The sequence below is a fragment of the Nocardioides sp. B-3 genome (assembly GCF_024703895.1).
GTDB lineage: Bacteria > Actinomycetota > Actinomycetes > Propionibacteriales > Nocardioidaceae > Nocardioides.
In genome coordinates, this window is record NZ_CP087968.1 from 3,778,370 (window position 1) to 3,835,219 (window position 56,850).

46 protein-coding genes, 3 rRNA genes and 21 pseudogenes (2 of these 70 only partly in view) are annotated in these 56,850 nt (G+C 68.0%); 53 read left to right on the plus strand and 17 right to left on the minus strand.

Going from position 1 to position 56,850, the window contains the following annotated elements; translation table 11 throughout:
* The 13 genes and pseudogenes from argJ to LP418_RS25115 all read left to right on the plus strand — a co-directional run.
* Window positions 1-1,004: pseudogene (argJ, locus tag LP418_RS25050) on the plus strand (bifunctional glutamate N-acetyltransferase/amino-acid acetyltransferase ArgJ) (it extends 149 nt beyond the left edge of the window).
* 89 nt (window positions 1,005-1,093) lie between these two features.
* Window positions 1,094-1,723: pseudogene (gene argB / locus LP418_RS34575) on the plus strand (acetylglutamate kinase); the annotation flags it as partial.
* A gap of 181 nt (window positions 1,724-1,904) precedes the next feature.
* A pseudogene (locus LP418_RS34580) lies at window positions 1,905-3,077 on the plus strand (acetylornithine transaminase).
* 50 nt (window positions 3,078-3,127) lie between these two features.
* A pseudogene (locus LP418_RS25070) lies at window positions 3,128-3,232 on the plus strand (ornithine carbamoyltransferase); the annotation flags it as partial.
* Between the two features lie 110 nt (window positions 3,233-3,342).
* On the plus strand, window positions 3,343-4,002 hold the full coding sequence (locus LP418_RS25075) for an ornithine carbamoyltransferase (protein ID WP_257954108.1): 660 nt from the start codon (window positions 3,343-3,345) through the stop codon (window positions 4,000-4,002).
* Complete coding sequence (locus LP418_RS25080) at window positions 3,999-4,529, plus strand: arginine repressor (RefSeq protein ID WP_257954109.1); 531 nt, start codon at window positions 3,999-4,001, stop codon at window positions 4,527-4,529. The genes LP418_RS25075 and LP418_RS25080 overlap by 4 nt, the downstream gene beginning before the upstream one ends.
* Window positions 4,530-5,953 (plus strand): annotated as a pseudogene (gene argG, locus LP418_RS25085) (argininosuccinate synthase); the annotation flags it as partial. It lies immediately after the preceding gene.
* Between the two features lie 9 nt (window positions 5,954-5,962).
* A pseudogene (gene argH / locus LP418_RS25090) lies at window positions 5,963-7,388 on the plus strand (argininosuccinate lyase).
* On the plus strand, window positions 7,372-8,040 hold the full coding sequence (locus tag LP418_RS25095) for a DNA-3-methyladenine glycosylase (protein WP_336275812.1): 669 nt from the start codon (window positions 7,372-7,374) through the stop codon (window positions 8,038-8,040). Before argH ends, LP418_RS25095 begins: the two are co-directional and overlap by 17 nt.
* Before the next feature lie 419 nt (window positions 8,041-8,459).
* Window positions 8,460-9,976: ribosomal RNA gene (locus LP418_RS25100) — 16S ribosomal RNA — on the plus strand.
* Window positions 9,977-10,422: 446 nt separating this feature from the next.
* Window positions 10,423-13,547 (plus strand): 23S ribosomal RNA (locus LP418_RS25105).
* Between the two features lie 224 nt (window positions 13,548-13,771).
* Window positions 13,772-13,888: ribosomal RNA gene (gene rrf, locus LP418_RS25110) — 5S ribosomal RNA — on the plus strand.
* The 16S, 23S and 5S rRNA genes sit together here, the layout of an rRNA operon.
* A gap of 223 nt (window positions 13,889-14,111) precedes the next feature.
* On the plus strand, window positions 14,112-14,423 hold the full coding sequence (locus LP418_RS25115; RefSeq protein WP_257954110.1) for a single-stranded DNA-binding protein: 312 nt from the start codon (window positions 14,112-14,114) through the stop codon (window positions 14,421-14,423).
* Here LP418_RS25115 and LP418_RS25120 read toward each other — a convergent pair.
* A complete protein-coding gene (locus LP418_RS25120; RefSeq protein WP_257954111.1) occupies window positions 14,383-14,562 on the minus strand; it encodes a hypothetical protein in 180 nt (59 codons plus the stop codon). The genes LP418_RS25115 and LP418_RS25120 overlap by 41 nt on opposite strands.
* Window positions 14,559-15,473 (minus strand): DUF1015 domain-containing protein, encoded by a 915-nt coding sequence (locus LP418_RS25125; RefSeq protein WP_257954112.1) that lies wholly within the window; start codon window positions 15,471-15,473, stop codon window positions 14,559-14,561. The genes LP418_RS25120 and LP418_RS25125 overlap by 4 nt, the downstream gene beginning before the upstream one ends.
* Window positions 15,474-15,565: 92 nt before the next feature.
* On the opposite strand from LP418_RS25125, the gene LP418_RS25130 reads away from it, so the two are divergent.
* From LP418_RS25130 to LP418_RS25165, 9 genes and pseudogenes are all read left to right on the plus strand, one after another.
* Window positions 15,566-16,585, plus strand: coding sequence for an HAD-IIA family hydrolase (locus LP418_RS25130; protein ID WP_257954113.1), 1,020 nt, complete (start codon window positions 15,566-15,568; stop codon window positions 16,583-16,585).
* A gap of 10 nt (window positions 16,586-16,595) precedes the next feature.
* Complete coding sequence (locus tag LP418_RS25135) at window positions 16,596-16,826, plus strand: hypothetical protein (RefSeq protein WP_257954114.1); 231 nt, start codon at window positions 16,596-16,598, stop codon at window positions 16,824-16,826.
* Window positions 16,827-16,828: 2 nt separating this feature from the next.
* Window positions 16,829-17,668 (plus strand): TlyA family RNA methyltransferase, encoded by an 840-nt coding sequence (locus LP418_RS25140; protein WP_257954115.1) that lies wholly within the window; start codon window positions 16,829-16,831, stop codon window positions 17,666-17,668.
* Complete coding sequence (locus LP418_RS25145; protein ID WP_336275813.1) at window positions 17,665-18,666, plus strand: NAD kinase; 1,002 nt, start codon at window positions 17,665-17,667, stop codon at window positions 18,664-18,666. Before LP418_RS25140 ends, LP418_RS25145 begins: the two co-directional genes overlap by 4 nt.
* Entirely contained in the window at window positions 18,630-20,225 is a 1,596-nt protein-coding gene (gene recN / locus LP418_RS25150; protein ID WP_336275814.1) for a DNA repair protein RecN, read from the plus strand. The genes LP418_RS25145 and recN overlap by 37 nt, the downstream gene beginning before the upstream one ends.
* Window positions 20,203-20,346 (plus strand): hypothetical protein, encoded by a 144-nt coding sequence (locus LP418_RS31560; protein WP_336275815.1) that lies wholly within the window; start codon window positions 20,203-20,205, stop codon window positions 20,344-20,346. Before recN ends, LP418_RS31560 begins: the two co-directional genes overlap by 23 nt.
* 110 nt (window positions 20,347-20,456) lie before the next feature.
* Complete coding sequence (gene steA, locus LP418_RS25155; RefSeq protein WP_257957184.1) at window positions 20,457-21,641, plus strand: putative cytokinetic ring protein SteA; 1,185 nt, start codon at window positions 20,457-20,459, stop codon at window positions 21,639-21,641.
* Window positions 21,538-22,567 (plus strand): annotated as a pseudogene (locus LP418_RS25160) (copper transporter). Before steA ends, LP418_RS25160 begins: the two are co-directional and overlap by 104 nt.
* A 6-nt stretch (window positions 22,568-22,573) precedes the next feature.
* Window positions 22,574-24,270, plus strand: a pseudogene (locus LP418_RS25165) (CTP synthase).
* Window positions 24,271-24,348: 78 nt separating this feature from the next.
* Here the strand turns inward: LP418_RS25165 and LP418_RS25170 are convergent.
* Entirely contained in the window at window positions 24,349-25,326 is a 978-nt protein-coding gene (locus LP418_RS25170; RefSeq protein WP_257954116.1) for an ERAP1-like C-terminal domain-containing protein, read from the minus strand.
* Window positions 25,277-26,224, minus strand: coding sequence for a M1 family aminopeptidase (locus LP418_RS25175; RefSeq protein WP_257954117.1), 948 nt, complete (start codon window positions 26,222-26,224; stop codon window positions 25,277-25,279). The genes LP418_RS25170 and LP418_RS25175 overlap by 50 nt, the downstream gene beginning before the upstream one ends.
* A 387-nt stretch (window positions 26,225-26,611) precedes the next feature.
* Between LP418_RS25175 and LP418_RS25180 the strand changes: the two genes are divergently transcribed.
* The 10 genes and pseudogenes from LP418_RS25180 (at window position 26,612) to LP418_RS31590 (ending at window position 32,154) form a co-directional block, all read left to right on the plus strand.
* Window positions 26,612-26,734 (plus strand): hypothetical protein, encoded by a 123-nt coding sequence (locus tag LP418_RS25180; RefSeq protein WP_257954118.1) that lies wholly within the window; start codon window positions 26,612-26,614, stop codon window positions 26,732-26,734.
* 148 nt (window positions 26,735-26,882) lie between these two features.
* On the plus strand, window positions 26,883-27,602 hold the full coding sequence (locus LP418_RS25185; RefSeq protein ID WP_257954119.1) for an NUDIX domain-containing protein: 720 nt from the start codon (window positions 26,883-26,885) through the stop codon (window positions 27,600-27,602).
* Window positions 27,508-28,624: pseudogene (gene ald, locus LP418_RS25190) on the plus strand (alanine dehydrogenase). The gene LP418_RS25185 and the pseudogene ald overlap by 95 nt, the downstream one beginning before the upstream one ends.
* A 39-nt stretch (window positions 28,625-28,663) precedes the next feature.
* Window positions 28,664-29,556: pseudogene (locus LP418_RS25195) on the plus strand (site-specific tyrosine recombinase XerD).
* Complete coding sequence (locus tag LP418_RS31565) at window positions 29,556-29,777, plus strand: hypothetical protein (protein ID WP_336275816.1); 222 nt, start codon at window positions 29,556-29,558, stop codon at window positions 29,775-29,777. Before LP418_RS25195 ends, LP418_RS31565 begins: the two are co-directional and overlap by 1 nt.
* Window positions 29,774-30,025: pseudogene (locus LP418_RS31570) on the plus strand (hypothetical protein); the annotation flags it as partial. The gene LP418_RS31565 and the pseudogene LP418_RS31570, both read left to right, overlap by 4 nt.
* A gap of 407 nt (window positions 30,026-30,432) precedes the next feature.
* A pseudogene (locus LP418_RS31575) lies at window positions 30,433-30,888 on the plus strand (DUF3516 domain-containing protein); the annotation flags it as partial.
* An 88-nt stretch (window positions 30,889-30,976) separates the two neighbouring features.
* Window positions 30,977-31,528: pseudogene (locus LP418_RS31580) on the plus strand (DUF3516 domain-containing protein); the annotation flags it as partial.
* Between the two features lie 103 nt (window positions 31,529-31,631).
* Window positions 31,632-31,916: pseudogene (locus LP418_RS31585) on the plus strand (DUF3516 domain-containing protein); the annotation flags it as partial.
* A gap of 67 nt (window positions 31,917-31,983) precedes the next feature.
* Window positions 31,984-32,154 carry a DUF3516 domain-containing protein gene (locus tag LP418_RS31590; protein WP_336275817.1) on the plus strand — a complete coding sequence of 57 codons (171 nt, stop codon included), beginning with the start codon at window positions 31,984-31,986 and terminating at the stop codon, window positions 32,152-32,154.
* A gap of 9 nt (window positions 32,155-32,163) precedes the next feature.
* Here LP418_RS31590 and LP418_RS25205 read toward each other — a convergent pair whose 3' ends face one another.
* Window positions 32,164-32,736 carry a gluconokinase gene (locus LP418_RS25205; RefSeq protein ID WP_257954120.1) on the minus strand — a complete coding sequence of 191 codons (573 nt, stop codon included), beginning with the start codon at window positions 32,734-32,736 and terminating at the stop codon, window positions 32,164-32,166.
* Between LP418_RS25205 and LP418_RS25210 the strand changes: the two genes are divergently transcribed.
* Window positions 32,722-33,408: a FadR/GntR family transcriptional regulator gene (locus LP418_RS25210; RefSeq protein WP_257954121.1), complete on the plus strand. Its 687-nt coding sequence runs from the start codon at window positions 32,722-32,724 to the stop codon at window positions 33,406-33,408. The two genes, LP418_RS25205 and LP418_RS25210, sit on opposite strands and share 15 nt — an antisense overlap.
* A gap of 232 nt (window positions 33,409-33,640) precedes the next feature.
* Here LP418_RS25210 and LP418_RS34585 read toward each other — a convergent pair.
* Window positions 33,641-33,964: pseudogene (locus LP418_RS34585) on the minus strand (GntT/GntP/DsdX family permease); the annotation flags it as partial.
* Window positions 33,937-34,812 carry a GntP family permease gene (locus tag LP418_RS25220; protein ID WP_257954123.1) on the minus strand — a complete coding sequence of 292 codons (876 nt, stop codon included), beginning with the start codon at window positions 34,810-34,812 and terminating at the stop codon, window positions 33,937-33,939. The pseudogene LP418_RS34585 and the gene LP418_RS25220, both read right to left, overlap by 28 nt.
* Before the next feature lie 525 nt (window positions 34,813-35,337).
* On the opposite strand from LP418_RS25220, the pseudogene LP418_RS25225 reads away from it, so the two are divergent.
* The 10 genes and pseudogenes from LP418_RS25225 to der all read left to right on the plus strand — a co-directional run bounded on the left by LP418_RS25225 (window position 35,338) and on the right by der (window position 43,221).
* Window positions 35,338-36,154, plus strand: a pseudogene (locus tag LP418_RS25225) (ParA family protein).
* Between the two features lie 2 nt (window positions 36,155-36,156).
* Window positions 36,157-37,389 (plus strand): segregation and condensation protein A, encoded by a 1,233-nt coding sequence (locus LP418_RS25235; protein ID WP_442940006.1) that lies wholly within the window; start codon window positions 36,157-36,159, stop codon window positions 37,387-37,389.
* Window positions 37,390-37,484: 95 nt separating this feature from the next.
* The gene (gene scpB / locus LP418_RS25240) at window positions 37,485-38,126 is read left to right on the plus strand and encodes an SMC-Scp complex subunit ScpB (RefSeq protein WP_336275818.1); all 642 of its coding nucleotides are present in this window, start codon (window positions 37,485-37,487) and stop codon (window positions 38,124-38,126) included.
* On the plus strand, window positions 38,123-38,923 hold the full coding sequence (locus LP418_RS25245; protein ID WP_257954124.1) for a pseudouridine synthase: 801 nt from the start codon (window positions 38,123-38,125) through the stop codon (window positions 38,921-38,923). Before scpB ends, LP418_RS25245 begins: the two co-directional genes overlap by 4 nt.
* A gap of 26 nt (window positions 38,924-38,949) precedes the next feature.
* On the plus strand, window positions 38,950-39,336 hold the full coding sequence (gene aroH, locus LP418_RS25250) for a chorismate mutase (protein ID WP_257954125.1): 387 nt from the start codon (window positions 38,950-38,952) through the stop codon (window positions 39,334-39,336).
* The gene (locus LP418_RS25255; protein ID WP_257954126.1) at window positions 39,329-40,270 is read left to right on the plus strand and encodes a prephenate dehydrogenase; all 942 of its coding nucleotides are present in this window, start codon (window positions 39,329-39,331) and stop codon (window positions 40,268-40,270) included. Before aroH ends, LP418_RS25255 begins: the two co-directional genes overlap by 8 nt.
* Window positions 40,267-40,401 (plus strand): hypothetical protein, encoded by a 135-nt coding sequence (locus tag LP418_RS25260; protein WP_257954127.1) that lies wholly within the window; start codon window positions 40,267-40,269, stop codon window positions 40,399-40,401. The genes LP418_RS25255 and LP418_RS25260 overlap by 4 nt, the downstream gene beginning before the upstream one ends.
* A gap of 11 nt (window positions 40,402-40,412) precedes the next feature.
* Window positions 40,413-41,078 carry a (d)CMP kinase gene (cmk, locus tag LP418_RS25265; protein WP_257954128.1) on the plus strand — a complete coding sequence of 222 codons (666 nt, stop codon included), beginning with the start codon at window positions 40,413-40,415 and terminating at the stop codon, window positions 41,076-41,078.
* A 41-nt stretch (window positions 41,079-41,119) separates the two neighbouring features.
* Window positions 41,120-41,398, plus strand: a pseudogene (locus tag LP418_RS25270) (lysophospholipid acyltransferase family protein); the annotation flags it as partial.
* Window positions 41,399-41,866: 468 nt separating this feature from the next.
* Window positions 41,867-43,221, plus strand: a pseudogene (der, locus tag LP418_RS25275) (ribosome biogenesis GTPase Der).
* Window positions 43,222-43,225: 4 nt separating this feature from the next.
* Here der and LP418_RS25280 read toward each other — a convergent pair.
* Both LP418_RS25280 and LP418_RS25285 read right to left on the minus strand, forming a co-directional pair.
* Window positions 43,226-43,375: a hypothetical protein gene (locus LP418_RS25280; protein WP_257954129.1), complete on the minus strand. Its 150-nt coding sequence runs from the start codon at window positions 43,373-43,375 to the stop codon at window positions 43,226-43,228.
* A 33-nt stretch (window positions 43,376-43,408) separates the two neighbouring features.
* Complete coding sequence (locus LP418_RS25285; protein WP_257954130.1) at window positions 43,409-44,182, minus strand: M23 family metallopeptidase; 774 nt, start codon at window positions 44,180-44,182, stop codon at window positions 43,409-43,411.
* 395 nt (window positions 44,183-44,577) lie between these two features.
* Between LP418_RS25285 and LP418_RS25290 the strand changes: the two genes are divergently transcribed.
* A complete protein-coding gene (locus LP418_RS25290; protein ID WP_257954131.1) occupies window positions 44,578-45,453 on the plus strand; it encodes an IS110 family transposase in 876 nt (291 codons plus the stop codon).
* A 299-nt stretch (window positions 45,454-45,752) separates the two neighbouring features.
* On the opposite strand, the gene LP418_RS25295 is transcribed toward LP418_RS25290, so the two are convergent.
* From LP418_RS25295 to LP418_RS34590, 4 genes are all read right to left on the minus strand, one after another.
* Complete coding sequence (locus LP418_RS25295; protein ID WP_257954132.1) at window positions 45,753-46,088, minus strand: hypothetical protein; 336 nt, start codon at window positions 46,086-46,088, stop codon at window positions 45,753-45,755.
* 404 nt (window positions 46,089-46,492) lie between these two features.
* On the minus strand, window positions 46,493-47,218 hold the full coding sequence (locus LP418_RS25300; protein WP_257957186.1) for a site-specific integrase: 726 nt from the start codon (window positions 47,216-47,218) through the stop codon (window positions 46,493-46,495).
* Window positions 47,184-47,483: an N-terminal phage integrase SAM-like domain-containing protein gene (locus tag LP418_RS25305; protein WP_257954133.1), complete on the minus strand. Its 300-nt coding sequence runs from the start codon at window positions 47,481-47,483 to the stop codon at window positions 47,184-47,186. Before LP418_RS25305 ends, LP418_RS25300 begins: the two co-directional genes overlap by 35 nt.
* A gap of 183 nt (window positions 47,484-47,666) precedes the next feature.
* Window positions 47,667-48,116, minus strand: coding sequence for a helix-turn-helix transcriptional regulator (locus tag LP418_RS34590; RefSeq protein ID WP_442940008.1), 450 nt, complete (start codon window positions 48,114-48,116; stop codon window positions 47,667-47,669).
* A gap of 861 nt (window positions 48,117-48,977) precedes the next feature.
* On the opposite strand from LP418_RS34590, the gene LP418_RS25310 reads away from it, so the two are divergent.
* The 3 genes from LP418_RS25310 to LP418_RS25320 are packed head-to-tail and all read left to right on the plus strand — an operon-like array spanning window position 48,978 to window position 49,904.
* Window positions 48,978-49,538: an LLM class flavin-dependent oxidoreductase gene (locus tag LP418_RS25310; RefSeq protein ID WP_257954134.1), complete on the plus strand. Its 561-nt coding sequence runs from the start codon at window positions 48,978-48,980 to the stop codon at window positions 49,536-49,538.
* A complete protein-coding gene (locus LP418_RS25315) occupies window positions 49,508-49,765 on the plus strand; it encodes a hypothetical protein (protein WP_257954135.1) in 258 nt (85 codons plus the stop codon). Before LP418_RS25310 ends, LP418_RS25315 begins: the two co-directional genes overlap by 31 nt.
* 10 nt (window positions 49,766-49,775) lie before the next feature.
* Window positions 49,776-49,904: a hypothetical protein gene (locus LP418_RS25320; RefSeq protein WP_257954136.1), complete on the plus strand. Its 129-nt coding sequence runs from the start codon at window positions 49,776-49,778 to the stop codon at window positions 49,902-49,904.
* Between the two features lie 288 nt (window positions 49,905-50,192).
* Here LP418_RS25320 and LP418_RS34595 read toward each other — a convergent pair whose 3' ends face one another.
* Window positions 50,193-50,330, minus strand: a complete 138-nt coding sequence (locus LP418_RS34595; RefSeq protein WP_442940009.1) for a hypothetical protein — start codon at window positions 50,328-50,330, stop codon at window positions 50,193-50,195.
* Between the two features lie 335 nt (window positions 50,331-50,665).
* On the opposite strand from LP418_RS34595, the gene LP418_RS34600 reads away from it, so the two are divergent.
* From LP418_RS34600 to LP418_RS25330, 5 genes and pseudogenes are all read left to right on the plus strand, one after another.
* Window positions 50,666-51,586, plus strand: a complete 921-nt coding sequence (locus tag LP418_RS34600) for a PEP/pyruvate-binding domain-containing protein (protein ID WP_442940010.1) — start codon at window positions 50,666-50,668, stop codon at window positions 51,584-51,586.
* A gap of 25 nt (window positions 51,587-51,611) precedes the next feature.
* Window positions 51,612-51,857 (plus strand): annotated as a pseudogene (locus tag LP418_RS34605) (putative PEP-binding protein); the annotation flags it as partial.
* 178 nt (window positions 51,858-52,035) lie between these two features.
* Window positions 52,036-52,314: pseudogene (locus tag LP418_RS34610) on the plus strand (putative PEP-binding protein); the annotation flags it as partial.
* A gap of 109 nt (window positions 52,315-52,423) precedes the next feature.
* Window positions 52,424-52,696, plus strand: a complete 273-nt coding sequence (locus LP418_RS34615) for a putative PEP-binding protein (protein WP_442940011.1) — start codon at window positions 52,424-52,426, stop codon at window positions 52,694-52,696.
* Between the two features lie 49 nt (window positions 52,697-52,745).
* The gene (locus LP418_RS25330) at window positions 52,746-53,849 is read left to right on the plus strand and encodes an XdhC family protein (protein ID WP_257954137.1); all 1,104 of its coding nucleotides are present in this window, start codon (window positions 52,746-52,748) and stop codon (window positions 53,847-53,849) included.
* Between the two features lie 49 nt (window positions 53,850-53,898).
* Here the strand turns inward: LP418_RS25330 and LP418_RS25335 are convergent, their stop codons facing one another.
* The 3 genes from LP418_RS25335 to LP418_RS25345 form a co-directional block, all read right to left on the minus strand.
* Window positions 53,899-54,147 (minus strand): hypothetical protein, encoded by a 249-nt coding sequence (locus LP418_RS25335; RefSeq protein WP_257954138.1) that lies wholly within the window; start codon window positions 54,145-54,147, stop codon window positions 53,899-53,901.
* Window positions 54,148-54,181: 34 nt separating this feature from the next.
* Complete coding sequence (locus LP418_RS25340; protein WP_257954139.1) at window positions 54,182-54,532, minus strand: SRPBCC family protein; 351 nt, start codon at window positions 54,530-54,532, stop codon at window positions 54,182-54,184.
* 235 nt (window positions 54,533-54,767) lie between these two features.
* Window positions 54,768-54,917 carry a hypothetical protein gene (locus LP418_RS25345; protein ID WP_257957283.1) on the minus strand — a complete coding sequence of 50 codons (150 nt, stop codon included), beginning with the start codon at window positions 54,915-54,917 and terminating at the stop codon, window positions 54,768-54,770.
* Here LP418_RS25345 and LP418_RS34620 point away from each other — a divergent pair.
* Window positions 54,889-56,850: pseudogene (locus tag LP418_RS34620) on the plus strand (molybdopterin cofactor-binding domain-containing protein) (its annotated part continues 285 nt past the right edge of the window); the annotation flags it as partial. The gene LP418_RS25345 and the pseudogene LP418_RS34620 overlap by 29 nt on opposite strands.

Consider the following 56,850-nt stretch of genomic DNA (forward strand, 5'->3'; position numbering starts at 1 on the left):
CCCGGTGCTGTGGAGCCGGGGAGGTCGTCAAGGACGGCATCGTCAAGGCCGTCGTCCTCAACTCCGGCGGCGCCAACTGCTACACCGGCGCCGACGGCTTCCAGACCACCCATGCCGTCGCCGAGAAGGTCGCCGAGCTCGTCGGCATCGGCGCCATCGACGTCGTCGTCTGCTCGACCGGCCTGATCGGCCTCGCCAACAGCCGCGAGGACCTGCTGGCGGGCGTCCAGAGTGCGTACGCCGAGCTGTCGGCCGACGGAGGGACCTCGGCCGCCGAGGCGATCATGACCACCGACTCCGTCTCCAAGCAGGTCGTCGTCGAAGGGGCGGGCTGGTCCATCGGAGGTATGGCGAAGGGCGCGGGCATGCTCGCTCCGGCGCTGGCCACCATGCTGGTCGTGATCACCACCGACGCAGTCGTGCCGGCCGACGTGCTGGACGCCGCACTGCGCGCGTCGACCCGGGTCAGCTTCGACCGCCTCGACTCCGACGGCTGCATGTCGACCAACGACACCGTGACCGTCATGGCCAGCGGGGCCAGCGGCATCACCCCCACGCCCGAGGACTTCACGGCGGCACTGACCCGGGCCTGCACCGACCTCGCGATGCAGCTGCTCAAGGACGCCGAGGGCGCCGACCACGAGATCGCGATCACGACCCTCAACGCGGCCTCCGAGGACGACGCCGTCGAGGTCGGTCGCAGCGTGGCTCGCAGCAATCTCTTCAAGGCCGCCGTCTTCGGCAACGACCCCAACTGGGGCCGGGTGCTGGCCAGCGTCGGGACCACGCAGGCGGCCTTCGACCCGGCCGACCTCGACGTCGCGTTGAACGGCGTCTGGGTGTGCCGCAGCTCGACCCCGGCCGACGACCCGTCCGGCATCGACCTGACCGGTCGCGAGGTCACGGTGACCATCGACCTCAAGGCCGGCGACGCCCGCGCGACGGTGTGGACCAACGACCTCACCCACGCCTACGTCCACGAGAACAGCGCGTACAGCTCATGAAGACAGATGCGAAGACCCTGGCCGCGGCGCTGCCGTGGCTGAAGCAGTACCACGGCAAGACGATCGTGGTGAAGTACGGCGGCAACGCCATGACCAACGACGTGCTCAAGCAGGCGTTCGCCGAGGACATCGCGTTCCTCCGCTTCGCCGGCTTCAAGCCCGTGGTCGTCCACGGCGGCGGCCCGCAGATCTCGGCCATGCTCAAGCGCCTCGACATCACCTCGGAGTTCCGCGGCGGCCTGCGGGTCACCACGCCCGAGGCGATGGACGTCGTACGCATGGTGCTGGTCGGGCAGGTGCAGCGCGAGCTCGTCGGCCTGATCAACCAGCACGGTCCGCTCGCGGTCGGGCTCTCCGGTGAGGACGCCGGCCTGTTCACCGCCACCGCCACCAACACCATCGTGGACGGCGAGGAGGTCGACCTCGGCCTCGTCGGCGAGGTCGCCCACGTCCGCCCGGAGGCGGTGCTCGACCTCGTCGAGGCTGGCCGGATCCCGGTGATCTCCAGCGTCGCGCCCGACATCCACGGCACCGTCCACAACGTCAACGCCGACACGGCGGCCGCCGCCCCGGCGATCGCGCTCGGCGCCGAGAAGCTGCTCGTGCTCACCGACGTCGAGGGGCTCTACCGCGACTACGGCAACTCCGACGACGTGATCCAGGAGATCGGCCCCGAGGCGCTCGGCGAGATGCTGTCGTCGCTGGACGCCGGCATGGTCCCCAAGATGACGGCGTGTCACCGAGCCGTCACCAACGGGGTGCCGCGCGCGACCGTCGTCGACGGACGCGAGCCCCACGCCGTACTCCTCGAGATCTTCACCGACGAGGGCGTCGGCACCCAGTGCTGCCCGGCGTCGCGACCAAGCTCCGCAAGGCGCTCTCGGCGCAGGGAGGCACCTCATGAGCTGGCAGGACCGTTACGAATCCGCGCTGATGAACACCTTCGGCACGCCCAAGCTGCTGCTCACCCGCGGCGAGGGCGCACACGTCTGGGACGCGGACGGACGCGAATACGTCGACTTCCTCGGCGGCATCGCAGGTCAACTCCCTCGGCCACGCCCACCCGGCGATGGTCGAGGCGGTGACCACGCAGCTCCAGACGCTCGGGCACGTGTCCAACTTCTTCGCCTCCGAGCCGCAGCTCGCCCCTCGCCGAGCGCCTGCTCGCACTGCTCGGCACCGAGGGGCGCGTCTTCTTCTCCAACTCCGGCACCGAGGCCAACGAAGCGGCGTTCAAGCTCACCCGCCGCACCGGCCGCACCCACATCGTGGCCACTGAGGGCGCCTTCCACGGCCGGACGATGGGCGCGCTCGCGCTCACCTCCAAGGCCGCCTACCGCTCACCCTTCGAGCCGCTGCCCGGCACCGTCACCTTCGTCCCGTACGGCGACGCATCGGCCCTCGCCGCAGCGGTGACCGACGAGACGGCCGCCGTGGTCCTCGAACCCATCCGGGGCGAGGCGGGTGTGCGCGTGCCGCCGGCCGGCTACCTCGCGGCCGCCCGGCAGGCGTGTGACGACCACGGCGCGCTGCTCTGGCTCGACGAGGTCCAGACCGGCATCGGCCGCACAGGCGTGTGGTTCGCCCACCAGCTCCCGAGCGGGCAGGGCGTGACGCCCGACATCGTCACCCCGGCCAAGGGCCTCGGCGGCGGCATGCCCATCGGCGCGACGATCGGCCTCGGCGAGGTTGGCGCGCTCCCCGGAGCCGGGCAACCACGGCACCACCTTCGGCGGCAACCCGGTCGCGTGTGCGGCCGCGCTCGCCGTCCTCGACACCATCGAGAAGGACCACCTCCTCGACCACGTCAACGCCCTCGGCAAGACACTGCGCGACGGGCTGCCGGACCCCCGGGTCGTCGAGATCCGCGGTGAGGGCCTCATGATCGGCCTCGACCTGACCGTCGATGCCCCGAGCGTCGTCACTGCGGCGATGGCGAGCGGCTTCATCCTCAACGCCACCGGCCCGAGCACGATCCGGCTCGTCCCGCCGCTCGTGCTGACCGACGCCGACGCCCACAGCCTGATCGACGCCCGGGCGGCGATCCTCGGCGCGAGCGAGGTGTCCGCGTGACCCGCCACCTCCCGGCCGACGACGACCTGACCCCGGCCGAGCAGGCCGAGGTGCTCGCCCTCGCCGCCGCGATGAAGAAGGACCCCTACGGCCCCAAGCCGTTGGCCGGCCCGAAGACCGTGGCGCTGGTCTTCGACCGCCCGACGCTGCGCACACAGGTCTCCTTCACCGCTGGGATCGCCGAGCTGGGCGGCAACCCCATGACGGTCGACGGCGGCCCGGCCGCCATGGGTTCCTGCGCGAGTCCGTGGAGGACGTCGCACGCGTGCTGGGTCGACAGTCCTCCGCGATCGTGTGGCGCACGGCCCACCGGGCCGACTCGGCGACGATGGCGTCCTATGCGCGAGTCCCGGTCGTCAACGCCCTCACCGACGACTTCCACCCGTGCCAGTTGCTGGCCGACCTGCAGACCGTCCAGGAGCGACTCGGCTCCCCGGCCGGGGTGCGTGTCGCGTTCGTCGGCGACGGTGCCTGCAACATGGGCAACTCCCCGGGTGCTCGCCGGCGCCACCGCCGGACTGCACGTCACCGTGGCCGCACCAGCCGGTTTCCGAGCCGGCCGCCGACGTGGTCCGAGCGAGCACGGGTGATCGCCAAGGACACCGGCGGCAGCGTTGTCATCGGCACCGACCCCGTCGCCGCGGTCACCGACGCGCAGGTCGTCGTCACCGACACGTGGGTCTCGATGGGTCGCGAGGAGGAGGCCGTCGAGCGGCTCGAGCTGTTTGCGCCGTACGGCGTGACGAGCGACCTGCTGGCGCACGCCGTGCCCGAGGCCATCGTGCTGCACTGCCTGCCCGCCTACCGCGGCAAGGAGATCAGCGCCGAGGTGATCGACGGGCCGCAGAGCGCCGTCTGGGACGAGGCCGAGAACCGCCGCCACGCGCAGAAGGCGATCCTTGCGTGGCTGTTGGAGCACTCATGAGCAGCTCCGCCGTCAGCCCGATGACCAAGAACGCCCGCCACCAGCGGATCATCGACCTCGTGACCAACCACGCGGTCCGGTCCCAGACCGAGCTGGCCGAGCTGCTCGCCCAGCACGACGTCCACGTCACCCGGGCGACTCTCAGCCGCGACCTCGTCGAGCTCGACGCGGTCAAGGTCCGCAGCAAGGCCGGACCGCTGGTCTATGCCGTGCCTGCCGAGGGCGGCGACCGCGGTCCCGCCAGCACCCGTGAGGCCGCCGGTGCCACCGAGCGACTTGCGCGCCTGTGCGCCGAGCTGCTCGTGAGCGCGGACGCCAGCGCCAACCTCGTCGTCCTGCGTACGCCGCCGGGCGCGGCCCAGTTCCCGGCCAGCGCCTTCGACCGTGCCGATCTGGGCGACGTGCTCGGCACCATCGCCGGGGACGACACCGTGCTCGTCATCGGCCGTGATCCACTCGGCGGCGACGCACTCGCGCGCCGCTTCCTCGAACTCGCGAACCACCACACTGCAAAGGATGACCAGTAAGTGAGCAAGGTCCTCACCTCCCTTCCCGTCGGCGAGCGCGTCGGCATCGCCTTCTCCGGTGGCCTCGACACCTCCGTAGCCGTCGCCCGGATGCGCGAGAAGGGCGCCGTCCCGTGCACCTACACCGCCGACATCGGGCAGGCCGACGAGCCGGACATCTCCGGCGTCCCCGGTCGCGCCAAGCAGTACGGCGCCGAGATCGCCCGCGCCATCGACTGCCGTGCCTCCCCGGTGGAGGAGGGCCCCGGCCGCGATGGCCTGCGGCGCCTTCCACATCCGCTCCGGTGGCCGCACCTACTTCAACACCACGCCGCTGGGTCGTGCCGTCACCGGCATGATGCTCGTGCGGGCGATGCACGAGGACGGCGTCGACATCTGGGGCGACGGCTCGACCTTCAAGGGCAACGACATCGAGCGGTTCTACCGCTACGGCCTCCTCGCCAACCCCGAGCTGCGCATCTACAAGCCGTGGCTCGACGCCGACTTCGTGCACGAGCTGGGCGGCCGCACCGAGATGAGCCAGTGGCTCACCGAGCGCGACCTGCCCTACCGTGACAGCAAGGAGAAGGCCTACTCCACGGACGCCAACATCTGGGGCGCCACCCACGAAGCGAAGACCCTCGAGCACTCGGATGTGTCCCTCGAGACCGTCGAGCCGATCATGGGGGTGAAGTTCTGGGATCCCTCCGTCGCGATCGAGACCGAGGACGTCACGATCCGCTTCGACCGGGGGTCGCCCCGTCGCGATCAACGGTGCGAGCTTCCCCGACGCAGTGCAGCTGGTGCTCAAGGCCAACGAGATCGGTGGTCGCCACGGGCTCGGCATGTCCGACCAGATCGAGAACCGGATCATCGAGGCCAAGTCCCGCGGCATCTACGAGGCACCCGGTATGGCGTTGCTGTGGATCGCCTACGAGCGTCTGCTCAACGCCGTGCACAACGAGGACACGATCGCCAACTACCACTACGAGGGCCGCCGGCTCGGTCGGCTGCTCTACGAGGGGCGGTGGCTCGACCCGCAGGCGCTGATGATGCGTGAGGCGATCCAGCGCTGGGTCGCCTCTCTGGTGACGGGCGAGGTGACGCTGCGGCTGCGTCGAGGCGAGGACTACACGGTGCTGGTCACCGACGGGCCGGCGTTCTCCTACCACCCCGACAAGCTCTCGATGGAGCGCACCGACAACGCCGTCTTCGGTCCCACCGACCGGATCGGCCAGCTCACCATGCGCAACCTCGACATCGCCGACTCGCGCGCCAAGCTCGAGCTCTACGCCAGCCAGCCGCAGGACCGGGGCCACGTGCTCGTGGAGAACGGCAACCTCTTCGGCGAGATCGAGCCCGGGGGAGCGGAGCGCATCGCGCGCGCCAATGGCGGCGACGAGCTCGACGACGAGGCGCTCGACAGCGCGGCGATGGAAGTCGGGGACGGACTGATGGGCGACGTCAGCGCGACCAACGAGGGCAAGCTGTGGGGTGGTCGTTTCGAGGGCGGGCCATCGCCGGAGCTGGAGGCACTCTCGCGCTCGACCCACTTCGACTGGCGGCTCGCGCTGTACGACATCGCCGGTTCGCACGCCCACGCGAAGGCGCTCGGGGCGGCGGGGTTGTTGACGGCCGACGAGGAGAACGAGCTGCACCGCGGGCTCGACGTGCTCACCGAGGCGTACACGTCCGGGCGACTGCGACCGTCCGCGTCCGACGAGGACGTGCATGGTGCACTCGAACGGCTCCTGATCGAGGAGGTCGGTCCGGAGGTCGGCGGCAAGCTGCGGGCGGGCCGGTCGCGCAACGACCAGATCGCCACGCTGTTCCGCTGCTACCTGCTCGACCACGGACGCGTCCTGGCGAGCCCGGTGCTCGACCCGGTGGACGCGCTCGCCACCCGGGCGAACACCCACCACGGTGCGATCATGCCGGGTCGCACTCACCTGCAGCACGCGCAGCCGGTGCTCCTCTCGCACCACCTGCTGGCGCACGCGTGGGCATTGCTGCGTGACGTCGACCGGCTGGGCGACTGGCAGGTCCGGGTGCGGTCGGATTCGCCGTACGGATCCGGAGCGCTGGCCGGCCAGAGCCCGGGCCTCGACCCGGAGCTCGTCGCCTCCGAGCTCGGCTTCACGGGCTCGACGGCGAACTCGATCGACGGCACCGCATCGCGCGACTTCGTGTCGGAGTTCGCCTTCGTGTGTGCCCAGATCGGGATCGACATCTCCCGGCTCGCCGAAGAGATCATCCTGTGGGCCACCGGGGAGTTCGACTTCGTGACGCTCCACGACTCCCCGGTCGACCGGGTCGAGCATCATGCCGCAGAAGAAGAACCCCGACATCGCAGAGCTGGCCCGCGGCAAGTCCGGTCGCCCGGTCGGCAACCTGACCGGGTTGCTGACCACGCTGAAGGCGCTGCCGCTGGCCTACAACCGCGACCTCCGGGAGGACAAGGAGCCCGTCTTCGATTCCCCGGACACCCTCGAGGTGCTGCTGCCGGCCTTCACCGGTCAGGTCGCGACGCTCGTCTACAACACGGAGCGAATGGCCGAGCTGGCTCCGCAGGGGTTCTCGCTCGCGACCGACATCGCGGAGTGGCTGGTGCGCGAGGGCACCCCGTTCCGGATCGCCCACGAAGTGGCCGGCGCCTGCGTGCGCGCGGCCGAGGCCAAGGGCACCGACCTCGACGGGCTCACCGACGAGGAGTACGCCGCCATCTCACCCGCGCTCACCTCGCAGCTTCGTCTCGTCCTCACCGCCCGGGGCTCCGTCGAGTCACGCGACGGCCGCGGTGGCACTGCCCCCGAGCGCGTCCGTGAGCAGCTGGCCGAGCTGACCGCGGTGGCTGCCGCCTGCCGTGAGCGCCTCAGCTGAGCTGACGACCCGCTGGGCGGGGCCGGTGCTCGAGGTGGCACCGACCCTGCTGGGCTCGATCCTGCGCTGCGGCGACGTGGCCGTACGGATCACCGAGGTGGAGGCCTACGCCGGGGCCGATGACCCGGGCTCGCACTCGTACCGCGGGCAGACGCCGCGCAATGCGGCGATGTTCGGCCCGCCCGGTCGCCTCTACGTCTACTTCACCTACGGCATGCACCACTGCGCCAACGTGGTGTGCGGGGGAGAAGGCACACCGTCGGGTGTGCTGCTGCGCGCGGGCGAGGTGGTCTCCGGGATCGAGACCGCGCGGGTACGCCGCCCCGGTGCCCCCGATCGCGACCCGGCGCGCGGGCCGGCTCGGTTGTGCAAGGCCCTCGACATCGACCTGTCCGACTACGGGAACGACCCGGCCACGGGTCGCGTCAGGCTCGAGCTGGCTGACACGCCCGATCCCAGAAATATCTCCTCGGGACCTCGTGTGGGCCTTCGAGAGGCAGCAGATGCCCCCCCGGCGGTACTGGTTGACCGGCGAGCGCACGGTGTCGGTCTACCGGCCCGCCTCCCCGACGAACACCTCGAGCAAGGCTCTGACCTGCACAAACACCAAGAAGTCCACCCCGAGTTGGCACGCTCGCCACCTTGGGTCTAATGTTTCACCTGTCGCCGCAAGCGAACGCCGAACTTCGGGCCGAGAGGGCAAACAAGTTGGGTACAGCCGCGTCCGACACCGATCCACAACTCGCCAGTTTGACTGGCGCAGGCCGGACCGGTAAGTTTTTGCAGGTTGTCCCCAAGACAAGTCCGACTCAGTCGGAGGCGCTTGGGTGACTCTGATGTTTGAGAACTCAACAGTGTGTCATAGTCGACGAATTAGTTTGTTTTGCCCCGTCACCGTGACTTGTGTTTGGTCTGCCTTTTGGGTGGGTTGGGTGCATGGTTGTGGTGGTGGTTTCTTTGGTTGAAGACAATAATTTCTGACAATATTTTTTGTCAGTGTTGTGTCTTTTGTCAGGGGATGTGGCTCTCTTTTTCCTGTGCTGGCCTTTGGGTTGGTGTGGGTGTTTGTTTTCGATGGAGAGTTTGATCCCGGCTCAGGACGAACGCTGGCGGCGTGCTTAACACATGCAAGTCGAGCGGAAAGGCCACTTCGGTGGTACTCGAGCGGCGAACGGGTGAGTAACACGTGAGTAATCTGCCCTCCACTTTGGGATAGCCACCGGAAACGGTGATTAATACCGGATATGACCACGATTCGCATGGGTTGTGGTGGAAAGTTTTTCGGTGGGGGATGTGCTCGCGGCCTATCAGCTTGATGGTGGGGTAATGGCCTACCATGGCTTCGACGGGTAGCCGGCCTGAGAGGGTGACCGGCCACACTGGGACTGAGACACGGCCCAGACTCCTACGGGAGGCAGCAGTGGGGAATATTGGACAATGGGCGGAAGCCTGATCCAGCAACGCCGCGTGAGGGATGACGGCCTTCGGGTTGTAAACCTCTTTCAGCACAGACGAAGCGAAAGTGACGGTATGTGCAGAAGAAGCACCGGCCAACTACGTGCCAGCAGCCGCGGTAATACGTAGGGTGCGAGCGTTGTCCGGAATTATTGGGCGTAAAGGGCTCGTAGGCGGTTTGTCGCGTCAGGAGTGAAAACACACAGCTTAACTGTGTGCTGGCTTCCGATACGGGCAGACTAGAGGTATGCAGGGGAGAACGGAATTCCCGGTGTAGCGGTGAAATGCGCAGATATCAGGAGGAACACCGGTGGCGAAGGCGGTTCTCTGGGCATTACCTGACGCTGAGGAGCGAAAGTGTGGGGAGCGAACAGGATTAGATACCCCTGGTAGTCCACACCGTAAACGTTGGGCGCTAGGTGTGGGGCCTATTCCATGGGTTCCGTGCCGCAGCTAACGCATTAAGCGCCCTGCCCGGGGAGTACGGCCGCAAGGCTAAAACTCAAAGGAATTGACGGGGGCCCGCACAAGCGGCGGAGCATGCGGATTAATTCGATGCAACGCGAAGAACCTTACACTGGTTTGACATACACCGGAAAGCCTCAGAGATGAGGCCCCTTTTGTCGGTGTACAGGTGGTGCATGGCTGTCGTCAGCTCGTGTCGTGAGATGTTGGGTTAAGTCCCGCAACGAGCGCAACCCTCGTTCTATGTTGCCAGCACGTAATGGTGGGGACTCATAGGAGACTGCCGGGGTCAACTCGGAGGAAGGTGGGGATGACGTCAAGTCATCATGCCCCTTATGTCCGGGGCTTCACGCATGCTACAATGGCCGGTACAAAGGGCTGCGATCCCGTAAGGGGGAGCGAATCCCAAAAAGCCGGTCTCAGTTCGGATTGGGGTCTGCAACTCGACCCCATGAAGTCGGAGTCGCTAGTAATCGCAGATCAGCAACGCTGCGGTGAATACGTTCCCGGGCCTTGTACACACCGCCCGTCACGTCACGAAAGTCGGCAACACCCGAAGCCGGTGGCCCAACCCGTAAGGGAGGGAGCTGTCGAAGGTGGGGCTGGCGATTGGGACGAAGTCGTAACAAGGTAGCCGTACCGGAAGGTGCGGCTGGATCACCTCCTTTCTAAGGAGCACACACCCCGCACACTGGCATCCGTCCGGGTGGCACTGGTGGTGTTCACTAGTGGAATCGTCGATGATGCTTGACCCCTGTGGGGCTGGCGCTTAGTACTACTCGCAACTTGTTGTGGGTGTGGAACGGGGTTGGTTCTGGTGGGGGAGGGTTGGCACACTGTTGGGTCCTGAAGCATCAGGGCCGAGTTGCACCATGTACTGGCTTTTGTTGGTGGGTGGGGTTGCTCGGGGTTGTTGTTTTTGGATTGCTCTCCTTTGTCTGCTGGTCTGCGTATGCGGGTTGGTGGGGGTTGGTGGGGTTGTTGTTTGAGATCTGCATAGTGGACGCGAGCATTAATTAATGCTTTGTAGTGTAAGTTTTGCAAGACATGCGCCCTCATTGATTGTGGTGGGTGTGTGGTGTTTTCTTTGTAGTGATTTGTTTTGACGTTGTTGAGACAAGCTATGAAGGGCACATGGTGGATGCCTTGGCATCAAGAGCCGATGAAGGACGTAGGAGCCTGCGATAAGCCCCCGGGGAGTTGGCAACCGAGCTGTGATCCGGGGGTGTCCGAATGGGGAAACCCAGCTGGAGTCATGTCCAGTTACCCACATCTGAACACATAGGGTGTGTGGAGGGAACGTGGGGAAGTGAAACATCTCAGTACCCACAGGAAGAGAAAACAAAAGTGATTCCGAGAGTAGTGGCGAGCGAAATCGGAAGAGGCCAAACCATGGTTGTGTGATACCCGGCAGGGGTTGCAGTCATGGGGTTGTGGGGTTGCTCGACACGGTCTGCCGGCTGTGTGCAGAGTAAGAAACTCAGATACGAAGTCGAAGTCCATTGGAAAGTGGTGCCGTAGCGGGTGATAGCCCCGTAGACGTATGTTCTGAGCTCTGGAGCAGTACCCCAAGTAACACGGAACCCCTGAAATTCCGTGTGAATCTGGCGGGACCACCCGTTAAGCCTAAATACTCCTTGATGACCGATAGCGGACAAGTACCGTGAGGGAAAGGTGAAAAGTACCCCCGGCGGGGAGTGAAATAGTACCTGAAACCGTGTGCCTACAATCCGTCGGAGCGAGTCCTTGTGGCTTGTGACGGCGTGCCTTTTGAAGAATGAGCCTGCGAGTTTGCGGTGTGTTGCGAGGTTAACCCGTGTGGGGTAGCCTGTAAGGAAAGCGAGTCCGAATAGGGCGTTTCAGTAGCGCGCTCAAGACCCGAAGCGAAGTGATCTATCCATGGGCAGGTTGAAGCGTCGGTAAGACGACGTGGAGGACCGAACCCACTTAGGTTGAAAACTGAGGGGATGACCTGTGGATAGGGGTGAAAGGCCAATCAAACTTCGTGATAGCTGGTTCTCCCCGAAATGCATTTAGGTGCAGCGTTGTGTGTTTCTTGCCGGAGGTAGAGCACTGGATAGCCGATGGGCCCGACCAGGTTACTGACGTTAGCCAAACTCCGAATGCCGGTAAGTGAGAGCGCAGCAGTGAGACAGTGGGGGATAAGCTCCATTGTCGAGAGGGAAACAGCCCAGACCATCAGCTAAGGCCCCTAAGCGGTGACTAAGTGGAAAAGGATGTGGAGTCGCAGTGACAACCGGGAGGTTGGCTTGGAAGCAGCCACCCTTGAAAGAGTGCGTAATAGCTCACTGGTCAAGTGATTCCGCGCCGACAATGTAGCGGGGCTCAAGTCATCCGCCGAAGCTATGGCATTCAGCGAATACATCAGCATCGACTTGATCGGTGTTCAGTGCGCTGGATGGGTAGGGGAGCGTCGTGTGGGCAGTGAAGCGCCGGAGTGATCCGTGTGGAGCCCACACGAGTGAGAATGCAGGCATGAGTAGCGAATGAAGAGCGAGAAACTCTTCCGCCGAATGATCAAGGGTTCCGGGGTCAAGCTAATCTGCCCCGGGTAAGTCGGGACCTAAGGCGAGGCCGACAGGCGTAGTCGATGGACAACGGGTTGATATTCCCGTACCGGCAAAGTAGCGCCCATGACGAACCCGGTGATGCTAACCATCCGAAACCCAGATGATCGGACCCTTCGGGGGCGAGACGTCTGGGCGGAGCGTGGGACCCGAACTGGTAGTAGTCAAGCGATGGGGTGACGCAGGAAGGTAGCCCAGCCGTGGCGATGGTAGTCCACGGGTAAGCATGTAGGACGGGGTCCGGTGTAAATCCGGGCCGCTCACTTTGATGTGGAGTCTGAGATGTGACACGGAGCCGTATGGTGAAGTGGGTGATCCTATGCTGTCGAGAAAAACCTCTAGCGAGCTATGCGCCGCCCGTACCCCAAACCGACTCAGGTGATCAGGTAGAGAATACTAAGGCGATCGAGATAACCATGGTTAAGGAACTCGGCAAAATGCCCCCTGTAACTTCGGGAGAAGGGGGCCCGGATCGTGAACCCACTTGCTGGGGGAGCGTGAACGGCCGCAGAGACCAGCCCAAGCGACTGTTTACTAAAAACACAGGTCCGTGCGAAGTTGTAAGACGATGTATACGGACTGACTCCTGCCCGGTGCTGGAAGGTTAAGAGGACCTGTTAGACGCAAGTCGAAGCGGAGAATTTAAGCCCCAGTAAACGGCGGTGGTAACTATAACCATCCTAAGGTAGCGAAATTCCTTGTCGGGTAAGTTCCGACCTGCACGAATGGAGTAACGACTTGGGCGCTGTCTCAACCATGGACTCAGCGAAATTGCACTACGAGTAAAGATGCTCGTTACGCGCGGCAGGACGGAAAGACCCCGGGACCTTTACTATAGTTTGGTATTGGTGTTTGGTACTGCTTGTGTAGGATAGGTGGGAGACTGTGAAGCGCAGACGCCAGTTTGTGTGGAGTCATCGTTGAAATACCACTCTAGTAGTATTAGATGTCTAACCTAGGTCCGTAATCCGGATCAGGGACAGTGCCTGATGGGTAGTTTAACTGGGGCGGTTGCCTCCTAAAAAGTAACGGAGGCGCTCAAAGGTTCCCTCAGCCTCGGTTGGCAATCAGGTGTTGAGTGTAAGTGCACAAGGGAGCTTGACTGTGAGACAGACATGTCGAGCAGGGACGAAAGTCGGAACTAGTGATCCGGCGCCAGCAGGTGGAAGCGGCGTCGCTCAACGGATAAAAGGTACCCCGGGGATAACAGGCTGATCTTCCCCAAGAGTCCATATCGACGGGATGGTTTGGCACCTCGATGTCGGCTCGTCGCATCCCGGGGCTGGAGTAGGTCCCAAGGGTTGGGCTGTTCGCCCATTAAAGCGGCACGCGAGCTGGGTTTAGAACGTCGTGAGACAGTTCGGTCCCTATCCGCCGCGCGCAGGAAACTTGAGAAAGGCTGTCCCTAGTACGAGAGGACCGGGATGGACGAACCTCTGGTGTGCCAGTTGTTCCGCCGGGAGCACGGCTGGTTGGCTACGTTCGGAAGTGATAACCGCTGAATGCATCTAAGCGGGAAGCACGTTTCAAGATGAGGTTTCCCACCGGGTTAACTGGGTAAGGCCCCCCACAGAACATGGGGTTGATAGGCCGGAGGTGTACAGCAGTAATGCCCAGCCGACCGGTACTAATAGGCCGAGGGCTTGTCCCAACACCGTACAAAACCAATCACCACACCGGTTACGGTAGAGAACACGACAAGACCAGCGCTACAAACGCACGAATGAGTGCCCGCGTCCACATGCAGTTCCCAACCAACACACCCATCGGGTCGTGAGCGGTTGCAGGACACACAACTGAACAGATGCATCATCAAGCTTGGAACATGCCCCGACCAACATCCGTGTTGGGTTTGGGTGTGTGTTCCGCCAGAGTTACGGCGGCCATAGCGAAAGGGAAACACCCGGTCCCATACCGAACCCGGAAGTTAAGCCTTTCAGCGCCGATGGTACTGCAGCCGAGAGGCTGTGGGAGAGTAGGACGCCGCCGGACAACAATTGAAGAAGAGGGGCCACCTTTGGGTGGCCCCTCTTCTGCATTTCCGAAGGCTCTTGTTTGGTAGGTGGGTCGCAAAGTGTCCACAATGCCCCTCTGCGGGCTCCTGTCCACAGGGCCCGAAGCTGCACTCGCCTCATTGTCGGAGCCGGCGGGGAAATCTGCTACCCGGAGGTGATGTGCAATGTCTGCACAGACGGAAGTGGAAACAGTGAACAGCGTGCGCCTGATCGGCCGCGTCAGTGGTGAAGCGGCCGAGAAGACGCTGCCCAGCGGCACCGTCATCTCTGCCTTCCGGGTCGTGACGGACCGGCCCCCGGGACATGACTCCGGCCAGCTTGTGGACACGCTCGAGTGCACGGCCCGGACGGCTCGTGTCAGGAGGTCGACGCGGTCGTGGCGCAAGGGCGACCCGGTCGAGGTCGAGGGCGCCGTACGCCGCAACTTCTTCGCCACCGCGGCCGGCAAGGCGTCCCGCGTGGACATTGAGGTCAGATCGGCGCGGATGATTCGTCGCGCACCGAGCGCATGAGGACGCCCGTGCTCGGCTTCGGCTGGAACGACGTGGCCTTCTCCGGGAGCAGTCCACCGTGGTTGACCGGGTCCCGCACCGCGGCGAAGTCAGGCGCCGGCAGCAGGACGGCCACCGTGCGCGGCCGGGCGCGGCTCATCGCATCCTCGGCGGTGTGGTGGAAGGCGATCGATGTCGGCTGTTCCGCCAGCGCCGGGATGAGTCCGCTCTGCAACCACTCCACGAGCTCGATGCCCGCAGCCGTGGGGGAGCGACGACGGCCCAGCGCTCGGAGTCGGTGAGGACGAGGGTGTCCGGGGCAAGGTCTGCCAGTGCTTCCCGGCGTGCTTCGGGATGCACCGTCCCCCCGGCCAGGAGAGCAGCGTCGCAGACGTCTGCGACGGAGACCCCGGTCAGGGTGCGGTGGATGGCGCCGAGGAACAGCGGTGTGTCGGTCTGGTCGACGAGCATTGCCGGGCCACGGTCCCACGCAGTTCCCGGGTGGGCCTCCTGAAGCTGCAGGTAGGCCGCGTAGCGGTGGTGGCCGTCGGCGATGAGCGCGGCGCCGTCGCGCAGCGACGTATTGATCGCGTCGATCTCAGCGGGGTCCGTGATCGCCCAGATCCGCTGCTTCTGCTCGGTACGGTCGAGGTACTCCACGTCCGGAACGCGCGCCGTGACGATCTTCAGCAGGGCACGCACGTCGGCGGGTCCTTCGTGGACCAGCAGGATCGGCGCCGGATTCATCCCCATCTCGAACATCCGGGATGCCAGCTCATCGACCCGGGCCGGGTGAATGCCCTCGTGTGGCCACACGGCCCGGTCGTCCAATCCGGATGCTCGTTGGTCGATGGCCGGGGCGCCGACGAGTCCTCGAATCGTGAGCCCTCCCGCGGTGTATTCGTGCAGGAAGAGGGCAGGTGCCTGCGACCGGGTCACCCGACCGCTGGCCTCCCACGCGAGGAGCCGGGCCGCGACCGCGCGATAGGGTCGCGCGAACGCTCGCGCGGACGCCGGATCACCGACGCGACTCGGGGCCAGCAACAGGGCCCGGAACGGTTCGAGTCTCAAGGGCTTCGCCACGTACGGAGGCGTGATCACTGCCGCGAAGTCCATCAAAGCATCGTAGGGGCCGCACCCCAGCGGCCGACGGGAGGGTGAATGTGCTGAAGGCATCCGAAGTGCCGCTGCTCGAGGGCTATGACCTCACGATGTTCGACCTCGACGGGGTCGTCTACGTCAGTGGGAGGGCGATCGACGGTGTCGCCGAACGACTCCAGCGCGTCCGCGACGCAGGCGTGCACCCGGCGTTCGTCACGAACAACGCTTCGCGCACGCCCGAGAAGGTCGCGGCCAACCCGGTGAAGCTGGGGGTCGCGGCCACGGCGGCCGATGTCGTGACCTCCGCCCGGGCGGCTGCGCGAGTGATCAAGGACCGGTTCGGCCCCGGCTCGCGTGTGTTGCTGCTCGGCGGTGCCGGTCTCGAGGCTGCCCCGGCCGCCGAAGGTCTGGAGGTCATCACGGAGTCGGGCGAGGCGGTGGCGATCGTCAGCGGCTACGGCCCCGATGTCCTGTGGAAGGACATCATGCGCGCGGCAACCCTGATCCGCGACGGACTGCCCTACGTCGCCAGCAACACCGACCTGACGATCCCGACCGACTACGGACTGGCGCCCGGCCACGGGGTGCTGGTCCGCACGCTGGCCGACTTCGCCGGAGTCGAGGCCATCGTGGCGGGCAAGCCCGCTCGGCCGCTGATGGACGAGACGATCCGCCGCGTGGGTGGAGACCGGCCGCTGATGGTGGGGGATCGGCTCGACACCGACATCGAGGGTGCACACGCCGTCGGGGTGGACTCCCTGCTCGTGATGACCGGCGTGACTCACCTCGCCGAGCTGGTGGCCGCGACCCCCGAGCTGCGCCCGAGCTACATCTCGCCGGACCCGGCAGGACTCTTCGAGGCCCACCCGGTGCCCGAGGTGGATGCCGACGGCGCCCAGCTCGGCGGCTGGCAGGCGCGCGTGGAGGGCGGTGCCCTCAAGGTGGCGGGCGAGGGCAGCGACGCTGACTGGTGGCGCGTCGTGGCCGCCGCGAGCTGGGCGGCCCCTGGACGAGACCGGGACCGTGGTCGACGCGGGAGCGTTGGAGCCACCGGTCCCCCTCGGCCGGACGAGCGAAGGTAATCTCGCGCCCATGAGTGAGTACGAGCAGGCCGACCTCGCGCCCGACGCCTCCGACGACCAAGAGGCGTCGGAGACGGTCGGTTCCGACGGTTGGGAGGCACCGTCGACAGGAGTGGGTGCCGTCGACGCCGTACTCGCATCGGTGCAGGCACTCGACGACCGGTCGGTGGCCGAGCACGTGGCCGTCTTCGAGCAGGCTCATGACCAGCTGCGCCGTGCCCTCGACCCCGGACACGGCTGAGCGTGCCGCCCCGACGTCTGCGGCTCGACGCCGAGCTCGTGCGCAGGGGACTGGCGCGCTCGCGTGAGCACGCGAGCGCGCTGATCGCGGCTGGCCGGGTCAAGGTCTCCGGCGCGGTCGCGACCAAGCCCGCCACCGGGATCACCACCGACGTGGCGATCGTGGTGCGTGAGGACCCCGATCGTGAGGAGTACGTGTCGCGCGGCGGGCACAAGCTCGCCGGCGCGTTGACAGTGTTCGCTTCCCACGGGGTGGACGTCGCCGGGAAGCGCTGCCTTGACGCCGGCGCCTCGACCGGCGGTTTCACTGACGTGCTCCTGCGCGCAGGTGCCCGGGAGGTGGTGGCCGTCGACGTCGGCTACGGCCAGCTCGCGTGGTCGTTGCAGAGCGACGACCGGGTGATCGTGCACGATCGCACCAACATCAGGGAGCTGACGCCGGAGATCATCGGCGACCCAGTCGACCCGGTGGTCGGCGACCTGTCCTTCATCTCGCTCGAGCTCGTCCTCGATGCCCTGTTGTCCGTGATGGCACCCGACGGCGAGCTGGCGCTGATGGTGAAGCCGCAGTTCGAGGTCGGCAAGGACCGTGTCGGCAAGGGCGGCGTCGTGCGGAGCCTCGACCTGCGGGCCGAAGCCGTCACCCACATCGCCGACGTGGCCGCCGCCCGCGGGTGGGGTGCGGTGGGCGTGACGCCCAGCCCGTTGCCGGGACCGTCCGGAAACGTCGAGTTCTTCCTGCTGCTGCGCCGTGGGCCGGCCGCCATCGACGGCGACGACGTGCGCGCCGAGGTGGAGCGCAGCAGCTCTCGGGGCGCGGCGGGTGAGAGGGTGGACCCGTGACCGAGACGCCGAGCGACGCCCAGCGGCGGGTGCTGTTGTTGGCCCACACCGGACGAGCGGACGCCCGTGAGGTCGCGCGTGAGTGTGCCCGGGCCCTGACCGAGCACGGCATCGCCGCACGACTGCTGGAGCCGGAGGCGAAGGATCTCGAGCTGGAGCCCACGCAGGGCTCATCGGGTGCGGGCTGGATCGAGACCGTCACTGCCGACGAGGAGCCCGGCGAGGGGTGCGAGCTCGCGCTCGTCATCGGCGGCGACGGTTCGATCCTGCGTGCGGCTGAGCTGACCCATGCGAGCGGCACGCCCTTGCTCGGCGTCAACCTCGGGCATGTCGGGTTCCCGGCCGAGGCCGAGCAGGACGACGTGGCCATCACGATCGATGCCATCGTGGCGCGGCGCTACGTCACCGAGGAGCGGTTGACCGTCGACGTGACGGTGCTGAGGGGCAAGGAGCTCGTCTACTCGACGTTCGCGCTCAACGAGGCCAGTGTCGAGAAGGCTGCCCGGGAGCGGATGCTCGAGGTGGTCGTCGAGATCGACGACCGGCCGCTGTCGCGGTGGGGCTGCGACGGTGTCGTGTGCGCGACCCCGACCGGTTCGACCGCCTACAACTTCAGCGCCGGCGGCCCGGTGGTGTGGCCCGGCGTCGAGGCGCTGCTGATGGTGCCGATCAGCGCACACGCACTCTTCGCGCGGCCGATGGTCGTGGCGCCGACGAGCGTGCTCGCCATCGAGGTGCTGGCCAACACCGAGGGGTCCGGCGTGCTGTGGTGCGACGGTCGCCGGACGGTGGACCTGCCGCCGGGAGCGCGGATCGAGGTACGCCGCGGCGCCCGCCCGGTTCGTCTCGTGCGGCTGCACCAGGCGCCGTTCACCGACCGCCCGGGTGGCGAAGTTCGACCTGCCCGTGGAGGGCTGGCGCAGTGCCTCCGAGCGCCGACGCCGCGAGGAGGCCCAGCCCGATGCTTGAGGAGATCCGCATCCGGTCGTTGGGCGTGATCGAGTCGTCGACGCTGGAGCTCGGCCCCGGCCTCACGGTGATCACCGGTGAGACGGGCGCCGGCAAGACGATGGTCGTGACCGCGCTCGGGCTGCTCCCGGGCGGGCGCGCCGATCCCGGTGCCGTGCGCACCGGAGCCAAGCACGCGCGGGTCGAGGGCGTGCTCGGTGTCGCCGACCTGCCCGATGTCGTCGTCGCCGTGGAGGACGCCGGGGGAGAGGTCGAGGACGGGCGGGTCGTGCTGGCCCGCAACGTGGCGGCCGAGGGTCGTTCACGTGCCCGGGTGGGCGGCGCTGCGGTCCCGGTGTCCGCTCTGGCGGGCGTGGCCGAGCCGCTGGTCGCCGTACACGGTCAGTCGGATCAGCACCGGTTGCTCAAGCAGAGTGCCCAACGCGATGCGCTGGACCGGTTCGGTGGGGCGGCGGTGGCCAAGGCAGCGGCGACCTACTCCGGCCTCTACTCGCGGCTCATCGACGTGGAGCGCGAGCTGCGGGCCGTCGTCCTCAGCGCGCAGGAGCGGGCCCGTGAGGCAGATCAGCTGCGGTTCGGTCTCACCGAGATCGAGAGCGTGTCACCCGAGCCCGGTGAGGACAAGGCGCTGGCCGCCGAGGAGGGCCGACTCGGGTTCGCCGACACCCTGCGCACCGCCGCCGAGCAGGCGCGCGAGGCACTCAGCAGCGATCAGGGCAGTGCGGACGCACTGGCGACGACCTCGTCGGCCCGCACTCTCCTCGAGGGCGTTCGCGAGCACGATCCGCAGGCGGGCGAGCTGGCCGACCGGTTGGCCGAGGTGACCTACCTGCTCTCCGATGTCGCAGCTGACGTCGCGTCGTACGCCGCACGGCTGGACACCGACCCCGCGCGGCTCGCCGCAGTGAGCGAGCGTCGAGCGGCACTGACGTCACTCACACGGAAGTACGGCGAGACCATCGACGAGGTCCTCACCCGGGCCGAGTCCGGATCACGCCGGCTGCTCGACCTCGACTCCACCGACGAGCAGATCGACCAGCTCAAGGGCCAACAGGCCGGCCTGCGCGAACAGCTCGACGTCGCCGCTGGCAAGCTCACCGCGGCCCGGCAGAAGGCCGCGGCCCGACTCGGCGCCACCGTGACGGCCGAGCTCACGCTGCTGGCGATGCCGCACGCCACCGTCACGGTCGACGTGCGCGCCAATGAGGTCGAGCGTCCGGAGACCCCGTCGGCCACCGAGCTCCACGTCGGCGATCGTTGGCTGCGGGCCACCAGCAGTGGCGTCGACGAGGTCGAGCTCCTGCTCGCCGCGAACACCGGGGCGGAGGCGCGGCCGCTGCACAAGGGCGCGTCGGGTGGAGAGCTCTCCCGGGTGATGCTCGCCGTCGAGGTTGCGCTGGCCGAGACGAGCCCCGTCCCGATCTTCGTCTTCGACGAGGTGGATGCCGGGGTCGGAGGCAAGGCCCGCGATCGAGGTCGGACGGAGACTGGCGACGCTCGCCCGCGACGCCCGGGTGCTGGTGGTGACCCACCTGCCCCGGGTGGCCGCCTTTGCGGACCGACACGTGGTGGTGCACAAGTCCAGTGACGGCACCGTCACCACCTCCGGTCTGACCGTTCTCGACGACGGCGAGCGCGAGCGCGAGCTCTCCGGATGCTCGCCGGTCTGGAGGAGTCCGACACGGCGCTCGCCCATGCGCGCGAACTGATGGAGACGGCCGCCCCGGCGCGGTCCCGGACCTGACCACGGGGACCCTCCACGGGTGTTCGGAGTCACGACGCGCCCACGGTCGCGGGTGCATCGTTCGCCGTACGGCGGCTGACACCATGGGCCGGTCATGAAGATCCCCGGAAGCACCCGCCAACGCCCCCCGCGCCCCCCGGTGTCCACGGCACCGCGCGCATCGATCGGCGCACGTCGCACCTCATCACCCGGCTACGTCCCGGTGACATCGCGATCGTCGACCACCGGGACATGGACCGGGCCACCGCCCAAGCGCTCGTGGACGCCGGAGTCGCGGCCGTGCTCAACGCCGCCCCGATGATCTCCGGTCGCTATCCCAACCTCGGGCCGGACGTGCTGATCCGGGCCGGGATCCCCGTCCTCGACACGTTCGGTCCCGAGATCGTCGCCCGGATCAAGGACGGCACCCGCCTTCGCATCCACGAGGGAGAGGTCTTCGACGGCCCCGACAGCGTCGCGGTCGGGCGCGTCGTCGACGCCGAGGTCGTCCGGGGCGAGCTGGAGTCGGCCCGCGTCGGCCTGACCTCCCAGCTGGAGAGCTTCACCCACAACAGCACCGAGTTCCTGCGGCGCGAGCAGGACCTGCTGCTGCACGGACGTGGTGTGCCGCGCACGGTCACCCACCCGGCCGGCAGGCCGGTCGTCGTCGTGGTCTGCGGCCACGACTGGGAAGCCGAGCTGACAGGCATCAAGGCGTTCATCCGCGAGCAGGACCCTGTGCTGATCGGCGTCGACGACGGTGCCGACGGACTACGTGGCGCCGGTTACAAGCCACACATCGTGGTGGCCAACGCGACCAACGACGAGTTGCCGTCGATCGAGGTGCTGAAGAAGGCCCGGGGACGTGATCGCGCTCGTCGAGCGCGGAGCACCGGCTGCGGTGACCGAACGCTTCGGCCGCATCGGCGTGCGCCCGCTGCGCTTCGAGACCGGAGCCACGACGGAGGACGCGGCACTCATCCTCGCGGACGCCGGGCAGGCCAGCCTCATCATCGGCGTCGGCATGCACGCGACGCTCGACGAGTTCCTCGACCGACGTCGCACCGGTCTGGCCAGCACCTACCTCACCCGGCTCAAGGTCGGACCGCGTCTGGTCGATGCGGGCGCCGTCCCGCACCTCTACGACGGCCGGGTTCGACCGCGCCACCTGCTGGCGGTGATGGTCGCGGGCATCCTCGCCCTCGCCGCCGCCATCGGCGTCACCCCGGTGGGCCGGGGAGTGGGCGGATGCCGTCACTCCGGTCGTCACCGACGCCGTGACCACTCTCATCGATCGCGCACAAGGACTCTTCTGATGATCACCTTCCGGCACTTCCTCACCAGCCTCGTCGCGGTCTTCCTCGCCCCGGCGGTCGGCATCGTCTCGGGCGGCGGACCGCTCTCCGACGTCACCGACCCCGCGCCCACACCTGCCGCCGCGACCCGGGACGGGACCGCCAGCGCTGCCGGTGCCTACGCCGAGGGCTTCGCCGGAGCCGTCGGGCCGCTGCTCACCAGCGCCAAGCTGGCCGAACGAGGGGTCGCGGTCGTGACCGTGCCCGGCGTCAACGAGGAGACGCTGACGGCCCCGGCAGAACAGGTCAGCGCGGCCGGGGGCGCGGTCACCGGCCGCTACACGCTGACCGACACGATGGTGCTGCCAGAGCAGAAGTCCCTCGTCGACACGCTGGGCTCGCAGCTGATGACGCAACAGGGCAAGGCGATCGCGGCCGACGCGACGACGTACGACCGGATCGGTCAGCTGCTCGGCGTCGCTGTCGCCACGACCACGCCCGAGGGCGACGCGCCGAGCGGCAAGGAGGCCGGCATCATCGAGAGCACTGGTCGGGGCCGGTCTGCTGGCCTTCGAGGGCACGGTGACCCGGCGGGCGCCGCTGGTGCTGCTGGTCCTCGGCGCCGAGCCGGCAGCCGAGGGCGGCGACGCCATCACCGCCGGCATAGCGACCGGCCTGTCGCGGGCCGCGGCCGGAGTCGTGGTCGCCGGCACGCTCGCCGACGGCGGCGAGGGGCAGGTCGGACGGCTCCGCGCCGAGCCGGTCTCCGCCGAGGTCGCGACCGTCGACGGCATCGACACCGCGGCAGGTCGGGTGACCACCGTGCTGGCACTTTCGCGGGCGCTGGGCACCAAGGGTGGCGCCTTCGGTGCGTCGGGTGCCGACGGACCCCGCTCCGCTGGGGTAGGCTAGAACCCCGTGAAGAACCCCACGCCGACCAAGCACGTATTCGTGACCGGAGGCGTCGCCTCCTCCCTCGGCAAGGGGCTCACCGCCTCGAGTCTGGGCAGCCTCCTGAAGTCGCGCGGTCTGCGCGTCACCATGCAGAAGCTCGATCCCTATCTCAACGTGGATCCGGGCACGATGAACCCGTTCCAGCACGGTGAGGTCTTCGTGACCGACGACGGTGCCGAGACCGACCTCGACATCGGTCACTACGAGCGCTTCCCGGACACGAACCTGAACCAGATCGCCAACGTCACGACGGGGCAGGTCTACTCCAGCGTGATCGCCAAGGAACGCCGCGGCGACTACCTCGGTGACACCGTGCAGGTCATCCCGCACATCACCAACGAGATCAAGGACCGCATCCTCGCGATGGGCGGTCCGGAGATCGACGTGGTCATCACCGAGATCGGCGGCACGGTCGGCGACATCGAGTCGTTGCCGTTCCTCGAGGCCGCGCGCCAGACCCGGCACCAGATCGGCCGCGAGAACTGCTTCTTCATCCACGTCTCCCCGGTGCCCTACATCGGTCCGTCGGGTGAGCTGAAGACCAAGCCCACCCAGCACTCGGTCGCCGCGCTGCGCTCCATCGGTATCCAGCCCGACGCGATCGTGTGCCGCGCGGACCGCGAGCTGCCCGAGAGCATCAAGCGCAAGATCGCACTCATGTGCGACGTCGACGACGAGGCCGTCGTCACCGCTGCCGACGCCCCGTCGATCTACGACATCCCCAAGGTCCTGCACCGCGAGGGCCTCGACGCCTATGTCGTACGCCGCCTCGACCTGCCGTTCCGCGATGTCGACTGGACCGTCTGGGACGACCTGCTGCGCCGGGTCCACCACCCGCAGGAGGACGTCACGGTCGCGCTGGTCGGCAAGTACATCGACCTGCCCGACGCCTACCTCTCGGTTGCCGAGGCGCTGCGGGCCGGCGGCTTCGCGCACGAGGCAAAGGTGCACATCCGCTGGATCGCCTCCGATGAGTGCGAGACCCCCCGGGGGCGCAGCCAAGCACCTCAGCGACGTGGACGCCGTCCTCGTGCCCGGTGGCTTCGGCATCCGCGGCCCGGAGGGCAAGCTGGGTGCCCTCACCTACGCGCGGACCCACGGCATCCCCACGCTCGGCCTGTGCACGGGCCTGCAGTGCATGGTCATCGAGTTCGCTCGTAACGTCGCCGGCATCGACGGCGCCGGCTCGACCGAGTTCGAGCCCGACGTGACGGCACCGGTCATCTCGACGATCGAGGAGCAGAAGCAGTTCGTCGAGGGAGCGGGGCGACCCGGGCGGCACCATGCGACTCGGCCTGCAGCCGGCCGTGCTGACCCCGGGCAGCGTCGTGGCGAAGACCTACGGTGTCGACCGGGTCGAGGAGCGCCACCGCCACCGCTACGAGTTCAACGATGCCTACCGCGCCGACCTCGAGGCGGCCGGCCCGGTGTTCTCCGGCGTCAACCCGGATCTCGGCTCGGTGGAGTTCGTGGAGCTTCCGTCGGACGTGCACCCCTACTACGTCTCGACGCAGGCGCACCCCGAGCTCAAGTCGCGCCCGACCCGGCCGCACCCGCTGTTCGCGGGCTCGGTCGGTGCCGCCATCGACCGGCAGCGCGAGCTACGGATCCCGATCGACGAGCAGGGCCTGCGGCGCGTCGACAGCGACGACGACAACTAGCGCCGAATCGGCAGGCAAGTTGCGCCGACTCGGTGCGCAACTTGCGCCGACTCGGCGTGCAACTTGTGCCGACTCGGCTCAGAGCGTGCGGGCTCGGTGCAGCCGGCCCAGCACGAACGACTGGGCGCGCAGCTGGTTGCGCGTACTGGCTGACGGCCTCGTCCTCGGACGCGGCCGGGGCCGCCGCCCGGGGAAGGACGCGTCGCCGACCGCGTGCGGGTACATGGCGCGAATCACCACGCCCAGGTTGAGCATGCCCCCCTTGAGGTGCGGCAGCTCCTCGAGGTAGCGGTGGGCGTAGGGAGCCAGCAGCTCGAACTGTCCGGGACGCCAGAAGATGGCTCCGAGCTCGAGGGTGTCGCGACTGGCCGGCACGGCGTAGTCGACGAAGAACGCCCGCCAGACCGCCTCCTTGGCCTCGGGGTCCGGGCTGGCGGCCAGCACCTTGAGTCGCTTGATGCCGGCGTCGGGGTCGGCGTCGCGCTCCGGGAGGCGCGCGACCGCGTCGTCGTCGCGCTGGCCGAGCTCCGCGCGGCGGATGAGCATGCGCCGGGCGAGGTCCGCGTCGGCCGCGGCGGCCGATGCCTCGTCGAGGACGGCCCAGTGGGCGTCGGTGGTGGCGTTGGCCGCCAGCGTGCGCAGGGCGGGCTGGCGGTTGACCGGATCGGTTGCGAGCGCCGATGCGGCGTCGGCCATGGCGGACCTGAGGCCGGGGGAGTCGGTCGGACGGGCCCACCGGTCGGAGATGTGGTGACCGACCGAGAGGAACGGCTCGACGAGCGCTGGGTTGTGCTCCGAGTGCAGTCCCCTGCTGATGGCGGCCGAACCGGCGCTCGGGGCCAGCTCGCCGAGCAGCAGGAGCTGGGTGATCGTGCCCACGACCGGGGCCCGCGCGAGGGGCTCGCTGAAGTCGCCGAGGTGGTCGAGCATGCGCTGCAGGGACTCGGCGTCGGGGCGTACGGCGGCGAAGGTGAGGTCGTCGGCGTTGAGGAGGCGCAGGTCGGCGTCAGGCAGCTCGACGTGGGTGGCTGCACCGGTGAGCTCGATCGACGTCATGCCGATGTGGCGCGGCGTGCCCTCCTTGATCGCGTAGGAGGCGATGTTGATCCGGTGCGGGCGCGGCGCCTCGTCGTCGGGGGACTCCGGCCCGGACGGTCGAGCCGTCGAGCGAGAGGACGTCGGTGCCGGAGCGGTCCAGCCATGACGCGGTCCAGCCCGACAGGTCCCGACCGGCGGCTGCGGCGTAGGCGCTCATCAGGTCGTCGAGCACGGTGTTGCCGAAGGCGTGCTCGCGGAAGTAGGCGCGCAGGCCCTCCACGAACGCGTCCTCGCCGATGTAGGCCATCAGCTGGTGCAGGACGCTCTGGCCCTTGACGTAGGTGATCGAGTCGAAGTTGGCCATCGCGCCGTTGACGTCGGCGACCTCGCCGCGGATCGGGTGCCGGCCCGGGCCCATGTCCATCTCGTAGGCGGGCCGCTTGTAGAGCGCCGGGAAGCTGGCCCACTGGTCGGAGAACTCCGTGGCCCGGGCCATCGCCCAGTTGGACGCCCGGGAGGCGAAGGCCTCGTTGAGCCACAGGTCGTCCCACCACTGCATGGTCACGAGGTCGCCGAACCACATGTGCGCCATCTCGTGCAGCACGAACTCCGCGCGCACGGCCCGCTGGTTGTGCGAGGGGGAGTGCGGAACAGCTGCGAGTCGCCGTAGGTCACACAGCCCCAGTTCTCCATCGCGCCGCCGAGGTTGGGCACGAAGACTCGGTCGTAACGCTCCTGCGGGGAAGGGAAGGCCGAACTTGTCCCCGAAGAAGGCCAGACCCCGGCGGGTGAGCGTGACCAGCTCCTCCGTGTCGCGCTCGAGATGGGGCACCAGCGACTGGCGGCAGAAGAACCCGAGGTCGTAGCCGTCGTGCTGCTGACGGACCTCGTGGAACGGCCCGGCGTTGACGACCACGACGTACGTCGACAGGCGAGGTGTGTCCGCGAAGTGCCACAGCCGCGCCTCGGCCCGGTCGGCCTCCTCGATCCTGTCCGGCGCCGAGTTGGAGGTGACGGTCCAGGGTGGTCAGCGCCAGCACGGTGAAACCGTGCGGGGCCTTGAGGTCGGGCTGGTCGAAGCAGGCCCACAGCCGGCGTGCCTCGTCTGTCTCGAGGCTGGTCCAGACGTAGACCAGCTTGTCGGTGGGATCGACGGTGCGCAGGATGCCCTCGCCGCTGCCCGTGTTGGTGGTGGACGCCGCGACGACCGGGACGTTGTCCGCGGCCGGGTCGGGGCAACGGCAGCCGTCCGTCGACGGCGGTGCTCACGTCGAGGTCGGCGCCGTTGAGGGTGGCGCTCGAGATGTCGGCCACGCAGTCGACGAACGTCGTCGCGCCGGGCTCCGCGCAGGAGAAGGTGATCGTGCTGACCGAGGCGAAGGTGTCGCCCTCCAGCAGGCCGGTCATGTCGACGGCGATGTCGTAGCGCTGCACCTCGAGCAGGCGCGACCGCTCGGCGGCTTCGATCTGGGTCAGGCTGAGCAACGTCATGAGGTGACCGTACTCACAGGTCAGCCGCCCGCTAAATTCGTGGGCATGGACGAATTGCTCGCCGACCGACCCGCCTCTCGCCCGTGTCCCGCAGTCGGGACCTGCACCGGGACGGCTGGATCGTGGCGTTGCGCGAGGACGTCGTCACGCGCCCGGGCCACCCCGAGGACGAGTTCACACGGCTCTCGCTGGAGCATCCGGGGGCGGTCGTGGTCCTCGCTGTCGACGACGACGAACGGGTCCTGTGCCTGCGGCAGTACCGCCACACGACGCAGCGCGAGTTCGTCGAGCTGCCCGCGGGACTGCGTGATGCGGCCGGAGAGCCGTCGGTCGAGACCGCGAAGCGAGAGCTGCGCGAGGAGGCCGAGCTGGCGGCCACGTCGTGGCAGCTGCTGCTCAGCACGTTCGCCAGTGCCGGGATCAGCGAGGAGTCCCACGACATCTTCCCCGGCCCGCGGGCTCTCGGTCTCGGCCCGCGGCGACTTCGCGATGGTGCACGAGGAGGCGGAGATGGAGGTCTTCTGGGCGCCGATGTCCGACCTGCTCGACGCGGTGCTGGACGGGCGCGTCCGACAGGGTCCGCTGGCCCGGGCGGTCCTCGCCTACGACGTCCTCCAGCGACGTGGCGCGCTCGGCGCGGTGTGACACCGAGGTGGTTGTACTGTCGGTCTGCTGTGACGCGCGTCACGATGACCTCGAGGAGACATGGTGAAGGTCGGCGTACCCAAGGAAGTCAAGAACCACGAGTACCGCGTGGCCATCACGCCGGCCGGGGTGCACGAGCTCACCGTGCACGGGCATGACGTCGCCGTACAGGAAGGTGCCGGGCTGGGGTCGTCGATCGCGGACGAGGAGTTCGTCGCTGCCGGGGCGCGGATCCTCCCGGGCGCCGACGACGTCTGGGAGTTCGGCGAGCTGATCTTGAAGGTCAAGGAGCCGATCGAGGAGGAGTATCCGCGCCTGCGCGCCGGGCAGGTGCTGTTCACCTACCTCCACCTCGCCGCGGACAAGCCGCTGACCGAGGAGCTGATCAGGCGCAAGGTCACCGGCATCGCCTACGAGACCGTGCAGACGCCCGACGGTGCGCTGCCGCTGCTGCACCCGATGTCGGAGGTCGCCGGCCGCCTTGCGCCGCAGGCCGGGGCCTACCACCTGATGCGCGCCGGCGGCGGCCGCGGCGTTCTGCTCGGTGGCGTCTCCGGGGTCTACCACGGCAAGGTCGTCGTGATCGGTGCCGGCGTCTCCGGCATGAACGCCGCGGCGATCGCACTCGGCATGCACGCGGAGGTCCTGCTGCTCGACAAGGACATCAACAAGCTGCGCGCGGCCGACCGGATCTACCGGGGCCACCTGCAGACCATCGCGTCCAACGGCTACGAGATCGAGCGCGCCTGCCCGGACGCCGACCTCGTCATCGGCGCCGTGCTGGTGCACGGCGCCAAGGCGCCGATGCTGATCTCCAACGACCCGGTGTCGCGGATGAAGCCGGGCTCGGTGCTCGTGGACATCTCGATCGACCCAGGGCGGCTGCTTCGAGGACTCACGTCCCACGACGCACGACGACCCGACCTACAAGGTGCACGACTCGATCTTCTACTGCGTGGCCAACATGCCCGGCGCGGTGCCCCACACGTCGACGTACGCCCTCACCAACGTGACACTGCCCTACGCGGTGGCGCTGGCCGACAAGGGCTGGGCGCGTGCCTGCCGGGACGACCACAGCCTCGCGCTCGGGCTGAACACCCACGACGGCCACCTCACGAACGGTCCCGTGGGTGAGGCGGTGGGCATCGAGGCCGTGGGTCTGGATACCGTCCTCGCGTGACTGACACGGCCGCACTGACGCGCGCCATCCGCACCTACCCTGGACCACCCGGCGGTCGAGCGCGGCCCGGCGGCCAACACCTTGTCGTCCTACCGCCGCGACTTGAGGCGGTACGCCGAACACCCGGCCCGGGAGGGTGTGGGCACGCTCGACGAGGTGACCGAGGCGGTCGTGTCGGGGTTTCCTGATGCGACTGCGCGAGGGTGACGCCCACCACCCGCCCCTGAGCTCGACCTCGGCGGCCCGCACGGTGGTGGCGGTCCGGGGCTTCCACAAGTTCGCCGTGTCGGACGGTCTCGCCACCCTCGACCCGGCCAGCGCGGTGAAGCCGCCGACGCCGGCGAAGCGGTTGCCGAAGGCGCTGCCGCTCTCCGACGTGGAGGCGATCCTCGAGGCGGCCGGCGCTCCCGACACGACGCTCGCGCTGCGCGACCGGGCACTGCTGGAGGTGCTCTACGGCACCGGCGCCCGCATCTCCGAGGCCGTCGGCCTCGACGTGGACGACATCGACACGATCGACGCGACGGTGCTGCTCCGGGGCAAGGGATCCAAGGAACGGCTGGTGCCGATCGGTGGCTACGCCCTCGAAGCCGTCGCGGCCTACCTCACGCGTGCCCGCCCCGAGCTGGTGGTCGCGAAGACGCCCGGAGGAGCGATGTTCCTCAACTCCCGCGGCGGCCGGCTGTCGCGGCAGAGCGCGTGGGCGGTGCTGGTGAAGGCGGCCGAGCGCGCCGGCGTGACCCGTGACGTCTCGCCCCACACGCTGCGCCACTCGTTCGCCACGCACCTGCTCGACGGGGGCGCCGACGTGCGCGTCGTCCGGGAGCTGCTCGGGCACGCGTCCGTCACGACGACGCAGGTCTACACCCCCGGTGACCGTCGACAACCTGCGCGAGGTCTTCGCGACTGCGCACCCACGAGCGAGGGACTGATGGCCACCCAGCTGAGCAACGTGCGCGGGGACGCGGACGCCGTCTACGACGCCTTCACGACGTGGGTGGGGGAGCAGGGCCTCGGTCTCTATCCACACCGGGACGAAGCCGTCATGGAGCTGGTCGGCGGCAACCACGTCATCCTTGCGACCCCGACCGGCTCCGGGAAGTCGCTGGTGGCGATCGGGGCCCACGCGGCCGCGCTGGCCCGGACAAGGTGAGCTTCTACACCGCGCCGATCAAGGCCTTGGTCAGCGAGAAGTTCTTCGCCCTGTGCGAGGTCTTCGGTGCTGACAACGTCGGCATGCTCACCGGCGACGCGGCGGTCAACGCGGACGCGCCGATCATCTGTTGTACGGCGGAGATCCCGGCCAACCTGGCGCTGCGCGAGGGCAGGGCGGCCGATGTGGGGCTGGTCGTCATGGACGAGTTCCACTTCTACGCCGAGCCGGAGCGCGGCTGGGCGTGGCAGGTGCCGCTGCTGGAGCTGCTCGACACGCAGTTCCTGCTGATGTCGGCGACGTTGGGCGACGTGTCGTTCTTCGCCGAAGACCTCAAGCGGCGCACCGGTCGCGACGTCGCCGTCGTGGACGACGCCGAGCGCCCGGTGCCGCTGACGTTCTCGTGGTCGCTCGAGCACCTCGGCGAGACGCTCGAGGAGCTGGTGAGCACCAACCAGGGCGCCGGTCTACGTCGTGCACTTCACCCAGGGCGGCCGCGGTCGAGCACGCGGTGGCGCTGCTCAACGCCAAGGGCACCTTCACGGTGGACAAGGAGGCACTCGCCGACCGCATCGGCGGGTTCCGCTTCGGTGCCGGCTTCGGCAAGACGCTGTCCAAGCTCGTGCGCAACGGCATCGGGGTGCACCACGCAGGCATGCTGCCGAAGTACCGCCGACTCGTGGAGCAGCTCGCGCAGTCCGGTCTGCTCACCGTCATCTGCGGCACCGACACCCTCGGTGTCGGCATCAACGTGCCGATCCGGACGGTCCTGTTCACCGGGCTCGCGAAGTTCGACGGCAACCGGCAGCGGGTGCTGCGGACGCGCGAGTTCCTCCAGATCGCCGGCCGGGCGGGCAGGGCCGGTTTCGACACGGCCGGCTACGTCGTCGTACAGGCACCGGAGCACGTCATCGACAACGAGCGGGCGAAGGCCAAGGCCGAGGCGAAGAACGCGGCACCCGGTGCCAACGCGAAGCGCAAGTCCAAGGCGCAGCTGAAGAAGCCGCCCGAGGGCACGGTCGTGTGGACCGAGCAGACCTTCGACAAGCTCGTCGCCGGCGTGCCCGAGCAGCTGGTGTCGCGGATGAAGGTCGACAACGCGATGCTGATCAACGTCGCCACCCGCGAGGAGGACTCCTTCGCGGTGATGCGGCGACTGCTGAACGACAACCACGAGGGACCGACGAAGCCAGCTGCGGTTGTCGCGCCGGGCGCTGCGACTGGCACGCAGCCTGCTCCGCACCGAGGTGTTCACCCGGCTCGACGAGGTCGATCAGTTCGGACGGCGCTACGTGATGACTGTCGACCTGCCCGCCGACTTCGCGCTCAACCAGCCGCTGGCGCACTTCGCACTCGCGGCGCTCGACGTCCTCGACCCGGAGTCCGAGACCTACACCCTCGACATCGTGACCGTCATCGAGTCCGTGCTCGAGGCACCACGGCAGATCCTGATGGCCCAGCAGTTCGCGGCCCGCGGCGAGGCCGTGCAGGAGATGAAGGCCGACGGCATCGAGTACGACGAGCGGATGGCGCTGCTCGACGCGATCACTCGGCCGCAGCCGCTGTCCGAGCTGCTGGAGGGCTTGTACGAGACCTACCGGCAACGGCACCCGTGGCTGCGCGAGGACGCGCTGTCGCCGAAGACGGTCGTGCGGATGATGTGGGAGCAGGGGATGAGCTTCACCGACTTCGTCGGGCGCTACCAGCTCGCCCGGTCCGAGGGCCCGGTGCTGCGCTACCTCACGGACGCCTACCGCACCCTGCGCCAGACCGTCCCGGAGTCACATCGCACGCCGGAGCTGGACGACCTGGTCGGAGTGGCTGGGCGAGACCATCCGCCAGACCGACTCCTCGCTGCTCGACGAGTGGGAGGCACTCAGCGATCCCGAGCACGTGCCGGGCCGGGTCGCGCACCACGAGCCGCCACCGCCGCCGCGCCCGATCAGCAAGCAGGGTCGTACGTTCGAGGTGATGGTCCGCAACGCCATGTGGGCACGCGTCGACCCGGTGTCGCGCGACGACCTCGATGGACTGATGCGTCTCGAGCGGTCCGCGGCCGAGCGCACCGACCCGCCGCGCACCGTCGGCATGGGTCGGTCCGTCTGGGACCAGGCGATCGAGGACTACTACGCCGAGCACGACACGGTCCCGGTCGACGGTGATGCGCGCGGACCGTCACTGCTGGAGGTCGGTCCGGAACGCACCGGTGAGCCAGTCGGCGCCGAGGAGGGGACGAGCGCGCGTCCGCGACGTACGCCAGACGATCCACGACCCGGAGGGTCACCACGACTGGGTGATCGACGCGCTCATCGACTGCGACGCGTCCGACGAGGCCGGCGAGCTGGTGCTGCCGACGGTCGCCATGCGGCGGCTGTAGGCCAGCGCCTCAGCCGCCGAGCGTGTCGGCGATCTCGGCGATCACGGCCTCGACCGGGTGGGAGACGTCGAAGACGGCACCGCGCTCGTCGGCCGCGAGGGGTTCGAGCGTGTCGAACTGCGACTGGAGCAGGGATGCCGGCATGAAGTGCTCGCGGGACTCCATGCGTGATCGCAGGACCTCGAACGGGGCGGCGAGATGCACGAAGAACACCGATCCGTCCGGCACACCGGCTCGCAGCACGTCGCGGTAGCCGCGCTTGAGCGCTGAGCAGGTGAGGACGCTGGACAGGTCCTCGTCGTGGTGGAAGGCCAGCAGCGAGGCCAGCACCTCCAGCCACGGCCACCTGTCGTCGTCGTCGAGGGGGATGCCCGCCGACATCTTCGCGATGTTGGCGGGCGGGTGGAGGCTGTCGCCCTCGATGAACTGCGACCCGTAGCGCTCGGCCAGCCGGGAGGCGACGGTCGTCTTGCCGGTGCCCGAGACTCCCATCACCACGAGGTGCCGGGGCCGCACCACCGTGTCGTGACGCCCGGGGACCCGCGGCGCGCGGCTAGTCTGCTGGACGTGCCGACCGCTCATGCCACCGTCCTCGGCGAGGTCGGCCCCCGGATCGTGCGAGGTGACCTCGTCGAGGGGGCCGTCATCACCCCGGACTGGATCGGGGAGACCTACGGTGTCTCGCGGACCGTCGCCCGGGAGGTCGTGCAGGTGCTGGTGTCGATGGGCCCGGTCGAGAGCCGGCGCCGAACCGGCATCAGGATCCTGCCGCGCGCGCAGTGGGACGACTACGACCCGGCGATCATCCGCTGGCGACTGGACGGTGTGCACCGGCTCCGGCACCTCCACGAGCTCGCCGAGCTGCGCGCGGCCATCGAGCCGGCCTCGGCCGCACTCGCCGCCACGCACGCCGACGCCGAGCAGCGCGCCGAGATCGTCCGCATCGCCGAGCAGATGGAGGTCTCCGGCGCGGCCGGAGACCTGCAGACCTTCCTCGAGCAGGACATCGAGTTCCACCGGTTGCTCCTCCGCGCCTCGGGCAACGTCATGTTCTCCGGTCTCGGCGACGTGGTCGAGGGAGTGCTGCGCGGCCGCACCGAGCACGACCTGATGCCCAAGCAGCCCAAGCGGGGAGGCCCGCCGGCTCCACCAGTCGTCGCAGAGGCGGTGGCAGGGGGAGAGGCCGATGTCGCCCGCTACGCGATGACCGCGATCGTGGCCGAGGTCGTCTCCGACCTCGGCCACCCCCGCTGACGTCACAGCAGTCCTGCCACCGGCCACAGGATCGCTGCCAGCGCGAACGCACTCACCCCGAGGGTGGTCTCCATGACGGTCCGTGGTCTTGAGCGTGGTCTTCTCGTCCATCCCGAAGAACCGGCTCACCAGCCAGAAGCCGGAGTCGTTGACGTGCGAGAGCACGGTGGAGCCCTGCCGCGATGGCCACCACCAGCAGGGTGAGATGCACGTTGTCGAGTCCGGCGGCCCGGGTGGCGATGAGGCCGGCGGTCGTCGTCAGGGCGACCGTGGCCGACCCCCGGGCGACGCGCAGCGCGGTCGCGATGAGGAACGCCCGGAGCAGCAGCGGCAGGCCGAGGCCGGACAGCGACGAGGTGAGTGCGTCACCGATACCGCTGGTGCGCAGGACACCGCCGAACATGCCGCCGGCGCCCGTGATCAGGATGATCGAGCAGATGGGCCCGAGGGCCTTGTCGAGCACGTCCATGGTCTCGGAGAGCGTCCCGTTGTGCCGGCCGAGGACGGCGATCGCGACGAGCAGGCTGATCAACAGGGCGACGGGAGTGTTGCCCATGAGCTGGAGGACCTCGACCCGAGGTCTGGCCCTCGGCAAGGGTGCCGTTGGTGACGAGGGTGGTCAGGACGGTGTTGAACGAGATGAGGAAGAGCGGGACCAGCAGCAGGCCGAGGACAGTCGCGAAGGCCGGCGGCACCGGGGCCGGGCGCTCGGTGGCACCCTCGCCGCCGTTGACCTCGCCGAACAGCAGAGTCGGGACGGGCACGTCGAAGCGGGCCCCCGGGAACCGGGAGACGAGGTAGACGCCGACGTACCAGGGAAGCGACGGCCACCGGGACACCGATGAGCAGGACGACGCCGATGTCGGCACCCAGCGCCGTACCGGCAGCGACCGGACCGGGGTGCGGGGGAACGATGGCGTGCATGGCGGCGAAGGCGCCCGCCGCGGGCAGGGCGTAGTAGAGCACGGAGCCGCCGAAGCGTCGGGCCACGGTCAAGATGATCGGCAGGAAGACCACGAGGCCTGCGTCGAAGAAGATCGGGAAGCCGAAGATCAGGGCGGCAACACCAAGGGCGAAGGGCGCACGAGCCTCCCCGAAGCGATTGATCAGGCTGTCCGCCAGCACTCGGGCGCCACCGGTGACCTCCGGGAGGCGGCCCAGCATCACCCCGAAGCCCACCGGGAGCGCCACCGAGCCCAACGTGGTCCCGAACCCGGCGAGGAGGGCCGCGGGAACTTGCGCGATCGGGATCCCGGCCGCGACGGCGGTCACCAAGCTGACCAGCACGAGCGCGATGAACGCGTGCAGTCGCACCTTCATCACGAGCAGGAGCAGAAGGCCGACGGCCGCGGCTGCGATGAGCAGGAGGACCGGCGTGCTGTAGGCCGGTTCGAGGTTTTCCATCAGGGATCTCCGAAGTGAGGGCGGTCACATGTCTCGGAGCATGATGCCTGAAAGGTAGTACCTTTACAAGACGGGTGTGCACAGGTTTGTGCACACCCGGGAACCCCCTGTGCACTCAACCGGGGGGTCGTGCACAGATTTGGGTGCGGGGTTGTGGGACTGGCCCCACCTGTTGTGGGTGCGGGGGCAGGGTCCTAGGCTCGCCCGGAACCTGACGTGGGAAGTGTCGCCGTGTCGACAAAGTTCGCGGGCTCGGGCGTGGTGCAATCGGATCAGTCGAACTAGGAGCGCTCTCGATGACAAATGGTGGTTTCAACCCGTTCCCGGGCCAGTCCGGCAGCAGCGCCGCCGAGATGCCACCACTCGTGAGTACGCCCCGGCCCAGCATGCCGGCGATGAGTGGCGCGCCGGCGTCGCTGAGCGAGCCCCTTCCCTTCATCCGACCTGAGGAGCCCACCGTGGAGGCCACGACCCGGGGAGGCCGCCCCGTCGACGGAGCGAGTGCTCGGTCCCACCGGCCGGCCGATGCCGACGTTCCCCGAGCCCGGCCCCGTCGGTGCGCGCACCCGGGCCCGCGTGGTCTCGATGTGCAACCAGAAGGGTGGCGTGGGCAAGACCACGACCACCATCAACCTTGGGCGCCTCGCTGGCCGAGTACGGCCGCAAGGTGCTGCTCGTCGACTTCGACCCGCAGGGCTCGCTGTCGGTCGGACTGGGGCTGAATCCCCATGAGATGGACCTGAGCATCTACAACCTGCTCATGCAGCGCGATGTCGCGCTCGAGGAGGAGTGGTGGTCCCCACCGGCGTGCCCGGCATGGACCTGCTGCCCTCCAACATCGACCTGTCGGCCGCCGAGGTGCAGCTGGTGCACGAGGTCGCCCGCGAGCAGACCCTGCAGCGGGTGCTCGCGCCGGCGCTGGAGAACTACGACATCATCCTGATCGACTGCCAGCCGTCGCTGGGCCTGCTCACCGTCAACGCGCTGACCGCGTCCGACGGGGTGATCGTCCCGCTGGAGTGCGAATACTTCGCGTGCGCGGCGTCGCGCTGCTCAAGTCGACCATCGACAAGGTGCGCGAGCGACTCAATCCCAAGCTCGAGGTCGACGGCATCCCGGGGACCATGTTCGACGGTCGCACCCTGCACAGCCGTGAGGTCATGGAGCGGCTCGTCCGGGCGTGGGGCGACAAGGTCTTCCACACGGTGATCCGCCGGACGGTCAAGTTCTCCGACGCCACCGTCGCCGGAGAGCCCATCACCTCCTACGCCTCCACCTCGACCGGTGCCGGTCACTACCGCGAGCTCGCGGGGAGGTGATCACCCGATGGCCCGCAGAGTGAGCATGCCGACCGCCGACGACCTCTTCCGCACCACCGCCGAAGGCACCGAGGCCGCGGCACGTCCGGTCCGGGCGGTCGCCGACCAGCCCGAGACCGAGGCCGAGAACGGGCCGAAGAAGCCGAGCGGTCGCGTTCGCCACGACGAGAAGATGACCGTCTACGTCACCTCCGACGAGCTGCTCGACATCGAGCACACGCGCCTCATGCTGCGGCGCGCCAACGGGTTGGCAGTCGATCGTGGCCGACTGGTGCGCGAAGCGATCGCGCTGGTGCTGGCCGACTTCGAGGCCAACGGGGACGACAGCGCCCCCGGTCCGGCGGCTGACGGAGGAGTGAGCGCCCGACACCACGGCGCGACGCTCGCACCCGAGACCCCCGCGGACGGCGAGACGCCGGCCTTCGCCGTACGCCTCGACAACTTCGAGGGACCGTTCGACCTGCTGCTCAGCCTGATCTCGAAGCACAAGCTCGACATCACCGAGGTCGCGCTGTCGCAGGTCACCGACGAGTTCATCGCCCACATCAAGGTGGGCGGCAAGGCGTGGGACCTCGAGCAGACGACGTCGTTCCTGCTGGTCGCCTCGACCCTGCTCGACCTCAAGGCGGCGCGGCTGCTGCCGCAGGGTGACGTGGAGGACGAGGAGGACCTCGCCCTGCTCGAGGCGCGCGACCTGCTGTTCGCCCGACTCATGCAGTACCGCGCGTTCAAGCTCGTCGCCGGCGTGCTCGAGCAACGGCTCGCGGCCGAGGCGACCCGGCACCCCCGTCAGGTCGGGCTGGAGGAGCGGTTCGCGACGCTGCTCCCGGAGGTCCTGATCGGGATCGGCCTCGAGCAGTTCGCCGAGCTGGCGGCCAAGGCCATGGAGCCCAAGCCGGTGCTCGAGATCTCGATGCAGCACATCCATGCCGCCAAGGTGAGCGTGCGCGAGCAGGCCGGCATCGTGATGGACCGGCTGCGGCACGCCGGGACGGCGACCTTCCGTGCCCTGTGCGGCGACTCGCCGGACCGGCTGACGACCGTGGCGCGGTTCCTCTCGCTGCTCGAGCTCTTCCGCGAGGGCGTCGTCGCCTTCGACCGTGTCACGCCGCTGGGCGAGCTCACGGTGAGGTGGACCGGGGACGATGACGCGGAGGTCGAGATCACCGACGAGTTCGATGGTGCGCCGCCCGAGGCAGAGTCGTCAGTGGGGGACCAGCCTGAGGACCAGCAGAGCCGGGAGTACGCCGATGAGTGAGACACCCAGCGAGTCCGACACCGAGCAGGTGGCGGACGTCGAGACGCTCGCGGTCGAGGTCGCCGACCTGCGCCCGGCCCCCGGAGGCGATCCTGATGGTCGCCGACCGGGCACTCGACAAGGTGCAGCTCGCCTCCGTCGTCGGGCACCCGGTCGAGGCCGTCGACGAGGCGCTGCGTGCGCTCGCGGCGGACTACACCGAGCAGGGTCGCGGCTTCGAGCTGCGCAGCGTCGCCGGCGGCTGGCGCTACTACACGCGCGACGAGTTCGCCGGAGTCGTCGAGAGCTTCGTGCTGGAGGGTCAGCAGGCCCGCCTGACGCAGGCGGCACTGGAGACCCTCGCGGTGGTCGCCTACAAGCAGCCGGTGTCCCGGGCCCGGGTGTCGGCCGTGCGCGGCGTCAGCGTCGACGGCGTGATGCGCACGCTGCTCACCCGCGGGCTGGTCGAGGAGGCCGGCCGGGACGTCGACACCGGCGCCAACCTCTACCGGACCACGACCTACTTCCTCGACCGCATCGGGATCAGCTCGCTCGAGGAGCTGCCCGAGCTGGCGCCGTACCTCCCCGACATGGAGGACCTCGAGGACGAGCTGAGCCAGATGGCCGCGCCCGCCCCGGAGCCGGTCGTCACGCCCGCCGAGGACGCGGCGGCCGAGCCGGCGCCCCACCTCGGCGTGCACCATGCCCCGCACAGCGGTGAGGGCACCGAACCAGATGGCGGGACCGAAATAGCGTGAAGCCGCATGACGAGAAGGACACCCACCCCGCGTCCCAGCGCCCCGACACCGACGACGACGGCCTGATCCGGCTGCAGAAGCTGTTGGCCCAGTCGGGAGTCGCGAGCCGGCGCAAGTGCGAGGAGCTGATGCTCGAGGGCGCGGTCGAGGTCGACGGCGAGGTCGTCACCCGCCTCGGCACCAAGGTCGATCCGCGCACGGCCGTGATCCGGGTGGAGGGCCGGCGGCTGCCGCCGATCAGCGCCTCGGTCTACCTCGTGCTCAACAAGCCGCGTGGTGTCGTCTCCACGATGAGCGACCCGGAGGGTCGTCGCCACCTCGGTGACCCGGTGGCCGACCGTCCCGAACGGCTCTTCCACGTCGGACGCCTCGACACCGACACTTCCGGCCTGATCATCCTGACCAACGACGGCGACTTCGCCCAGCGGCTGGCGCACCCCTCGTTCGAGATCGAGAAGACCTACGTCGCCGAGGTCGAGGGGCAGCTGCACAAGGGGATCGTCAAGCAGCTGCTCGCGGGCGTCACCCTCGATGACGGGCCGGTCGCGGTCTCCCGCGCCCGGGTGGTCGAGGGCAGCCACGGCCGGACGTCGCGCGACCGCACCATCATCGAGCTGGTCATCCACGAGGGACGCAACCGGATCGTGCGCCGGCTCCCGGAACACGTCGGGCACCCGGTGACGATGCTCACCCGCACCCAGATCGGGCCGATCTCGCTGGGCAAGCTGGGCGTGGGGGAGATGCGTGAGCTGACGATCACCGAGCTCGGCGAGCTGATGGACACCGCGGAGCTCTGAGCGGTCCCGCGGATAGGGTTGCGCCCGTGGCAACCGGGGCAATCAGGGGCGCGACCCAACTCGACGCGGACACCCGTGAGCACATGCTCGACCGGGTGGCCGAGATGGTGACCGAGCTGATGACGGTCAACGACCTGTCCGTCGACGACTTCATCTCCGTCATCTTCACCGCGACCAGCGACCCGGTCGCCGAGTTCCCCGCCTATGCCGCGCGCCGCCTCGGGTTCGGCGACGTGCCGTTGATCTGCGCCCGCGAGCTCGAGATCGAGGGATCGATGCCCCGGTGCGTGCGGATGATGGCGCACGTGGAGACCGACCTTCCCCGCGCCGACATCACCCACGTCTACCTCCACGGTGCGGCCAACCTCCGCCGCGACCTGACCAAGACGCGCGACGTCCTCGGCGATGACTGACACCCCGCTGGGGCTCGTCGAGATCGTCGGCACCGGCCCGGTCGGTACGTCGATCGCGTTGGCGTGCCGACGTGCGGGGATCGACGTCGTGCTGACCGATCTCTCCGCCGAGCACGTGCGCACTGCCAGCGGGCTCGGTGCCGGCCGGCCGAGGTCCGCAGACGACCGACCTGTGCTGGTCGTGGTCGCCGTACCCCCCGATCATCTGGCCGACGCGATCGTCGACGCCCTCACGGACGGCGACGCGCTCGTCACCGATGTGGGCAGCATCAAGAGCCGGCCGCTGCACGAGGTCGCCCAACGTGTCGATGCGGCACAGCTCAGCCGCTACGTCGGCTCGCACCCGATGGCCGGCAGCGAGCGCTCCGGGCCGCTCGCCGCGAGTGCCGCGCTCTTCGACGGCCGTCCGTGGGCGATCACCCCGCACGTGACGTCGTCACCGGAGGCGACCAAGGCGGTCGGCGAGCTGGTCGCGATCTGCGGGGCTGTGCCCACCACGCTGTCCCCGGAGGAGCACGACTCGGCGGTCGCGCGCACCTCGCACCTGCCGCACCTTGCCGCCGTGCTCGTCGCCGGCCGCCCGGCCGGAGCGCCGGCCGAGCACCTCGCGCTGTCGGGCCGGGGCGTGCGCGACGTCACCCGCATCGCGGCCAGCGACCCGGCGCTGTGGCAGCAGATCCTCGGCGCCAACGCCGACGCGGTCACCGACCTGCTGGGCGAGCTGCGCGAGCAGCTCGACGACCTGATCGCCGCCGTGCGGACGACGAGCGTGGGGCGCTGCACCGCATCCTCAGCGCCGGCGTCAGCGGCACGCAGGCCATCCCCGGCAAGCACGGCGGCCCGGTCCGGCCCATGCGCTCGGTGTTCGTGTCCGTCCCCGACCATCCCGGCGAGCTGGCACGGCTCTTCGGGGACGCCGGCGAGATCGGCGTGAACATCGAGGACGTGCACATCGACCACGATCCGGGGCGGCCCGTGGGCCTGACCGAGCTGGTCGTGGAGGCCGGTCGCGCGGAGCACCTGCTGGGGGCTCTGGAATCTCGCGGTTGGACGACTCACCGGTAGGCTCACCTGTCGTGAGTTCCCTTGTCGTTGCCATCGATGGACCCTCCGGCTCCGGCAAGTCCAGCACGTCGCGCGGCGTCGCCGCCCGCCTCGGTCTGCGTTACCTCGACACCGGTGCCATGTTCCGCGCCGTCACCCGGTGGATGCTCAGCCACGGCGTCGACCTGACCGACCCCGACGCGATTGCGGCGCGCTCCGGCGAGCCGGTCATCGTGTCCGGCACCGACCCGCCTGACCCGACGATCCCGGTCGACGGACGGGACGCGTCCTTCGCGATCCGCAGCGACGAGGTCAACGCCGCCGTCAGCCCGGTCAGCGCCGTCCCGGCCGTCCGTGCCCGGCTGCTCGAGCTCCAGCGAGACATCATCGGCAAGGGCGGGATCGTCGTCGAGGGGCGCGACATCGGCTCCGTGGTCGCACCCGACGCGGCCCTGAAGCTCTACCTCAGCGCCGACCCCGAGGCCCGTGCCGTGCGCCGGGCCGCCGAGGCCGGCGGTGACGTCGCCGCGACGCAGGAGTCCCTCCGGGCCCGCGACCGCATCGACTCCGGCCGCGTCACGGCGCCGCTGACGATGGCCGACGGCGCAGTCCACATCGACACCACGCCGTACACCCCGGACGAGGTCATCTCGCAGGTCGTCGCGCTCGTGGAGGCGGTGTCGGGGGACGGCGAGTGACCGACCTCCCGCGCCCGAGCGCGCGCCACCCACGCAAGGCCATGCTCCGCGGGCTCCGTCCGGTCGCCAGCGCCGCCATCCGCGCCTACTGGGACCTGCACGTCCACGGTGCCGACACGGTTCCGACCACCGGTCCGGTCATCTTCGCGTCCAACCACGTCGGCTTCCTCGACGGACCGCTGCTGGCGATCATGTCGCCGCGACCCGTGCATGCGCTGACGAAGCAGGAGATGTTCGCGGGCAGGCTCGGCCCGCTCCTCACCGGCGCCGGCCAGATCCCGCTCTACCGCTTCGGTGCCGACCCCAGCGCCATCAAGTCGTGCCTGCGCGTGCTGCAGGACGGCGGCGCGATCGGCATCTTCCCGGAGGGCACCCGAGGTCCGGGGACTACGAGGTCTTCCACCACGGCGTCAGCTACCCGGCCCCGGCCACCGGGGCACCGGTCATCCCGGTCAACCGGTCGGCACCCGCCTGCCGGGCGGCCGGAGCAGCTCGCTCCCTCCGCGTCGAGGCCGCATCGACTTGGCGTACGGCGAAGCGTGGCGCACGGCACGTGCACCTCGGCCCCGCACGCGGGAACAGACCTTGGCCACCTCGACGTTGCTCTGGGAGCACCTCCGCGAGCAGCAGGCTCGCGCGCTCGCCCTCACCGGGCGGGGCCTCCCCGGACCGTTGCCGGTCGGGGACCGCGAGATCGAGCCCGACACCGGGTTCGTCGAGCACACAGACATCGTGGCCGACCAGCCACACCAGCAGGCCGACACACCGGCCGACCAGCAGGGAGCATCATGACCGAGTTCGACCAGTACGACGACGAGCCCACCGGCCCCACCCCGGTGTTGGCCGTCGTGGGCCGCCCCAATGTCGGGAAGTCGACGCTGGTCAATCGGATCATCGGCCGCCGCGAGGCGGTCGTCGAGGACAAGCCCGGCGTCACCCGTGACCGCGTGTCCTACGACGCCCACTGGAACGGTCGCGCCTTCACCGTCGTCGACACCGGTGGCTGGGACCCCGACGCCGAGGGCCTCTTCGAGCGGATCGCCCTGCAGGCCGAGGTCGCCGTCAGCCCGGCCGACGCCGTGCTCTTCGTGGTCGACGCGACCGTCGGCATCACCGACTCCGACGAGGCCGTCGTCAAGATCCTGCGCAAGTCGGGCAAGCCCGTCGTGCTCGCCGCCAACAAGGTCGACGACCTGCGCACGGAGGCCGAGGCCTTCGGGCTGTGGAACCTCGGGCTCGGGGAGCCGTTCCCGGTGTCGGCCCTGCACGGTCGCGGCTCGGGCGACATGCTCGACGCCGTCCCGGCCGCGCTGCCCGAGACGCCGCCCCAGTCCTTCGGCGAGGAGCTCGGCGGACCGCGCCGGATCGCTCTGGTCGGCAAGCCCAACGTCGGCAAGTCCTCCCTGCTGAACAAGCTGGCCGGCTCCGAGCGGGTCGTCGTCGACAACGTCGCCGGCACCACCGTCGACCCGGTCGACGAGCTCATCGACATGGGTGACCGCACTGGCGCTTCATCGACACCGCCGGCATCCGCAAGCGGGTCAAGGAGGCGTCGGGCCACGAGTACTACGCGTCCCTGCGCACCTCCACGGCCATCGATCGGGCCGAGGTCGCCGTACTCGTCCTCGACGCGGGTGAGACCGTCTCCGAGCAGGACATGCGGATCATCCAGACGATCCGTGACGCCGGCCGCGCCATGGTGATCGCCTTCAACAAGTGGGACCTCGTCGACGACGAGCGTCGCTACTACCTCGAGCGCGAGGTCGAGCGCGACCTCGTGCAGGTCCAGTGGGCGCCGCGGATCAACATCACCGCGAAGACCGGCTGGCACGTCGACCGGCTGGTGCCGGCGCTCGACAAGGCGCTCGAGGGCTGGGAGACGCGCTCGGGACCGGTGCGCTCAACACCTTCCCGGGGTCGGCTCGTGGGGGAGCACCCGCACCCCGTGCGCAGCGGCAAGCAGCCGAAGATCCTCTTCGCCACCCAGCCGTCGACGGCGCCGCCGACGTTCGTGCTGTTCACCAGCGGCAAGCTCGACGCGTCCTACGAGCGCTTCGTGGAGCGTCGCCTCCGCGAGGAGTTCGGGTTCGTCGGGACGCCGATCGTGATCAACCAGAAGCCGCGCGAGAAGCGCAAGCGCTGACGGGCTACTCCGAGGGCTCCGGCAGGTCGACGTCCTCGCAGTCGACCTTCGGGTTCACGCCGGCATAGTTGAGCGGGCCGGCCGGGACGGTGAGGGCGATGTTCCCTGCCTCGGCGCAGTTGGTGTCGGAGTCGTCGAAGTAGCCCCCGGTCATAGGCCGCGAACGCCCCGATCACCAACCAGATGATCACCAGCAGCGAGATGATGCGTCCCATACCTCGAACGTAGGCGAGGCGACGGGCCGCGGGGACATCCCTGCGGGTGGTTCAGGGTGCCATGCCGTGGCCGGCCAGCCGGGCTGCCGGGTCGATCGGGGCACCTCCGTCGGGCCTGACCTCGAGGTGCAGGTGCGGACCGGTGGAGTTCCCGGTCGAGCCCACCAGCCCGATCGGTTGGCCGATCTCGATCTCCCCGGCCCTCGAAGACCAGCGGCGTCAGCTGGTGGCAGTACCAGATGTCGGTCCCGTCCTCGAGCGTGAGGATCGTGCGGATGCCGTACGCCCCCCGCATAGGCCACCTCCGTGACCGTGCCGTCGGCGAGGGCGACGAGGTCGGTGCCACTCGCGGCACCGAAGTCGAGGCCCGTGTGAACGCTCTCCCACAGCGGTCCGCTCAGCCCGAAGCCGGCAGACAGGTGGTAGTCCCGGATCGGCCGGATGTACTCGAACTCAGGCAGGTTGCCGGTGTAGCCCAGCGCCGCGAGCCGGTCGGCGCGCACGCCCTCGACCTCAGCGTGCCGTTCCGCGGCGTTGAACATCGCAGTCAGGGCCAGCTCGCGCTCGTGCACCCGGTGCTCGAGGGCGACCCGGTCGGGGATCCGGGGCGGCCGCCCCTGTCTGCTCAGGTACGGCGCTCGCGGACCCGGCGCCGTACGCCACGATGGCGCACGCCGGGACGAGAGCGAGCGACTGCGCGGCGTGGAGACATGAGCGGGGCCCTTCGCGGAGGAAAGCAACCCCACGAGTGTGTGCGCGTCCGCGCGAATGCGAGGGCGAAATGCCGAGATCGCCCCGTGGTGGTCCAGTCCGGTCAGACGGTATGACGTGACTCCCTCGTCCTGAGGGGTTGTGGACCGGGGCCTCTCACATGCATGAACGTGGGTTATCGGGCAGGACCGGCCTGCTCGACCTATCCACAGGCATAGGAGGCCCCGGTGTTCACTGAGCGTACGAGCGTTGGACTCGATGTGCACGCACGATCGGTCGTCGCAACGGCGATCGACACCACGACAGGCGAACTGTTCAAGCAGAAGCTTGTCCCGGCCAGTGAAGTCGTCATCGACTGGGTCAAGACTCTGCCCGGCCCTGTTGCGGTGACCTACGAAGCAGGACCGACCGGCTTCGGACTGGCGCGCGGATGGGCACGGCCCAGATCCGGTGCGAAGTCGCGGCACCCTCGAAACTGGCCCGACCGGCTGGCGACCGCGTCAAGACCGACGCACGCGATGCACTGCAGCTGGCCAAGCTGCTGCGCAACGACGACATCATCAGCGTCCGGGTCCCGACCATCACCCAAGAAGCAGCACGTGACCTAGTCCGGGCCCGCGAGGACGTCCGCGGCGACCTGATGCGGGCCCGACACCGGGTCTCGAAGCTGCTACTGCGTCACGGCCACGTCTACTACGGCGGCGCGACTCGGTCCGCGAAGCATCACGCCCGGCTACACCGGATCCAGTTCGACGAGCTCGGCACTCGATGCGCCTACGAAGCCGACCTCGAAGCGATCGAGTTCGCCGTCGCCCGTCGCGACCGGCTCGACCGGCTGATCACCCGGATGGCGGCTGACAGTGAGTTCACTGACGTGACCCGCCGACTATGTTGCCTGCGCGGGATCTCGACATTGACCGGGTTCGCGCTCGCTGTCGAAATCGGCGACTGGCAACGGTTCAACGGCCCCAGCATCGGCGCCTACCTCGGACTCGTACCGTCCGAACACTCCAGCGGCCAGTCCCGCCGACAAGGTGGGATCACCAAGACCGGCAACAGCCACGCCCGGCGACTTCTGATCGAGGCCGCCCGGCACCACAAGCCCCGCTACACCGTCGGCGCGGTCCTGCGCGCCCGCTGGGAACAAGCCCCCGAAGCAGCCCGCGTGCGCGCCCACGTGGGCAATACCCGCCTGAACCAGCGCTGGGCCAGCTACACCCGACGACACAAGAAGAACACCGTCGCCAACACCGCGATCGCCCGCGAGCTCGCCGGCTGGTGCTGGTCCCCGGCCGTGCTGGAGTAGCCCGACCCACAGGCTTGGCTGGCCCGTCGAAGTCCTGACGAGCAGCGCGAGGAGAACCCAGTCCGCGATTCGGCTGTGAGCCACGACAACACGTCGTGACGCTCGACCTCAGAGAAGCGGACCACTCCTGCCGCACGCCGTCCTGCGGTAACCAACCCGCGCATATCAGCATTGACCGCGCGTCGACAACGACACGCTGCGACAGGACAACCACCGGCACCACGCCAAGAGAGGCGCCGCCAACACACCCAGTGTCGGCGGCGCCTCACCATGCCCTCTTGACAACCAAGGGCTACATATCAGCCGAGGAGCATGATCGCCACGACGACCACCAGCACCGGGATGAGCGCGATCACCGCTGCGAGGAGTCGCGCATGGGAGCTGTCCCGGGGCGTGGGTCCGGCGACTACCTTGGCAGGCTCCGGGAGCCGAGGCGCGGGCGCCGCCGGCGGTGCAGGAATCGGGGGAGTGGCACCGCGGGGCAGGGGGCGAGCAGGGTTCGGTTGTTCGGCCGCCGCCGGTGCCTTGCTCCTGCGGAAGAGCGGGACGATCGGCTCGAAGCCGTCCGGCAGCTCGCCCGGAGCCTTGCGCCCGCGCCGTTGCGGCAGCCGTGGCTTGTCCTCGTTGCTTGCCATGACGACCCTTTTCGAGTTGGTTCCCGGCCGTGGTCACAACGACGACGGCCATCTGCTGGCACCCCCGAAATGGCCGGAGGACTGCATCCGGCGCTGGTCACCATGACCAGCCTAGAGGGTCCGTTCACGGGGTGGCGAGGCAGCAGCAGAAATGCACACGAGGCCGCCCCGCTGTCCGCGGTGACGGCCTCATGTGTGTGAAGAATTCGGTCGGGCTGACAGGATTTGAACCTGCGACCCCCTGTTATGTGGGGCTGCGATCTGGCTCGTACGCCTATTTTGCGGAAAGTGGCTCTGACCTGCACTTATGCCGCACTCGCCACGGATACTCCTTGCGCGTCATGGGCCATTTTGAGCCCTTTTGACCGAATACTTCAGGGAATACTTGGTGCACGGATCCGGGCTCAGGTCCCACCGGCAAGCTCTTCGAGGATGTGCGCGACATCGGCCGAAATTGCCGGCTTCGAGATGTAGAACTCACGAGTGATCGCGGAGGACGAGTGACCAAGCTGCTGCGCGGCGGTCTCGGAGCCGACCCGTTCGGCGATGAGCGTCGCCACCGTCTTGCGGAACGTGTGCGGGGTGACCCAGTCCAAGCCAGTGTCGTTGCGGATCTGTCGCCACCGCCGCTCCACATTGGTGACCTGTTGCCACGTGCCATTCCGGGTTGGGAAGACCGCGTCGTTCGGGTTGTCCGAGGTCGTGGCCTTCCGGCGTCGCAGTACCGCGACGGCGAAGCCCGGCAGCACTATGGTTCGGACGCTTGAGTCGGACTTCGGTGTCGGCTTGCGGTACGTGCCCCTGCCGGGCTCTGACTTGATCGTTCCGCTGATGGTGAGGATCGGACGCCCGGCGTCCAGCTCGATGTCGACCCAGCGCAGTGCCGGGATTTCGCCGATCCGCGCGCCTGTCGCGAGCATCAGATCGGTGATGTCGGACATGTCGTTGGAGGCCTTCGGTCCCGGGCGCTCCTGCTCAGTCCAGGCGTGCAGGGCGTGGCGGACGGCCTCGAGATCGGCGGGTGACAGTGAGCGTGCCTCGCTCTTCTCGCGGTGGAGGCGCGATGTCTGTTGGACAGGATTCACTGCCAGTGCGTCATAGCGGACGGCCATGCCAAGCATGGAGCCCATCACCACCTTCGCCTTCCTCTGGCGACTGGCGCTCGTCGTTCGCAGTCGGACCAGGGAACATGTCCAGCCGGCTCGTGGTCAACTCGCGGAGACGGAGCCCGCCGAGTTCGGGGATCACAACCTTGGTGAGCACTCGCTCGTACTCGTTGACAGTCGTGCGCTCGATGCGGCCCTCGTCACGTAGGTACTGCAGCCACAATCCGGCCAACTTCGCGACAGAGGTCTCCGCTGTCACGAGGTTGTCGCTAACAGTCACGCGGTCCACCAGCTTCTCACGCAGTGCGCGCTCGGCCGCCGGTTGTGTGGTGCCCGTGGCCGTGACCTCACGAGGAACTCCGTCCTTGTCACGGATGCGCGTTCGCGATCGAAAGACGCCGTCTCTGACCTGTCTCGTGCGGATCGCTCCCCACGTCCCCAGAGACGTTGGTGGCCGGCCGTGTGTCATCGCTCACCATCTCCTCAGCGCGGCCCCGCTCGCGCGGGACAGTGACACGCCAGATTCCCGTGATGACGCTCCGTCCCCGCGCTGTTCGGGAACAATCGGAGCCTCGTCGAATTGCTCGACGTGTTCCTCGAGCCACGAGTCCAAGTCCGCGCGGCGGTATCGCAAGCAGCCACCAACCTTGATCGCTCGGGGGCCGAGTCCCGCTCTCCGCGTTCGCCACGTGTACAACGTCGCCTTCGGGATAGCCACGTACGCCGCTGCCTGATCGATCGTGAGAACTGCAGGGGGTTGGGTGTTGTCGATGGTGCTACTCATCGTGTCCTCCTTGGTATTGATGAGAGCAGGATTGCCCTGTCCATAGCAGGTGTGCACGGCCACCCGGTTTGCCTGTGGACAACCCACTGATAGTTGGACCGTGGATGGCGGGTGGGCGCGCCTCGCTCTTGGCGGCATGCTCAAAACCCTCTGGCCCGCGCACGATGTCAAGATTCCACGCCCCTGACCTCACCGTGCCCTCGGCGATCAGGATTCGCGTAGAGGATCTCGAAGCTGTCCTCCACCACATCCGCTGAGGACGATCGGGAGTTCCTCATCGACAATGTGAGTCCGATGGATCAGCGTCGCTACTGGTTCGAACCCAGTATCGTTCACCAAGACTGAAACCGCATCTGACCTGCGAAAACAGCAATGTCAGATGTGGATCTGATGTGCACGGGCAGCCTATTCGGAGCAAATCACTCAGGGCGTTATAGCGCGAAATCGCCAGCCCATTTGGCCTTGTGGCGAGTTGAGGGGCGAGCCAGTAGAAGCTCTGGTGAAAAAACAGTATCGCCCGGGGTCTGCCGAGTTGGTCCTCGCCGCCCTCTGGGGCTGCTCGAAGTTGGCAATCGGCGTGACCTGCCTCGAAGAGCTTCACCCCGGACACGTCACCCAGTTGGAACAAATCACACGCGTCACAAGGAGGTCCGGCTGACGGTGAGCCCCTCACAGCGCGCTGAGAATGGCCTCTTCGATCGGGCGAGTGGGCGACCACGACAACCCGAGTCCGTCCCGACTCGGCGTGTTGCATCGTGCGCCGGGCTCAGTTTGGGACGGGCAGCGCCTGTGACCTCACATCCCCGTTTGTACAGAGCGTCAACCAGTGGCCCGCGACTTTGGTTCAGGCTGCCCTTGGCGCCGGAGGGTCGGCGCGGAATAGTTCGAGAGGAACGTGCAGACGACAGATCCATCCCGCCTGATAGGAGCTTGACATGAGCCAGAGCCCGGTTGGCCTCTTCATTGCCACCTCGACGCCACCCGAGGAGATCCCGGCTCTTGCCAAGCAGGCGGAAGACCTCGGATTCCGGGAGGTCTGGGTGGCTGAGGACTACTTCGCATACGGCGGGTTCACGGCCGCGGCGCTGGCGCTCCAGGGCGACCCAGCACGTCAAGGTCGGCATCGGCATCGTCGCCTCCGTCGCGCGTCACCCCGCCGTCACGGCGATGGAGATCGCGACGCTTGCACGGGTGTACCCCGGCCGGTTGCTGCCCGGCGTCGGACATGGGGTGCCCTTCTGGACCGATCAGATGGGGCTCACGCCCAAGTCGCCGCTGTCGGCGCTCACCGAATGCATCAACGGTGTGCGCGACCTGCTGGAGGGAATGACCGTCGACCTCGAGGGTCGCCAGTTCGACTTCCATTCCGTTGCGCTGGGTCACCCGCCGACGACCGAGGTCCCCCTCCTGACCGGCGTTCTGGGGCCGAAGTCGTTGGCCCTCTCCGGAAAGATTGCAGATGGCACGGTCATGAGTGTCTTGTCCGGGACCAAGTACCTCGAAGCCGCGGTACAGCACATCTCGGGGGGATGGCGGAAGGCAATCGGCACACGCACCTGATTCCCACGTTCGCCCTCTTCAGCCTCGATCGCGACGCCAAGGCCGCCAAGGCGGCCGTTCGCTCGAGGCTTGCGTTCTACATCGCGGCCGTGGGAGCGCACAACCCGCTCACCGCGCCGTTCGGCTACAACGACCAGATCGAAGATCTGCTCAGCCGAGGCGGCGCCGACCTGCTCATTCGTGAAATGCCCGACGAGTGGGTCGACGAGCTGACGGTCTCAGGGTGATCCCGACCGGGTGGCCGAGCAGATCAACAGGCTCCCGGGTGCCGGAGCCACGAGCGTGATCCTTTCTCCCGTCAGCAACAACGCGGCGGAGGAGCTCAAACTGTGCGCCGAACTCGTACTGCCACAGGTCGCCCGCTGATCGGACCGACGTACGGCCCCGTCGCAACTCGGGCCGCTTGACTCTCGGGCCATCGACGACGGCTCCCGCTGAAAGGACCACCTTGACTCTGGTAGAAGCACGCCCGGAGAAGCTCGTCTTCGGATTCGAAGAGGGCGACCGGCACATGAAGAACCTGCTGGGCGGCAAGGGGGCGAATCTTGCGGAGATGACACGTCTCGGGATCCCTGTCCCGCCCGGGTTTCACCATCACGACAGCTGCCTGTCAGCGCTACCTTGCAGTGGTCGGCCCCCGTCCGAGCTCTCCGGTCAGATCAACGACCAGCTCCGGTTGTTGGAGCACGCCGCTGGCCGCCGACTCGGTGACTCGATCGACCCGCTGCTCGTGTCCGTACGCTCGGGGTCGGTGTTCTCCATGCCGGGGATGATGGACACAGTCCTCAACATCGGGTTGAACGATCTCTCCGTTCGTGGCCTCGCCGAGCAGTCAGGGAGACCCGCGTCGCGTGGGACTCCTATCGACGTCTCATCCAGATGTTCGGCCGCACCGTGTTCCACCTTGCCCCTGAACTCTTCGAAGCTGCCCTTGCGCGCGCCAAGACCAGACAAGGGGTTTCCGAACGACTCCGAGCTGGACGCCGGGTCATTGAAGGAGCTGGTCAACGAGTACAAGACCCCAGGTCGTCGCGACTGGTAACAGGGAGTTTCCACAGGATCCACGAGCGCAGCTCGATCTCGCCATCGATGCCGTCTTCGGGTCATGGAACTCCGAGCGAGCACGTTTGTATCGCCGACAGGAACAGATCCCGGATGATCTGGGCACAGCCGTCAATGTCGTTGCCATGGTCTTCGGCAACCTTGGCGAGACCTCGGGGACGGGAGTCGCCTTCACTCGCGACCCTTCCACGGGAGCCGCCGGAACCTATGGCGACTACCTCCAGAACGCCCGGGGTGAGGACGTGGTGTCCGGGAGCAGGAACACGATTCCACTGGATCAGCTCGAGGAGCTCGACAAGGTCTCCTACGACGAGCTGATGCGGGTGGCGACGCAGCTGGAACGCCATTACCTCGACCTCTGCGACATCGAGTTCACGATTGAGCGCGGCAAGCTGTGGCTCCTTCAGACGCGCGTCGGCAAGCGCACCCCAGAGGCAGCATTTCGGATCGCGAACACCTTCGTCCATGAGGGTCTCATCGACCGGGACACGGCGTTGTCGCGTGTCACTGGTGGACAGCTCAGTCAGCTGATGTTTCCGCGCTTCGACGACCTCAAGCAGGCTCCTCCTTTGACCCGGGGCATCGGTGCCTCCCCGGGCGCCGCGACAGGTCGAGTCGCTTTCACGTCGGCTCGCGCTGAGGAACTGGCGCGCAGCGGGCAGGACGTCATCCCGGTCCGACGAGAGACGAATCCTGACGACCTGCAGGGCATGATCGCTGCCGTCGGCATTCTGACGAGCCGAGGCGGGAAGACGTCCCACGCTGCTGTGGTGGCGCGGGGAATGGGTCGCACCTGCGTGTGCGGCGCCGAGCAGCTGGTCGTGTCGGAGGATTCCGCGACCGCCGGCGAGGTCGTGCTGCGTGAAGGTGACGTGATCTCGATCGACGGTACGACGGGGGAGGTCTTCCTCGGTGCACTGCCAGTGGTCGACTCTCCGCTGGTGCGCTATCTCGACGGCGAGATCGCTCCCCGACGCGGCCGTTGACCCGCTCGTCAGCGCCGTGCACGAGATGCTTGTCCACGCAGACTCCTGTCGGCGTCTCGAGGTGCGGGCCAACGCGGACAACGAGAGCGACGCTGCCCGTGCACGACGTTTCGGCGCGGCCGGCATCGGCCTGTGCCGCACCGAACACATGTTCCTCGGGGATCGGAGCAAGCTCGTCGAGCGCCTCATCCCGGCCGCCGGTCCTGAGGACCAGCAGGCAGCTCTCGACGCGCTGCTGCCTCTTCAGCGGGAGGACTTCGAGCGCGTTCTGCTCGCCATAGACGACTTGCCAACCACCATCCGTCTCATTGATCCGCCGCTGCACGAGTTCCTGCCCGCTCTCGATGCGTTGCGTGCAGAGGTGGCGGTGGATCGCGCCCCGGGGACGAGAGTCGCAGGAGCGCGCCTCCCTGCTCGAGGCGGTGCATCGGCTGCACGAGCAGAACCCGATGCTCGGGTTGAGAGGTGTCCGCCTCGGACTGGTGATCCCCGGGCTGATCCGGATGCAGGTCCGAGCCATTGCGGAGTCCGTGGTCACGTTGACTCGCGCGGGACATCGGCCGCGTCCGGAGATTATGATTCCGTTTGTCGGCGCGGCTGAGGAGCTCGAGCTCGCCCGTGCGGAGGTCGAGTGCGTCATTCGTGAGGTGGAGTTGGAGTTTGGGATCGAGCTCCGTATCCCCGTTGGCACCATGATCGAGCTGCCGCGTGCTGCTCTGACAGCGGATCGGATTGCCGAGTGCGCAGACTTCTTCTCGTTCGGGACCAACGACCTCACTCAGACCACACCGGGGCTTCTCTCGGGACGACCTCGAGGCTTCCCTGTTCCAGACCTACATGGACAGGGGCGTCTTCCGGCGTTCTCCGTTCGAGTCGATCGACGTCGCCGGCGTCGGCCGACTGGTCTCGATGGCCAGTGCGGCCGGCCGCGCGAGCCGGCCGGGGCTCAAGATGGGTGCCTGCGGAGAGCACGCCGGAGATCCTGACAGCATCCAGTTCTTCGACGAGATCGGGCTCGACTACGTCTCCTGCTCACCGTTCAGGGTGCCGATCGCCGGGCTGGAAGCGGGTCGGTCCACGCTCCGGCTTGCAGTGAGCTCGTCAGCATGACTGGCCGTGGCCGCCGGGGCGACCCAGCGGGTCTGTCATGAGGGAGCTGATGCCTGACCTCCGGGCCCGGTTCGACACGGGTGGCAGGTTTGCAGTCGCCACCGTCGTCAGGACCTTCAGCTCTGCGCCGCGACTCCCCGGCGCCACGATGGCGGTTTCGGCGGCGGGAAAGGTGGTCGGCAGCGTTTCGGGCGGATGCGTCGAAGGCGCCGTCTACGAGGCTGCCTGCGAAGCCATCTCGGACGGACTGCCCCGCTTCGAACGCTACGGCGTGTCGGACGACGAAGCATTCGGAGTCGGTCTCACCTGTGGTGGGACGATCGAGGTCTTCGTCAACCCGGTCGATGCCGACCTCTTCCCTGACTTCCAACGCCCGGAAGAGTCGATACGACGAGGTGAACCGGTCGCACTCGCAACGGTGCTGACCGGCGCCCGTGTCGGCCGGAGGTTGGTGGTCTGGACGGACGACCACACAGCCTTGGACGACGTCGACCGGCTGCACGACGCCATCATTGGCGATGCTCGAGCCATGTTGGAGCAGGGGCTCAGCGAAGTCCGCCACTACGGCGAAGACGGTCAGCGCAGGCTCGAGGACGTCCTCGTGTTCATCCAGTCCTTCTCCACCGCGCCACGCTTGCTGGTCTTCGGGGCCATTGACTTTGCCGCGGCGGTCACCCAGATCGGCAAGTTCCTCGGCTATCGGGTGACCGTGTGTGACGCGAGGCCGGTGTTCGCCACCCCGGAACGTTTCCCCACGGCCGACGAAGTCGTCGTGTCCCGGCCTCACAAGTACCTCGTTCAGCAGGTTGCCGAGGGAGCTGTGGATTCCCGCACGGCCATCTGCGTCCTGACTCACGATCCGAAGTTCGACGTGCCCCTGCTCGAGGTCGCTCTACGCGCGGACGCCGCCTATCTCGGAGCCATGGGATCGCGTCGGACCGATGCAGACAGACGCGCGCGGCTCCCGGAGCTAGGGGTCGCGGAAGAGGCGCTCGAGCGCCTTTCGTCGCCCATCGGTCTCGACATCGGTGCGGTCACACCCGAGGAGACTGCGATCTCGATCGCCTCCGAGCTGATCGCCAGCCGCCACGGTAAGTCGGGTCATCGGCTGTCCCGGGTGAGTGGAGACATCCACGACATGGCCCGTCACTGACCACACTTGCCTCACCCGGGTCCGCCACAGGCAGATCCCCGCAGCCGATTCAGCGGCCGCGGCGAACGGCCGCGATGAGGACGATCAGTACGGCGATGAGTCCGCCGACGATCGCGATGCGTCGAGCATCCGGCAGTCCGGCAACGGCGAGAAGGTCGATCGGCTCCGGAGCAGAGGGAGCCGCTGCCGGCTTGGAGCCGTTGGACTCGATTGCCCCCGGCTCGTCGCGCAGCTCGCTTCCCGACGTCAGTTGCGCGGACAGGCATTCAGCGAACTGGCCCGGGATCCGGGCACTCACGTCCTCCATGACACCGCGCCCGAACTGGGCCGGCTTACCGGTGATGGCGAGATCCGTGGTGACTCGAACTTCGGTCTCGGCCCCCTGTGCCGCGAGGAGGGGTCGTGATCCGCGCCCGGGCCGTTCCGGCGCCCTTCGACTCCTTGCCGGACGCGGAGATGACTGCACGAAAGGCGGATTCGTCGCGTTCGACAAAGGTCGCCTTGCCCTTGTACGTCATCTGCACGGGTCCGAGCTTCACGCGGACCGATCCGGTGAACTCATCACCTTGTAGGGACTCCGGGGAGGCGCCCGGCACACACGTGGCGACTCGCTCGATGTCGAGCAGGGCGAGCCACGCCTCTTCGATCGGCACGGGCACGGTGAACGTGTTGTTGAGCTCCACTACGACTCCTTGGTCGCGGCCCCCCGCGAGCTCGACCTGGTCTAGCCAGGCTCGCTGCTCGCCGGCCGCAAGCGGGACCATCGATTGACTGAACAACCAAGCGTTCCTCAACCGGAGCGATTTGTGATTGACGGAACGTACAGGTTCTCGGTCGGTGCTTTGTACGGCGGCACCTCGTCCCCGACTCCGGGGCTGCGTAGCGTGAAATCCATCACCCACCGGGAGGTACGTCTTGTCAGAGAAATCCGTGTCCACGGGCTTGATCGGTGCTCGCGTGCGCCGTACAGAAGATCCGCGTCTGCTGACGGGTCGCGGTCAGTATCTGGACGACGTGCACGTTCCGGGCATGCTCGAGGGTGCCGTCCTTCGCAGCCCTATGCCACATGCGCGAATCGTGAGCATCGACACGAGCGCGGCTGAGGCGCATCCGGGGGTGTTCGCCGTACTCACGGGCGAGCAGCTCCGGGGGATCGTGAAGACACCGCAGCCGGTGATCTGGCGCATGATTCCGGACCAGCTCATGACCAACGGCTACGCGCTTGCTGTGGACAAGGTTCGCTACGTCGGCCGGGGCGTCGTTGCCGTGGCGGCAGTGGATCGCGCCACGGCGGAGGACGCGCTCGAGCTCATCGATGTCGAGTACGACGAGCTCCCGGTCGTTGCGAGCCCGGAAGACGCTCTGGCGGAAGGCGCGCCCAAGCTTTTCGAGGACTGGCCGGACAATGTCAGTTGCCGGACGACGATCCCCAAGGGGGACGTGGCCACCGCCTTTGCGGAGGCGGACGTGATCGTCGAGGAGACGTTCCGGTTTGCACGCCAGATGGGGACACCCCTCGAGACGCGGCGTGGTCGCGACACGGGATCCCTACACTGACGTGCTTGACGTCTACCTGTCCACCCAGTCCCCGAACCTCGCCCGGGACCTGCTCGGCGAGGTACTGGGGGTCTCCGTGGACAAGATCCGCGTTCGGGTCCCGGACGTGGGGGTGGTTTCTGGGAACAAGTTCGACTTTTACGCCGAAGAGGTTGTGGCCTCGATCCTCTCGAAGCAGACCGGCCGGCCGGTCAAGCTGATCGAGGACCGGCTCGAGAGCTTTGTGGCGAATGCGCACTCACGTGAGCAGAAGATCGAGGTGTCGATCGCTGCGAAGAACGACGGGACGATCACGGGCCTTCGGTCCACTGTCTACGCGGTTCTCGGTGGCCAGCTCGCCACCGTCGGCATCGGTCCGAACTGGTTGACTGCGGCTCTCATCGCTGGCCCGTACGACATCGCCAACGTCGAGTCGAGCGTCGTGGGTGTTGTCACCAACCGCTCGCCCTACGGCTCCTACCGAGGCTGGGGACAGCCGAAGGCGAACTTCGTCCACGAACGCATGGTGGATCTGCTCGCGCGCAAACTGGGGATGGATTCCATCGCAGTGCGGAGCAGGAACCTCATTGCTCCGGACGCATTTCCCTACCCCTCCCCGGTCTTCTTCTACGACGGAGGCAGGTACCAGACCTGCATGGACCCGGCCACGGATGAGGTTGCCAGCCGCAAGTGGGTCGCTCGTCGCGACGAGGCCCGTGCGCAGGGCCGCCACCTCGGCATCGGATACTCGTTCCACGTCGAGATCACCGCCCCGGGGCCGACCCGGATCATGAACATGGCTGGCCTCCAGCACTCCTCGTTCGACGAAGAGGTCGTTCGGATCGACTCGAGCGGTGGTGTGACCGTCTACACCGGGCAGAGCGCACTCGGCCGGGGGCATCCAGACCGCCCCCGCCCAGGGTTGCAGGCCGAGTCTCTCGGCGTTCCCCTCGAGACTGTCACCGTCGTCGTGGGTGACACCGACACCTGTGCCTTCACGGGGTATGGCACCGGCGGTAGCCGCGCTGCCGCCTTGGGTGGTGCTGCCGTGATCCGAGCTTCCGGGCGGCTCAAGGAGAAGGTCCTGCGCATCGCCGGGCACATGCTGGAAGCCGATCCCAAGGATCTGGAGATCAGCGACGGCATCATCTCGATCGCTGGCGTGCCGGGCCGCAGCATCACCATGGCCGAGATCGGCGACGCGAGCTATCGCCGGATCAACGGTCGTCTGCCCGAGGGGGAGTCCCCGACACTCGAGGAGCGTGATGTCTTCGATCCCGACAATGTCGCCTTCTCGTACGGTTGCACTGCTGTGCTGGCCGAGGTGGACACCGAGACCGGTGTGGTGACGCTCGTTGAGTACCTCATGGCCCATGACTGCGGCACGGTCATCAACCCCACGATCGTGGACGGCCAGATCCGGGGTGGGGCCGCACAAGCCATCGGCGGAGCGCTCTACGAGGAG

What these genes read in the sequence shown, in the direction of transcription:
- LP418_RS25080 (WP_257954109.1), top strand. Translation starts at nt 3,999, where the DNA reads ATGAGCAGCTCCGCCGTCAGCCCGATGACCAAGAACGCCCGCCACCAG.
- LP418_RS25120 (WP_257954111.1), bottom strand. Translation starts at nt 14,562, where the DNA reads ATGAGCCGCGCCCGGCCGCGCACGGTGGCCGTCCTGCTGCCGGCGCCT.
- LP418_RS25135 (WP_257954114.1), top strand. Translation starts at nt 16,596, where the DNA reads ATGAGTGAGTACGAGCAGGCCGACCTCGCGCCCGACGCCTCCGACGAC.
- recN (WP_336275814.1), top strand. Translation starts at nt 18,630, where the DNA reads ATGCTTGAGGAGATCCGCATCCGGTCGTTGGGCGTGATCGAGTCGTCG.
- LP418_RS25170 (WP_257954116.1), bottom strand. Translation starts at nt 25,326, where the DNA reads ATGACGTCGATCGAGCTCACCGGTGCAGCCACCCACGTCGAGCTGCCT.
- LP418_RS25180 (WP_257954118.1), top strand. Translation starts at nt 26,612, where the DNA reads ATGTCGGCCACGCAGTCGACGAACGTCGTCGCGCCGGGCTCCGCGCAG.
- LP418_RS31565 (WP_336275816.1), top strand. Translation starts at nt 29,556, where the DNA reads ATGGCCACCCAGCTGAGCAACGTGCGCGGGGACGCGGACGCCGTCTAC.
- LP418_RS25205 (WP_257954120.1), bottom strand. Translation starts at nt 32,736, where the DNA reads ATGAGCGGTCGGCACGTCCAGCAGACTAGCCGCGCGCCGCGGGTCCCC.
- LP418_RS25220 (WP_257954123.1), bottom strand. Translation starts at nt 34,812, where the DNA reads ATGGAAAACCTCGAACCGGCCTACAGCACGCCGGTCCTCCTGCTCATC.
- LP418_RS25235 (WP_442940006.1), top strand. Translation starts at nt 36,157, where the DNA reads ATGCCGACCGCCGACGACCTCTTCCGCACCACCGCCGAAGGCACCGAG.
- scpB (WP_336275818.1), top strand. Translation starts at nt 37,485, where the DNA reads ATGGTCGCCGACCGGGCACTCGACAAGGTGCAGCTCGCCTCCGTCGTC.
- LP418_RS25255 (WP_257954126.1), top strand. Translation starts at nt 39,329, where the DNA reads ATGACTGACACCCCGCTGGGGCTCGTCGAGATCGTCGGCACCGGCCCG.
- LP418_RS25280 (WP_257954129.1), bottom strand. Translation starts at nt 43,375, where the DNA reads ATGACCGGGGGCTACTTCGACGACTCCGACACCAACTGCGCCGAGGCA.
- LP418_RS25290 (WP_257954131.1), top strand. Translation starts at nt 44,578, where the DNA reads ATGGGCACGGCCCAGATCCGGTGCGAAGTCGCGGCACCCTCGAAACTG.
- LP418_RS25295 (WP_257954132.1), bottom strand. Translation starts at nt 46,088, where the DNA reads ATGGCAAGCAACGAGGACAAGCCACGGCTGCCGCAACGGCGCGGGCGC.
- LP418_RS25300 (WP_257957186.1), bottom strand. Translation starts at nt 47,218, where the DNA reads ATGGGCTCCATGCTTGGCATGGCCGTCCGCTATGACGCACTGGCAGTG.
- LP418_RS34590 (WP_442940008.1), bottom strand. Translation starts at nt 48,116, where the DNA reads ATGCCGCCAAGAGCGAGGCGCGCCCACCCGCCATCCACGGTCCAACTA.
- LP418_RS25315 (WP_257954135.1), top strand. Translation starts at nt 49,508, where the DNA reads ATGGCGGAAGGCAATCGGCACACGCACCTGATTCCCACGTTCGCCCTC.
- LP418_RS34595 (WP_442940009.1), bottom strand. Translation starts at nt 50,330, where the DNA reads ATGTTGAGGACTGTGTCCATCATCCCCGGCATGGAGAACACCGACCCC.
- LP418_RS34615 (WP_442940011.1), top strand. Translation starts at nt 52,424, where the DNA reads ATGGACAGGGGCGTCTTCCGGCGTTCTCCGTTCGAGTCGATCGACGTC.
- LP418_RS25330 (WP_257954137.1), top strand. Translation starts at nt 52,746, where the DNA reads ATGCCTGACCTCCGGGCCCGGTTCGACACGGGTGGCAGGTTTGCAGTC.
- LP418_RS25345 (WP_257957283.1), bottom strand. Translation starts at nt 54,917, where the DNA reads ATGTGGCATAGGGCTGCGAAGGACGGCACCCTCGAGCATGCCCGGAAC.